We start from the raw sequence: 46,896 nt of genomic DNA, 5'->3' as shown, positions 1-46,896 counted from the left end.
GATCCGTCGCTCCGCAAGCACCCACACATATTGCTTGATCGAATTTTTAAACAACTCAGCGTGGCGCCCGGCCCTCACTGTGGGATGCGCATTTTACACATCCAATCTGCTGAAGCAAGTGCTTTTTTGCAGACTTTTTTGAAGCTCGAATCCGTTGAAAATCAACATCTTCCGAAGCTTCGATCACCCTCTGGGTAACCCCGAGAAGGACGCGCATTATATGGCGCCAATCTCGTTTGGCAAGCTCTTTTTTTGAAATTCTTTTTTCGAGAAAACTCGTTGAAAATCAAAAGGTTAACTTGCCACCTCGCCGCGTTTTGCGTTGCCGCCCAAGCAGCGAGGGCGCGAACTATACGAGCCCATCCCGAGCTTCGCAAGCACTTTCTCAAAAAACTTGGAATCATCTCCCCGGGCAGGTTTTGAAGCGATAGAGGTTGGGAGGGCCACCGTGTGCAGCCCGCCACTTTCGCACGGGGAATTCTTTCAGAATAGTGTCAATGGGGAGAACTGCCAAACGGCCGGAGAGGAATAACCGGCCAATCACCCAACGATCGGCCGGCGGGAAACGAGTTACTCTGGATCAGTCGGCTTGGCGTCAGACTTGGAGTCAGCGCCCTGGGCAGGCTCACGCATCTCGTCAGCACTGCTGTCGCCGCCCTTTTGGCGTCCACGCATCGCGCCCCATGCCCAGATGGCAGGCCCCGAGAAAGTGTAAAGGATGGCAATAACCAGCAAGACCCTCGGTGGATCGATAGTCACCAGGCTAAACACAAGGATGATGGCCAACATCATCACGAAAGGGACTCGCCCCTTGAAGTCGAGCTTCTTGAAGCTCGTATAGTGGAAATTCGACACCATGAGCAGCCCCGCCGCCACAGTGACCAGCGCTGCTACCGTGCCCAGCCCCGCGCCAATCTCAGCGTCGTGGCCAGCCCAGACCATGCTGGCCACAATCGCGGCCGCAGTGGGGCTGGCAAGCCCGATAAAGACCCCCTTGTCCACGGTATCGACCTGGGTATTGAAGCGGGCGAGCCTTAGCGCGGCGCACGCGGCATAGAGAAACGCGGCCGCCCAGCCGAGCTTGCCCAGAGGCCCGAGCCCCCAGCTAAACACGACGAGCGCAGGAGCCAAACCAAACGACACCATATCCGAGAGGGAATCGTACTGTACGCCGAACGCACTCTGGGTATCGGTCAGGCGGGCAACACGGCCATCCAGGCCATCGAGGATCATCGCCGCGAAAATGGCTATGGCAGCCGCTTCAAAATTACCATTCATACCGGCAATGATCGCGTAGAAACCACTGAACAATGCGCCGGTGGTGATCAGGTTTGGCAGCAAGTAAACACCTTTCGCTCTGACCTTCTTACCGTTCGCGGAGACCTCTTCTTCAACGTGCTCATCCACGGGCAGGCGAATTTCTTCATCGGGTCGCGAACCTTCCACACGGGCGTCCTTCTTCTCACTCATACAAGCTTCCTTCAAAGCTGGAATTGGTTACATAGCAAGGAGTGTACAGTGGCGAAGCGCCAAAAAAAAAGCGGCGGGACCATAAAGTCCCGCCGCTTTCTTCCCAAAGGCCTGCGTTTAGCTGTTGCCTTCGGTCTTGTCGATGATCTTGTTCGCCTTGATCCAGGGCATCATCGAACGCAGCTTGGCGCCCACCTCTTCAATCTGGTGCTCACTGCCGATACGGCGCTCCGCTTTCAGGCGAGGCTGTCCGGCGAGCGACTCCAGCATGAAGTCTTTGGCGAACTTGCCGGTCTGAATATCTTTCAGCACACGCTTCATTTCTGCCTTGGTCTCTTCGGTGACAATACGCGGGCCTGTCACGTAATCGCCATACTCCGCGGTATTGGAGATAGAGTAACGCATATCCGCAATGCCACCCTGATACATCAGGTCAACGATCAGTTTCAGCTCGTGCAGACACTCGAAGTATGCCATTTCCGGCGCGTAGCCCGCTTCGGTCAGGGTTTCGAAACCCGCCTGGACCAGGGCAGAAACACCACCACAGAGTACTGCCTGCTCGCCGAACAGGTCGGTCTCCGTCTCTTCACGGAAGTTGGTTTCGATAATGCCGGAACGACCACCGCCATTCGCGGAAGCGTAAGACAGGGCCAGTTCTTTGGCGCTACCGGAAGCATTCTGGTAAACCGCGATCAGGGTCGGCACACCGCCTCCTTCGAGGTAGGTAGAGCGCACGGTGTGGCCCGGCCCCTTGGGCGCGATCATGATCACGTCCACGTCTTTCGGCGGCTCGATCAGCTCAAAATGCACGTTAAAGCCATGTGCAAAGGCCAGGGCAGCACCGGATTGCAGGTTCGGGGCAACCTGATCGCGGTAAACCGCCGCCTGATGCTCGTCCGGGGTCAGGATCATGACAACGTCCGCATCCTTGACCGCATCAGTCACTTCCGCCACACGCAGGCCCGCTTTTTCAGCCTTGGCCCAAGATGCCGAGCCCTTGCGCAGACCAACCACAACATTGCTCACGCCGGAGTCTTTCAGGTTGTTGGCATGTGCATGCCCCTGGGAGCCGTAACCAATGATGGCAACAGTCTTGGACTTGATCAAAGAGAGATCACAATCTTTATCGTAATAAACGTGCATAACTTACTTCCTGTTTTGTGTGCTTTTAACAGTCAATTCACGCTGAATATTCAGCTGCAATTTGTTCAGACAACCTTCAAACGCTGAGGACTTTCTCGCCGCGGGCGATCCCCGAAACACCGGAGCGAACCACTTCCATAATGGTGTGTTCCCCCAGCGCCTGTAAGAAAGCGTCCAGTTTTTCGCTGGTGCCGGATACCTGCACCGTGTACATGTTGCTGGTGACATCCACGATCTGGCCGCGGAATATGTCGACGCTGCGCTTGACCTCGTCGCGCTGGGCACCGGTAGCGCGCACCTTCACCAGCAGCAGTTCGCGCTCAATGTGCGACCCCTCGGTGAGGTCTACCAGTTTCACCACATCGATCAATTTGTTCAGATTCTTGGTGATCTGCTCGATCTTGTGATCGTCGCCAATCGTGGTCAGTGTCAGGCGCGATAACGTCGAGTCCTCGGTCGGTGCCACGGTGAGACTTTCGATGTTATAGCCCCGCTGCGAAAACAGGCCAACCACACGCGAAAGCGCGCCCGGCTCGTTTTCCATCAGAACTGAAATGATTCTGCGCATTCGTGTTTACCTCCCTTTACGTCCGTTCCGTCTTGCTGAGCCACATATCCCGCATGGAGCCACTCGGCATCACCTGCATGGGATAAACGTGCTCGGTTGGATCGACGTAAACATCGATAAACACCGTGCGGTCCTTGATCGCGAACGCCTCCTCCAGCTTGCCGTGCAACTCGTCGCGATGCTCGATCTTCATACCGAGGTGCCCGTAGGCCTCCGCCAGCTTGATAAAGTCGGGCAGGGAATCTTCGTAGACGCTGTTAGACAGGCGCCCTTCGTACTGCATTTCCTGCCACTGCTTTACCATGCCCAGGGCCTGATTGTTCAGGCACAGGATTTTCACGGGCAGATTGTATTGTGTTGCCGTGGACAGCTCCTGGATACACATCTGGATACTGCCCTCGCCGGTCACACAGACCACCTCGGCATCGGGATACGCAGCCTTCACCCCCAGGGCGGCGGGCAAGCCAAAACCCATGGTGCCGAGGCCACCGGAGTTGATCCAGCGGCGCGGCTTGTCGAACAGATAGTACTGGGCGGCAAACATCTGGTGCTGGCCCACATCCGAGGTGACGTAGGCGTCGCCTTTGGTGATCTGGTGCACGGCACTGATCACTTCTTGCGGCATAATCATGTCGCCGTCGGTGCGATAGCGCGGTGCGGTGTACAGGCCATGACGTTCACGCCAGTCATCAATCTGCCGCCACCAATCCACAATCGCAGACTGATCCGGCATCTCCCTGGAAGCCTTCAGCATCTCCAGCATTTCCTTCAGCACCGACTGCACGGTACCCACAATAGGCACATCGGCAGTGATGGTTTTGGAAATAGAAGCCGGGTCCACATCGATGTGGATCACCTTGGCGCCCGGGCAGAACTTGCTCGGGGTATTGGTTACCCGGTCATCGAAACGCGCTCCAACGGCGAGAATGACATCGGCGTGATGCATCGCCGTATTGGCTTCGAAGGTGCCGTGCATACCCAGCATCCCAAGGAAGCGCTTGTCCGTCCCCGGGTAAGCCCCAAGCCCCATCAGGGTATTGGTTACCGGATAGTTCAGACGCTGGGCCAGCTCGCAGAGCAGCGCTGAGCCGTCACCCTGAATCACCCCACCGCCGGCGTAGATGACCGGACGCTTGGCGGAGAGCAGCAACGCCACCGCTTTGCGAATCTGACCCGTATGCCCCTTACCCGCCGGGGTATACGAGCGCATGCGCATTTTTTCCGGATATTGATAGGGATAGCGATCCACCGGGTTGGTGATGTCTTTGGGGACATCGATCACTACCGGGCCAGGACGACCGGTGGACGCGATATAGAACGCCTTCTTGACGATCTCGGGGATATCTTCCGCTTTTTTGACCAGAAAGCTGTGCTTCACGATCGGACGGGAACAGCCCACCATATCGGTTTCCTGGAAGGCATCCTCGCCGATCTTGTCGGAAGGTACCTGACCGGAAATCACCACCATCGGGATGGAGTCCATATAGGCAGTGGCAATGCCGGTGATGGCATTGGTTGCACCCGGGCCAGAGGTCACCAGCACCACGCCGGTCTTGCCCGTCGCGCGGGCGTAACCGTCCGCAGCGTGGGTTGCCCCCTGTTCATGCCGCACCAGCAGGTGCTTGATGCCCTTCTGGCGAAAGATGGCATCGTATATATGAAGTGCCGAACCGCCGGGGTAACCGAATATCAGGTCAACCCCTTCATCCTGCAGCGCGCGAACCAACATATCGCCGCCGGAGAGTAATTCCACTTGAGCCCCCTCAAAATTTCCCAATTCTTAGGATCCGCATCATCCAATAACCACAGAATAGCCGGACTGTGCGAAAGCCAGACGGCGATTCTAAAGGAAAAGCGTGATAAATATCAGCCTTAAACGCAGATTTAGTCCGTTTTTTAGGATGGCTTAACGGCAACGCAAAATCTGCGCGGTCCCCGGCCGGTAGCGGAACCGGATCGCGGGCACCAAGGCCTCCAGATGGGGAGGACCTCCTCGGCAGGAGGTGGCGGGTGCTTAACCCACCGGGGAGAGTGCGGACCGCAGGGTGTTGCGGGGACATCTACTTCGCCGAGTGAGCGACAAATTGTCCAGTTTGTGACCCGTGTGTCAACCAATGAACACCACTAACCGGACCTCCGGCAGTAAACTGCTACACAAACTGTTAACTGGGTTGCGAGATCCCTGCCCCTGACCGTTACAATGGACGCACGGGGGCGATTTCGCGCCAGCCCCCTGCCTACCGGCATAACAAGAACATTCACTGATCAAGGCGACATACCCCATGCGCACCACTGTTACTACGCTGTGTTTCACCCTGAGCTTGCTGGCCACGGCGGCCCAGGCGGACGGTATCTACAAATGGGTCGATGAGAACGGCGTGGTGCACTTTGGCTCTCAGCCGCCCCAGCAAGAGGAGGTGGAAGTGGTAAAAGCGCCGAAGTCCGAGCGCTACAAAAAGTGGCAGGAAGAGCAGCAGGCGCTGTTGGCCCAGCGCAAAATGACCACCGCCGCCAAAGCGGATAACAACCAGACAGCGGAGCAGACAGTGCAGCCTGCAGAAAACACCGATTCTGGTGAGGCCGAGATGGCCGCCCGCGAGCAGCGCTGCCGCAGTGCCCAACAGCGGCTTCAGGAACTGGAGCGCCATGCGCGGGTTCGCGAAGTGGATGCCAGTGGCAATTACCGGGTATTGCCGGAAGAAGAGCGACAGCAGCGTATTAAACAGACCAAAGATTTACTGGCTAGCTGCTAACAACGCTGCCCCGGTCGGGTGCTAGCTAACGTCGAACCGGTTGGCGCACCTGTTTCCTCGCGGCACCAACAAGGCCATGTAGGCGTGAGAGCATGGCTCAACGTATTGGTGAATACCAGATCGGCGACGTGTAGGCGCGCTCCGTGGTCACCATCGGCACGTCCTTCCCCATCTTCACTCCAAACCGTTTAGCCTCATATGCGGTCCAGCGTGGCGTCGGAATTTCAATCACTCGTGCGTAATAAAACGCCATTTCGGCTGGATCAAATTCAGGGTCACGCCACACGGCCCGGAGCTCCTTTTCTCCAATAGTGTTCTGCCAGGTCGCATTGGCCACATCGACCGTATTACCCACCGCCGGAATACGCCCGTCCCGGGAGGGTTTCCGTTTACCGCTCCACACCACATCGTAAACTTTTTCTTTCAATACGCCGTTCTTATCCTGCCACCCCTTGACGATCTGGATCCGATCCAAGTTCCCGCCAATCGGATCTTTCATCGCGGCCACCAGAAAACTTGGGGCGCCCTGCGCACTCGCCTTGGGTAAATCGGCCCCCATCGGCACACCTTTTGTATACCCCCTCTCGGCAATAGACCCTTTATCCGCATCGGCGGAGGTAAAATCCCAGCCACCAAAAAACCGCACGACCATGCGCGAACCCGTCGTCGCATAGGTCTCTTTGCGCACCATAGCGTCAAACAGCGCCTCGCGCGTATTTTCTTCCGCCCATACGGCTGCGTAGCCCGAGGATGCCATTTGCCAGCCATAAATGGTGAGCTCCGGGTCTGGCGCCTCAATAACCATGTGCTCCCAACGACCAGGCTCTGGCTCTACTCCGGAGTGTTTGCCAAAAAAATTATCTTCCTCAACTGCCGCTAGGCTGGTATGTGCGTCCGTACTGCCGATCATGCCAAACTTATAAGGGTTCACTCCCAGCGTCTTATCCAGCATCAAGCCAGTTTTCAATGCCTCCCGAGCATACTCCCAACGCAACATCTCCGGCTTTTTCCTTTCAGTTCCATCCAGGTTTGCCGCATCCCAAATTTCGTAACCAGCAAACTCATCACCCGGTGAAAGCATTGGATGGGCCTCGCCATCGCCTTTAATTTGGGTAACTTCTACAATCGGCTCAAACCGCGCACGCAACTCCGCCATCTGCCGAGACAGCGGAGAGCCATCGAAGTTTTCTACCGTAAACATACGTCCGTTACTGAGATTTCCATTGTGAGGAATGGCGATCACACGCTCACCGTGCTTGCGCTCAAATGCAGCCAAGGCACGCCAGAGGTCCTCGGGGTTTTGACTATCGAATTGTGAGAAGGGCACCGTGTTGTTTGCGGAACTTGCCCCACCGCGAAACAAAACATTCCGATGCAAGTTGTATCCCCCAATCGCCGTCCATTCATAGCCAATAATGGCAGTGAATTTACCTGGCTGATTATACTGATCCGCAAGTGCGGTATAAGCATGCCACGAATCCCGGACAATTTTTTCGCTACTGAATGGCGGCTCCTTTTCCTGGAGTGACGCCACAATTTCCATTGCCGCTTTGAACGTACTCTCGCGATCTCCACCGCGCAACATTTCGTACCACCGCTGCCCCTTTTCGGTCGCTAGGATTTCTTTATCACCAGCGAGCAATCTCGGCATCAATCCGTACATTTCCGCATGATCGGCAATCACGAGAAAGTCCAGTGGTCTCCGCAGTTTCGCCTTCAGCCCGTGCGTGGTCTTCACCTCTTCGCCACGAGCGAAGCGAAAGGCCGCTTCCTGCCCCAGCCGGTTCATTGTGCCAGCATCCACAGAAATATCTGTGTGCAAGTGTGTATCGCCAAAAAATACCTGGCTTGGAAAAGGTTTTTCAATATCAGAAAGCGACTTCTCAGATTCTTGCGCCACGGCCGATGTGGCGAGCCCGACCATCGCACATGCAACGCTCCAAGCGCCAAATCGAAACAATCCGTTTGCCAATTGCGACCAGCCGAGCCTGAATGCCATCAATCTATCCTCACTGATATTTTTGCAACGTGAAGTGTAGACCAGGCATCAAGTCCGGTAGAGACAATGCACTTGCACCGCACATATCCCAGGCAACTCTTCATGTGTCCGAAGCCAGGCCGCCTTCACTGTGTGTGCCTGCCGTGCCAAAGTCGCGCCCCAGATAAAGATACATTGCCGGTACCACAAACAATGTAAACAGGGTGCCGATTGTCATCCCTGCGGCCACCACCAGCCCCATGGCAAACCGCGCTCCGCCACCCGGCCCGGCGGCGATCAACAGTGGCACCATGGCCAATACCAGTGACGCGGTCGTCATCAGGATCGGGCGCAGGCGAATACTCGACGCCTCTTCAATGGCTTCGCGTTTACTCCTGCCGCGCAGTTGCAGCTGATTGGCAAATTCCACAATCAGAATTCCGTGCTTGGAGATCACCCCGATCAGGGTCACCAACCCCACCTGGGTATAGATGTTCAGTGTGGTCAGCCCCAGACTGACGAAGATCATGGCCCCGCACACACTCATGGGCACCGTCACCAGCATGATGAGCGGATCCCGCCAGGATTCGAACTGGGCGGCGAGCACCAGGTAAATCACGATGAGCGCAAACGCAAACGTAAGCAGCAGATCCGAGCCTTCATTCTTGTACTGGCGAGACTGACCGGAGTAATCCGTGGAATATTCTCTCGGCAGTACTTCCGCGGCGGCGGACTCCAGCACCGCCAGCGCCTCCCCCAGTGGAATGCCCGGTCGCGGCACACCGGAAATGGTCACCGCATTGAGCTGCTGGAAGCGTTTCAGCTGCTGGGGTTCGACGGTCTCCCGCAAGCGCACCAGAGTCGACAGCGGCACCAGGGTGCCGTCCCCGGCGCGGATGTAGTACTGCTTGAGTTGATCCCCGCTGAGGCGGTCTGCCCGCACCACCTGGGGGATCACCTTGTAACTGCGGTTCTCCAGCGAGAAGCGGTTGGTGTAGGCGCCGGACATCATCGCCCCCAGTTCCCGCGCGACATCGGCCATGGTCACACCGATCGACGCCGCCTTATCGCGGTCGATCACCACCGACAGGCGAGGCTTGTCCAGCTTCAGGTCCGAGTCGAGAAAGATGAACTTCCGGCTTGCCAGTGCCTTACCCATGATTTCCTCGGCAAATCCGGCCAGGCTGGCAATGGGCTCGGTCGTTCCGATGACGAACTCCACCGGTAAATTACCACCGGCAGTGGGCAGACTGGGGGGCACAAAGGTCGCGGTCTTGAGACCGGCAATTTGTGAGACCTCACTGTTAATCAGCGCCTGCATTTCCTGTGTGTCTTTATCCCGCTTGTTCCAGGATGACAGCACAAAGCCGGCTATGGCGCTGTTGCTACTGTCCCCGGAGCCACCCACTCCGTTTAGCAGGAACAGATTTTCCACTTCAGGATGACGGTCGCGCACACCGTTGATTTCGCTGGTGTACTGCTCGAGGTAGTCGATGGTGGCAAAGGAGTCCGCCCGGGCAATGCCCAACACAAATCCGCGGTCTTCTTTCGGTTCCAGCTCGCTGGGGGACGTTATGAACAGGAAGTAACAGCTGGCAAACACAATCATGCCGAAAATCAGGATCACCAGGCGATCATCCAGCGCGCCGTGCAGGCGCCGTCGATAACCGGACTCCAGCCTGTCCAGCCGCCCTTCCAGCCAGATCTCCAGGCGATTGCGGCGTTTGCCATCCCGGGGGCGCAGCACCCGCGCCGCCATCATCGGCGACAGAGTAAGCGCCACCACGCCAGACAGCAGCACGGCGCCGGCCAGGGAAAAGGCAAACTCCACAAACAGAGTGCCGGTCAGCCCGCCGAGAAAGCCGATAGGCAGGTAAACCGCGATCAGGGTGGAGGTCATTGCCACAATCGGCCACGACAGTTCGCGCGCCCCCTGTAACGCAGCCTCCTGCGGCGTCATCCCCTCCTCGATATGCCGGTGCACGTTTTCCAGCACAATGATCGCGTCATCCACCACGATGCCGATGGCCAGCACCATGGCCAGCAGGGTAAGCAGGTTGATGGAAAACCCCATCAACAGCATCAGGAACAGGGCACCCACCAGCGACAAGGGCACCGCCAGCGCCGGAATGATCACGCTGCGCAGGGAGCCCAGAAACAGGTAAATGACCACGATGACAATCAACACCGCCTCGGCAATGGTCTTGATCACCTCATTGATGGAGTCCTGGATATATTCGGTACTGTCATAGGGAATATCGCCGATCATCCCCTCGGGCAACTGTGGAAAAATCTCGCCGTGCAGTTTTTCCCGCACCGCGGCAATCACATCCAGTGCATTGGCATCGGGCGCAACTTCGACTGCGACAAACGTCGCCGAACGCCCGTTAAAGGTTACCGAGGTGTCGTACGACTCCGAGCCCAGCTCCACCTCGGCAACGTCTTCAAGACGCACCAGCTGATCCCCATCGGCACGTACCACCAGCTTGCGGAATTCGGATTCTGACGCGATATCGGTATCCGCCCGGATGTCGATGGCCACCATTGTGCCCTTGGTCTTGCCAACGGCGGCGAGCACATTATTCTGACGCAGCGCGCTGCTCACATCGCCGGGTGTGACCCCCTGTGCCGCCATGGCGTCCGGCCGCAGCCAGACACGCATGGCAAAGGTGCGGTTTCCCAGTAAGGTCGCACGCTGCACGCCGGCAACCGTAGAAAGCTTGGGCTGCACCACGCGGGTGATGTAGTCGGTGATTTCGTTGTTATCCAGGATCTCCGAGGAAAAAGACAGGTACATCGCGGCGATCGTCTCACCCACCGCGAGATCCACCGTAGGATCTTCCGACTCCAGCGGCAGCTCATTACGCAGTTTATTGACCTTGGCCACAACCTGAGTGAGTACTTCGTTGGGATCGTAGTCGAGACGCACGTATGCCTGGATCACCGACGCGCCCTGTACGCTGGTGGAAACAATGTAATCGAGGCCATCGGCACTGGCGATTTCCTGCTCCAGCGGGGTGGTGATGAATCCCTGCACCAGGTCCGAATCTGCCCCGACGTACACCGTAGTGACCGTGATGACCGCGTTCTCGAGTTCAGGATACTGACGCACATTCAGTTCGGCCGCGGAGCGCAGGCCAAGCAGGAAAATAAACAGGCTGACCACACAGGCCAGTACCGGTTTGCGAATGAAAATATCGGTGAAATTCACATGGCATCCTTGCCAGATTCAGGGATCTAACGGTTATCTGGCTGTGGCGCCAACGCATCCGGTGGCGGATTCTCATTGTTAATGATCACCGCACCTTCGTTGCGCAATTTGAGCAGCCCACTGGTTGCCACCTGCTCACCGGCCGCTACCCCCTCGGTAATCTCAATCAGGTCCCCGCGCACCTCGCCAGTCTTCACAAACCGCTTGATGGCAATCCAGTCTGGAGGGGGGATTTCCTTTCCCTGACGATTGATCGCGCCCGCATTGGCTTCTCTCCAAGCGGCTTTGTCCGCCTTGCGAATAACAAAAATTGAATTGCCATAGGGCGCATAGCTGATCGCCGTGCGCGGCACCACAATCACGCTGCGGAAGTTCTCCACTTTCACGGCAACATCCGCGAACATCCCCGGGCGCAACCGGCGCTCAGTGTTTTCCAGCGTCCCCTGCAAAACGAAGGTGCGGTTGCGCGGATCGATGGCGGGATTGATTGCGGTGATTTGACCAGAAAACGCTTTTTCCGGGACGGCGGTGACAGACAGGGCGATCTCCTGCCCTTGTTGTACCCGGGAGAAGTCCTGCTCGGCGAGGGAAAAGTCGACAAATATCGGCTGCAGTTGCTGCAGGGAAACCACCGCGTCGCCGGGGGCGACGTTCTGCCCCAGATCAATCTGGCGAATACCGAGCTGGCCGGAAAAAGGCGCAACGATGGTGCGCTCACGAATGGTGGCACGCTGCACTGCGAGACTGGCCGTCACCTGATCCAGGCTGGCCTGGGCCTGATCCAGTTCGCGCAGGGTCGCCACCCCTTTTTCGTACAACTCGGAAATGCGCTTGAAATCCCGCTGCGCCAGACGTCGCTCGGCTTCCAGCACTTCGATCTGCGCCGTCTCGGGCGCCGCGGCCAGCTCCGCAAGCACAGTACCCTTTTTTACTTCCTGACCGGATTCAAAATAGATGGCTTTGACTTCCCCCTGGGCCTGGGTCGTCACATCCACGCCATTGACCGCGCGCAGGCTGCCAACGGCGCTCAGGGTGTTCTGCCAGCGCTGCTGCTGCGCGGCCGTGGTGGTCACAGTCGCGGGCGGCAAAGCCATGTTGTCCAGTGCCTGGTTCATCATGGTCTTGCCAAAGAATTTGACACCGAAGATGCCGCCAAACACCAGCAGGCAGCCCAGCAGCATCCACAGCATACGCCGGTTAAAAAACTGCCGTGCCAGTGCCATACATCAGATCCATTGGGGCGTAAGTACTTCGTTTCCTTGCAGGTGGCGGAGGCGCTACCGGGTAGCAACTTGTGAGACACGCCGTAAACCCATCCCTGGGGGCTCTGCAAAAACATCCTGTTTTTGAAGGTCTCACAAGTTGCTACCCGATACCGCCACCTTCACAACTTCCTTCGAGCTACTTTTCAAAAACCGGTTTATCCCCTTCCAAAGTCGCGTGAATGGTATCGCCGGGTACGAATTTTCCGGAGAGCACATCCTGGGCCAGAGGGTTTTCCAACCACATCTGGATAGCGCGCTTCAGCGGCCGCGCACCGTATACCGGGTCGAACCCCACATCGGCCAGCTTGTTCAGCAGCTCTTCGGATATCTCGAACTTGAGATCCCGGTCTGCCAGGCGATTGCGCAGGTTCTGTAACTGTATCTCTGCAATCGAGCGCACTTCGGCGCGGTCCAGCGGATGGAATACCACCACTTCGTCGATGCGGTTGATAAACTCGGGGCGGAAGTGGGTGCCCACGACATCCATCACCGCGGCCTTCATCTGGCGGTAATGGATTTCGCTGTCCACTTCGTCATCGTCCTTGGCGCTGGCGTATTTCTGGATCAGATCCGAGCCCAGGTTCGACGTCATCACCACAACGGTGTTGCGGAAGTCCACGGTGCGCCCCTGGCCATCGGTCAGGCGGCCATCTTCCAGCACCTGCAGCAGAATGTTGAATACATCCGGGTGGGCTTTTTCGACTTCGTCCAGCAGCAGCACCGAGTAGGGCTTACGGCGCACCGCCTCGGTGAGATAGCCACCTTCCTCATACCCCACATAGCCGGGAGGTGCTCCGATCAGCCGCGCAACCGAGTGTTTCTCCATAAACTCGGACATGTCGATGCGCACCATGGCGTCTTCGGTATCGAACAGGAATTCTGCCAGCGCCTTGCACAACTCCGTCTTACCGACACCGGTGGGGCCGAGGAACAGGAAGGAGCCATTGGGCCGGTTGGGATCCGCAAGACCGGCTCGGGAGCGGCGCACCGCGTTGGACACCGCCACCACGGCTTCATCCTGACCGATCACTCGGTCATGCAGAGCCCCTTCCATTTTCAACAGTTTCTCGCGCTCGCCTTCGAGCATTTTTGATACCGGGATACCGGTCCAGCGGGAAACCACCTCGGCGACTTCCTCGTCGGTGACACGATTGCGCAGCAGTTGGTTGTCACTGGTATCACTGGTGTCTGAGGCCAGCTTCAGCTGCTGTTCCAGCTGCGGAATCACGCCGTACTGGATCTCGGACATCCGCGTCAGGTCGCCGGCGCGGCGCGCCGCATCCATGTCCAGCTTGGCCTGTTCCAGTTTGTTCTTGATATCCGCACTGCCAGCGAGCTTGGCCTTTTCCGCCTTCCAGATTTCCTCCAGGTCGGCGTACTCCTTTTCGATATCGTCGATGTCTTGCTCGAGTTTCTCCAGGCGTTTTTTAGCGGCCTCGTCGTCCTTGTCCTTTTTCACCGCTTCGCGCTCGATCTTGAGCTGAATCAGGCGTCGCTCCAGTTTGTCCATTTCCTCTGGCTTGGAGTCGATTTCCATGCGAATGCGGCTGGCGGCCTCGTCGATCAGGTCGATGGCCTTGTCCGGCAACTGGCGGTCGGTAATGTAACGCTGCGACAACTTGGTGGCGGCAATGATGGCGGAGTCGGTGATGTCCACGCCGTGGTGCACCTCATAGCGCTCTTTGAGGCCGCGCAGGATCGCGATGGTATCTTCTTCACTGGGCTCATCGACCAGTACCTTCTGGAAGCGCCGCTCCAGTGCCGCATCTTTCTCGATATATTGGCGGTATTCATTCAGGGTGGTCGCGCCCACGCAATGCAGTTCACCGCGCGCCAGTGCGGGCTTGAGCATATTGCCCGCATCCATGGCTCCTTCCGCCTTGCCGGCGCCGACCATGGTGTGCAATTCGTCAATGAACAGGATGACGCGCCCCTCCTGCTTGGAGAGCTCGTTCAACACCGCTTTCAGGCGCTCTTCGAATTCACCGCGGAACTTGGCACCGGCCAGCAGTGATCCGAGATCGAGGGACAGCAGGCGCTTGTCTTTCAACCCCTCGGGGACTTCGCCATTGACGATGCGCTGGGCGAGGCCTTCCACGATGGCGGTTTTACCCACACCGGGCTCACCGATCAGTACCGGATTATTTTTGGTCCGACGCTGCAACACCTGAATAGTGCGGCGAATTTCGTCGTCGCGGCCAATCACCGGGTCCAGTTTGCCCGCTTCCGCGCGGGCGGTCAGGTCCATGGTGTATTTATCCAAGGCCTGGCGCGCCTCTTCCGCCTGCGGGTCGTTGACCTTTTCATCACCGCGAATTTTGGTAATGGCGTCCTGCAGATGTTTCAGGTCGCCATGTGCGTTCAGGATTTTCGAGACCTCGCCGGCGGCAGGGTCGAAGGCCGCGAGTAAAACCGTTTCGCTGGCGATAAAACTATCGCCGTGTTTCTGTGCTTTTTTGTCCGCCAGATTAAATAACCGCATCAGCTCCTGGGACATGCCTACATCGCCGGTGGGCGTTCCCACGGTCGGCAGACTGTCGAGGCGCTTGGCCAAATCGTTGCGCAGGCCGTTGATATTGAAGCCGGCCTGATTCAGAAAGGCGGTAACACTGCCATTGGACTGGTCGAGCAGTGCCTGCAGCAAATGTTCGGGATAAATCTGGTTGTGGTCGCGTCCGACAGCAATCGATTGTGCGTCAGCAATGGCGGCCTGTAGGGGGTTGGTCATCCGGTCGATGCGCATGGTGCAGTTGCCCTCTCCTGATCATTGACGCGTCGCAAAAAGGATGAAACGACGCGCGGAAACACAATGACGAATACATTCTAGTGCTGATCTTTAATTTGCGGGCTGGCGGCGGGTTTTCAAGCTTTGTTGGTTTTCTGCCCCGAAGCAGGTGAAGTGGCGAAGCTACGGGCTAGAGGGTGAAGGCCAAGCGCTGGGGATGGGGCTTCAGGATCGTCGGCAACAGGGATGTTGCCGACGAAGCGTACAGGGATGTATTCACAGCGGTCCTGAAACCCCATCCCCAGTGATTGGCCGCTACTGGACCAACTTCTGAGCTGGGCCCCCAGAACCCAAATGATTACTCGAACCAAATCAAAGACGCCATACGCCCGGTATCCCCATCCCGACGGTAGGAGAAAAAGTCCGCCTCTTCGGTAACGGTGCAACGGTCGCCACCCGATACCTGTGTCACCCCCAGCTCAGCCAGTTCGGCGCGACCGAGGGCGTAGATATCCGCCAGGAAGTGCAGTGGCTTTTGCGTGTGCGGAACGAAGCACCTGGCGATGGCCACCGCATGGGACGCACTGATGGACGATTCGAACGCCGCTTCCAGCACGTCCACACCACACTCGAACGCCTGCGGCCCGATGGCCGGGCCAAGCCATACCAGCAGGTCCTCGGGCGCACTGGACATGGCGGTAATGGTTTCGCGAATCACACCGCCGGTCAGACCCCGCCAGCCCGCGTGGATTGCGGCCACTTCAGAGCCCTCGCGATTGCACAGCAACAGCGGCAGGCAGTCGGCGGTGAGCACGGCACAGACGATGCCCGCCTCTGCGGTGAAACTCGCGTCTGCGGTGCGTATCTTGCCGTCGCTGTGCGCCTGCACCACTTTGTCACTGTGGATCTGTTCCAGCCACTGCGGGGCATTGGGCAGATTCAGCTCCTGCTGTAGCTGGCTGCGGTTGGCGGCCACCGCCGCGGCATCATCCCCGACATGGTCGGCGAGATTGAACCCACGGTAGGCGCCCTGGCTGTGGCCGTCCGCGCGCAAGGTGGTAAACGCGCGCACGTTGGCCGGCGCGGGCCAGTCCGGTTTGAGGTAGTGGTCAGCAGCCATGGGCATTCCTGTGTCATCCTGGGCTTAGATTCAGAGGTTGTCGGCTCGCAGCAGTGCGAGCAGCCGCAGCATATCCTCCGGCATGGCCGCCGACCAGTGCATGGTCTCGGCAGTCACCGGGTGAATGAGCGCCAGCTCGGCCGCATGCAATGCCTGCCGGGGGAATTGCTGCAGCGCTTCAATCAGCTCGGGCGCTGCACCGGCGGGCAATTTGTTGCGCCCGCCATACAGCGGGTCCCCCACCAGTGGATGGCGGATATGCGCCATGTGCACCCGGATCTGGTGGGTGCGACCGGTTTCCAGCTGGCAGCGCACCAGCGTATGGCCGCGGAAGCGCTCCTGCAGACGATAGTGAGTAATCGCTTCCTTCGCACCGCCCATGCCCGCGTTGGGTAACACGGCCATTTTCAGTCGATGGGTGCGGTGGCGGCCCATCGGCGCCTTGATGGTGCCGCCGCCACTCAGGGTGCCGTGCACGATGGCGTCGTACTGACGGCTCACAGACCGGGCCTTGAGTTGATCCACCAGGTCCGCCTGCGCCTGCAGGGTTTTCGCCACCACCATCAGGCCACTGGTGTCCTTGTCCAGCCGATGCACAATGCCTGCCCGGGGGATGTTCTGCTGTCCCGCGCAGTGGGCAAGAAGCCCATTCAACAGGGTGCCGTCGGGATTACCCGCTGCCGGGTGGACCACCAGCCCCGCGGGCTTGTTGACCACCAGCAGGCTGTCGTCTTCATAGACGATATCCAGGTCCATCGCCTGAGCCTGCCACTCCCCCTGGGGCTCCAGTTCAGCGCGCAGCTGCAGCTGCTCACCACCGTATAGCTTGTCCTTGGGCTTGCCAGAACGCCCGTCAACCGTGAGTTGGCCGCCTTTTATCCAGCTCTGCAGGCGGGCGCGGGAATAATCAGGGATCAAATCCGCTGCGATCTGGTCAAACCGTTGCCCGGCATACTCTGCGGGTACTTGAATATCGAGATGTATTTGATTGCTCATCCGAGAGGGTCTAGTGTCCTGTAACGCAATAATTATGGTTGCCAACAGGGCGCTGGCGCTTTGGGCTGGCGGGACGCTGTGGTTAAATAGCTGCCCTTCGGCCCCCGGTGAATTTAGGGCGGCTAGTTTAATAAGGTTGAGACAAATAATGATAGAGCGAGGGGCGATGTGGTCCTGGGATAATCAGGCCTGGAAAACGCTGTTGCTGGCAATGCTGGCTGTTTTGGTGGCCTCCTGTGCCAGTACGGACGAAGAAGAAGCGGGACTGCCTTCCGGCAACCGCACCGAACAGGCCTTCTATGAAGCCGCCCAGCGGCAGCTGAAATCCAGCCAGTGGGAGCTGGCGATCAAGAACCTGCGGGCCCTGGAAGACAACTTCCCGTTCGGCAACTACGCAGAGCAGGCCCAGCTGGAGCTGATCTACGCCTACTACCGCGACTACCAGAACGATGCAGCCATCTCTGCAGCGGATCGTTTTATCCGCCTGCATCCGCAGCATCGCAACGTGGATTACGCCTATTACATGAAGGGGCTGGCCTCGTTCACCGAAGGCAGCGGGCTGTTCGAACGCTTTTTGCCCACCGACATGACCCGCCGCGACCCGGGCTCGGCGCGGGAATCCTTTGCCTACTTTGCCCAGCTGATGGCGCGCTACCCGGAAAGCCGCTACGCGCCTGACGCCCAGAAGCGCATGATCCACCTGCGCAACCTGCTGGCGCGCTATGAAATTCACGTGGCCAACTACTACTTCAAGCGCAACGCCTACCTGGCCGCCGCCAACCGTGGCCGCTATGTGGTGGAAAACTTCCAGCAGACCCCGGCGGTGCCCGATGCGCTGGCGGTGATGGTGCAGTCTTACCATCTGCTGGAAATGCCACAGCTGGAGTCGAGTTCCCTCGCAGTGCTGCGCACCAACTACCCGCATCACCCGGCATTCCGCGACGACGGCAGTTTCAACTACAAGTACTTCGCCGGCGCCAGCGGTCGCAGCTTTATTCACCGCATCACCCTGGGCCTGTTTGAGAAATCGGACCCCCGTGGTTTCGACAGTCGCGAGCTGTACAACGCCGAGTACCGCCCACAGGAAGCGCCGCTGCCACCAGAACTTTGACGTTGGGGCACTGCAGCCCGATAAAAAAAGGCCCCGCTGAGCAATCAGCGGGGCCTTTTTTGTTGCCGGTGAGTACGCGGCTTACTCGCCGGCCTTCCATCCATTGGTGATCGGATAACGCCGGTCGCGCCCGAACCCGCGCTCGGAGATCCGTACCCCCACCGCGGCCTGACGGCGCTTGTATTCGTTGCGATCCACCAGGCGTACCACGCGCATCACCGTGGCCTCATCGAACCCCCGGCCGATAATATACGCCGCGCTGTGGTCCTCATCGATGTACAGGCGCAGGATTTCGTCCAGCACCTCGTAGGGGGGCAGGCTGTCGGAATCCACCTGGTCCGGTGCCAGCTCGGCACTGGGCTCGCGGGTGATCACCGTCTCCGGAATCACCTCGGATACCGAGTTGCGGTAACGGGACAGCGCGTACACCAGCACCTTGGGCACATCTTTCAATGCGTTATAACCACCCACCATGTCGCCGTACAGGGTGGCATAACCCACCGCCATCTCACTCTTGTTACCGGTGGTGAGGACCATAAAGCCTTTCTTGTTGGAAATGGCCATCAGTAGCATGCCGCGGGCACGTGCCTGCAGGTTTTCCTCGGTGGTATCCCGCTCGCTGCCCTCAAATTCCCTGGCCAGCGCGGCCATGGCCGCATCGAAGATGCCCTCGATACCAATGACACGGTAATGGATACCCAGGCGTCGGGCCTGATCCGCTGCATCGTTTTTGGACAGGTCCGAGGTGTAGCGGAACGGCATCATCACCGCTTCCACGCGATCCGGGCCCAGCGCATCCACCGCTATCGCCAGCGTCAGGGCCGAATCGATGCCCCCAGACAGGCCGAGGACGACGCCCTTGAAGCCATTCTTATTCACATAGTCCCGCACACCCAGTACCAGCGCCTGGTAGACCGACGCCAGTGCTGGCAGGGGCTCGGCATCATTGCCTGCGGCAAGGCGCACCTCGCCCTCTTCCGCCTGCACGGTGATCGGTAGCAGGCTCTCGACAAACTCCGGCGCCCGCCCGCGCAGGCTGCCATCCTTGTCCACCGCAAAGGAGCCGCCGTCGAACACCAGCTCGTCTTGCCCGCCCACGGAGTTGACGTACACGATAGGCATATCGCCTGCCTGCGCCTGACGCCCCAGCAGCGCCAGCCGCTCCTGCGCCTTACCCTGGTGGAACGGCGATGCATTGATATTCAACATCAGTTTTGCCCCTGCATGCCGTGCCTGGGCAACGGGCTCCGGGTGCCAGATATCCTCGCAGATGGTGATGGCGGTCGGTATGCCCTTGATATCCACCACGCAGGGCTGATCACCGGGGATGAAGTAACGCAGTTCGTCGAACACCTGGTAATTGGGGAGTTTCTGCTTGGCGTATTCGGCCACCAGCGCGCCCCCCTGTATCAGTCCCGCCATATTCAGCACGGTACCCGCCACAACCCGGGGATAACCCACCAGTACCGCGCACGGCAGGTCTGCCTCTTGCAACGCTTTCAGCGCGGCGTCGATACGCTTCTGCATGCTGGGGCGCAGCAGCAGGTCCTCCGGGGGGTAACCGCACAGGGTCAATTCCGGAAACAACACCAGGTCTGCGTCGTGCTCGCGGTGCGCGCGGCGGGCGACTTCGACCACCTGGTCGGTATTGCCGGGAATATCCCCCACCATTAGATTGATTTGCGCCAGCACTAGCTGCAAAGTAGACATCCTATTACCCCGTTGATCTGAGGCGGCTATTGTAGCCACGCCGCTCGGGGGCACAACATCTGCCCGGAGACGGACCGGTGTTTTGCGCCGGCACTGCCGTAAAAAATAACAGCGTATACAACCGCGCACATAAAAAGAGAGCGAAAAGTGAGCAGCCAGACGGTATTCGATGCTGCAATCCCCCCAGACACAGACGCTGTTAGCGCCCCCGATGAGTCGGCAGCGCTGGCCGGGCGTGACCTTCCCCGTCCCCGATTAAGACAGCGGGAGCTGCTCAAGCTCTACGCCTGGTATCGGGTCGTCATCGCACTGGTGTTGCTCGGGCTGTTCGCCTCGGGCATCAGTCGCGGCACCGTCGGCACCCTGTCTCCGGCACTGTACCTGAATACCGCCATCACCTATGCAGTGGTCAATATCGCGTGGCTTCTGCTCCTTTATCCAAGCCGCTTCCGGACCACCCCGTTGCGGATCGGCAGTATCCTCACCTGTGACATCCTCGCCTTTCTGCTATTGATCCAGGCCAGTGGCGGACTCAATTCGGGTATTGGCTACATGCTGTTGACCACCTGCGCGGTGGGCTCACTGCTGCTGGATCGGCGCATGGGTGCCTTCCTCGCGGCCATCGCCAGTATCGCCGTCATCGCCCAGCAGCTATATGGCATTCTCAACGGCCAGGCTGATACCCAGGACATTGTCTCTGCCGGCAGCCTCGGCATTCTCCTGTTCACCTCGGTAGCCGCACTCCAGTACCTTTCCGCACACATTCGGCTCGCGAATGAAAAAGCCGCACAGGAGCGGCGGCAGGCGGCACGCCTGCAGCGCCTTACCCAGCAAATCGTGGCACAGATGCGCACCGGCGTAATGGTGCTCAACGGCAGCGGCGAGGCCGAACTGGTTAACCGCGCCGCACAGCAGCTTCTGGGCAAGCAGCGCCTGGACGACGGGAAGCTGGACGGAGACCTGCTGCTCAACCTGATCGAACTGCGGCTGCAGTCCGGATCTACCAGCGGGGTGATTAAGGGCGCAGGACAAAGCGAGCTGCGCGCCAGTGTCACCCCGCTCACCGACGATACCAGCGAGAGCACACTGGTGTTTCTGGAAGACAACCGCAAGCTCACCCAGCAGGCACAGCAACTGAAACTGGCGTCACTGGGGCGATTGACCGGCTCCATTGCCCACGAGGTACGCAACCCGCTGAGTGCCATCAACCACGCGGCCGAACTGCTTGCGGAATCCCCCTCCATTTCCGGCGAGGATCAGCTGCTCACCGAGATCATCAGCCGCCACAGCAAGCGGGTGAACCAGATCATTGAGAACGTCATGCAGTTGTCCCGGCGCCAGACTCCAAGGACACAATTGCTGGACCTGCGCCTATGGGCAAACAATTTCCTCAGCGAGTTTCAAAAAGAAACCGGCGAGCGCTACACCATTAGCCTGCAGAGCCCGGAGCAGCCGGTGCTTGCCCGCTTCGACCCCGACCAGATGACCCAGGTGGCCACCAACCTTTGCAACAATGCCGTGCGCCACTCGCACAGCGCGACCGGTCACTATTCCGCACAAATCGTCGTTCGCTTCAATCGCAGCCGGCAGTGCGCGGAAATGGACTTCGTGGACAACGGGACGGGGGTAGCAGAAGAGCTTTCCGACAAAATCTTTGAGCCCTTCTTCACAACCGAGCCTACCGGCGCCGGCCTGGGCCTGTATATCGCACGGGAATTGTGCGAATCTACTAGAGCCAACCTTTACTATTGCCGAACCCGTGAAAAGCGCAGCTGCTTCCGCATCGAGTTCGCCAATCCGGAACAGATTTTTTAATTAGCCTGCAGCTTGCCGATCAAAGATAACGCCTAACAATATGACCGATCGTCAACCCATCGCCCTGGTCGTCGATGACGAACCAGACATTTGTGACCTGATTTCGATGACCCTGCGCCGTATGCACGTGCGCGCCGATATCGCCATGTCGGTGGCCGAGGCGCGACGGAGAATCGCAGAAAAGTCCTACGACTTCTGTCTCACGGACATGCGTCTCCCCGACGGGGACGGCCTCGAACTGGTCGAAGCCATTCAGGACCTGCCCAAGGACCGATCTTATCCCGTCGCCGTGATTACCGCGCATGGCAACATGGACACGGCCATTACCGCACTCAAGCTGGGTGCCTTCGATTTTGTCAGCAAGCCGGTCAATCTGGAGCGCTTGCGCGCGCTCGTGCTTCTGGCACTTCGGCTGGGAGAAGACCGCTTCTTCCAAACCCAGGAATTCCCGCCGCTGCTTCAGGGCCAATCCTCTGCGGTGCGCACACTGCGCGATACCATTGAAAAGGTGGCGCGCAGCGACGCACCGGTACACCTGCAGGGGCCGCCGGGCTCGGGCAAGGAGCTTACCGCCCGCTGCATTCACGACCTGGGGCCGCGTGCAGAACAGTCCTTTGTTGTCGTGCACTGCTCGACGATTCCGAGGGACGCGTTCGAACAGACATTATTCGGCAGCAACACCGCCGGCAATGAAAACCCGGGCCTGTTGCAGGCTGCCAACGGCGGCACATTGTTTCTCGACGAAATCACCGCACTACCAAAGGAAGTTCAGGTCAAACTGCTGCAGGTCATTGAAGAAAAGCGCTTCCACGCCATCGGGGATCATCAGCCGCAAGCGCTGAACATCCGGCTGATCAGTAGCGCGGAGACAAGCCTTGCCGCAGCAACCCGTAATGGCGATTTCCGCAGTGACCTCTTTTTCCGCATTAATGTAATCGAGCTGGCAGTTCCGGCCCTGCGGGAGAGACAAGAAGACATTCCATTACTTGCCCGCTACCTGCTGCGTCGAATCACCGAGGGCTCTCCCGGCGCTGCGCCGCGCGCCAGTCAGGACGCGGTGACAGCCCTCCAGGCATACCCCTTTCCAGGAAACCTGCGCGAGCTTGAAAACATTCTGGAGCGCGCGCTCACTCTCTGCGAATCGAACACCATCAGTGCGGATGACCTGATACTCACCGGCGAACCGCCGCTTTCCCAAGCGGAAGACAATGCCCCACAACCGGGTATATCACTCACGCCCCAGCCCGATGCCAACTATCCGGGCCAGTTTGACGCGGCCGATTACAACACGCTGGATGACTTTCTCCAGACCATCGAGCGCGACGCCATCGAGTCGGCACTGAACGAAACCCGCGGCAACAAGACCGCCGCGGCGGAAAAACTGGGGATCAGCTTTCGGTCGCTGCGCTACCGTCTCAAAAAGCTTGGTTTAGAAAGCGAATAACCCGGCATAAGCCGGGTTATTCGCTACATCAAAACCGTCGCCAGGACACCCGGCCATTGGCCGGCGGTGGTGACTGCCCTTCCTCGACCTTGAAATCACCCTTGATATCGTTTGCTGGCAGGAATGTCTTTTTGCCTGACTCAATCATCTGCGAATAGCTAATGATGGCATAGTCAACTTCCTTACCGTCCTCGCCAAAAATCGAGTGCCCGATAAAACGGTCGCCCACTGCAACCAGCTCCATCTGCCAGCCACTGCCACCAAAGGCGCAGGGGTCGCTGGAAGTAATTAGCGTGGGGAACAGGAGCCGGTCGTAAACCAGCAGAGGTTTACTGATCACCCGTTCACCGGTGGTTGAGCCTCCGAAGGTGAGATCCAGATACCAGCCACTCTTGTCCGCCCACCAGGTCTGGGACGCGTTGTTGGATACTTCGCGGACACCGTTTTCCTGGCTGGTGATCACCTTTTGCATCAAAGAACCCCGCCCTGCCACAGGGGCGCCCTGATCGGCAATGGCATAAAAGCTGTTGATCGTACTACCCGCGACATTGTCGGTACTGGAGAGGTAACTGCCGGTGCCGAAATAAACCATCACCGCGTTGTCCATCTGCTCGTTGAGACCCAGTGTCGGTGTGGAGGTAATTGGCTGGACCGCACCATTTGGATCACGTGCAACAAACAGTGGCACCTTGGCGGTTACGTCATTACCATCCGCACCCTGCGAAGTCGCCTCATAGCCAACCCCCCAGTCCGCCGGATCGTCACTGCTGAGATCAAAGTACCAGAGGTTACCCTGCAGGTCGCCGGCGTAGGCTCCAACGACCTCTCCCCGGCCATTGGGCAGCAGGGATGCACCGGCGAGTCCGTTATCGCCGCTGTCATTGGTGGTTAAAACCCGGGTTTCGGTGGTTGGGTTTTCCAAGTCGATGACCAGCAAGCTTGCCTGTTCTCCAGCAGAGTTGTACCCGTTACCGACGATAATTTTCCAGCCGTCGGCCGTAGGTACGACCAGCGGTGGACCGGTAATATTCCCCAACTGCGGAATGTCCGCATCCGTAAGCTCGAACAGAACATTGTCTTCGTCGAAGCCTTCGGGGTTGGTAACATCGAGTACAAACAACCCCTTACCTCCAGCGCCCAGGGTACCCACCAGGATATTTTTCCAGCTGCCGGTGGATGCATCGCCAAAGTAGGCATCTCCGACGAACAGCGGCCCATCCACACTGTAGCGATGTGGCAGAGTAGCGGTGCCGTAATCCGGTGAACTCAAGTCCTTGAGCGCGCCGTAAACACCCGAAGGCACGTAAGCGAAGAGTTCATCACCGTCGCGCGCGTCGAACCCATGTAACATGCCGTCGTTCGCGCCAACGTAGACCACTTCGGTCCGCGACTGTTTCGACGTTGTGTAATAGTCGAGGTAGCGAGCGCCACCCAGTTCCGCGGAAAGCAGGTGGTAATGGTTTTTCTTCCGCCCGGCGTACACCGGGCTGGAGTTCACGATATCGCCCAGCAGCTTGCCACGCTCGCGCAGGCCTTCCGTTTGCAGTCCCCGCACCCAGTTCAGGCGCAAGGCACCCATCGCATCGCCATCTTCACCGGCCAGAACACTCTTTTGCGCATCGGATATGCCCGGCACAGTGCCGGTGGGTTCCCAGGCAAACAATGCCCCGTCACCATTGCTGTAAGTGAAGATATCCCTGCTCGCCGGCGATGGAAAATCACTGTCCGTGACCTCCCAGGCAAGATCGCCAATGGAGCCATCAGCTTCTACCTCGATAGCCTTGAGTTCTCCACTCCAATCGAAACTGTTGAACGCAGCCTGGAAAATCAATGTATCCGTTCCAAGACGGGTAGAGGTAGTAGCAACGGAGGAAGCGGCACCACTGGAGCGCCCGAGAATATTATCCAGTACGCCCGACAGCTCGTCGGCAAACGACTGCGGGTCCGCCGCGCTGAAAAAACCACCGCGGCCGTTAACCGACGCATGCAGCAGGTCATCCACTTTTGCCGGGTTATTATTTGGATTTGGCCAAGTAATCGAAGCGCCGGATTTAATTGCTGAAAAAGCATCATCCTTATCCACGGAGCCCTCGACACCGAACCCCACACCAAAGGTCACCATATGCTGCCAGAACGCCGGATTGATACTGCCTTCTTTAGAAGGCACCTTGTTGGCGAGTTCCGGGCGCAAATCCCTATTCCAGTAGTACATGGCCACATCGGCCAGCGTATTGTTATGGCTATCGGTAAACGGCGATTCGGCGCTGTAGGTATAAGAAGCACCATCGGGACCGGTAATTTCTGATCCCGCTGTCCCATCGACATTATTCCGCGCCGCCGACGTGCTCGCCTGGTTACCACCACCTCCACTCCAGTAGCCGTCGGTCATCAGAATGGTGTAACTCGCACGGCACGCAAGGTGCGCCGCTTCATCGTCCACACCAGGGTTTGCTCCCCATGGACCTTTATCGTCCATGCGTGAAAAATACTTCCCTGCATCATCCAGTGCACGGCGTAGCGGTGTCCCCGAGGTGGGCACGCCTCGCTCATAAAGCTGCGTGAAGAAAGCTTCCCGGTCCTCACCGGAGAATGCGCGCACGCCGTTTACGATCGTACCTGTATCGACGCCATCGACACTGCTGGAACCCTTATTGATCGCACCAAACCCTACCCGTAGATCTTCACCTTGCTCGGCAAATGCGCGGCCGATACCGGCACGCGCGGCCAGGGTGCGCGAGCGATAATAGGTATACCAGTTGGCAAAATTCTGGATTTCCTGCTCGTAGCTGCAGACACCAAGACTACAATCGTCGCGATCCAAACGGTCATGGCCTGTATAGGTTGCCACCGAGGGTCGGATCTCAACCTTCTGGTAACTATTGCGATCCCACTCACTGCCTATTCCGTTATGCCAGAAATAGGTGGCCGGCCAGTAGGTTTTCGCGTCACTGCTCGAAGTACAGGTGATGGTTTCGTCGACGTTCCGCACACAACTGCGCCATGCATTTCCGTTGTAGTTAGCGTTCTCTACCGTCAGATTCCTTGCATTCTGATTAACCGAGACGCCGTCCCCCGGACAGTCGCCGGTGTTCTCCGGATTGTGCCTGGCGCAACGCGGATTGGCATTTGGATACAGAGTTTCGTCGTGTTTTGCCCAGGGCAAATAGGTTACCGACGGGTCATAGTAACTTTTGTTGTATTGTGGCGAGCGCGTAAGGGCGTTGTAACCGTTAGTATCATCCACGGTTGGGACCTGATAATTGCCATCTGCGGTCTGGTCATAGCCGGTATTGCCGTAGACGCCATCTGCGCGAGGAAAAATATAGGCAGTGTCCTGGCGATAGTCCTCCGGTGTGATTTCAAAGTGCATCGAGCCCGAATCATCGATCACAAACATCACATTCGGCGTGGCACCATTACTCAGGAACAGTGGGCTTTGCGCCAAGTCCACTGAATGGACACTGTGCGCGGCGGCGACCGAAAACAATGCCAAAACGCATTGCAGGAGGGTTTTCATTTTCCAGTTTTTTATACACATGGCTCTGTTCCGACGGATCATTTGGGCTGCCTAAAAGTTGACTGCAGGAGTACCTGCGTAGATTCACTGCCACCAAAACCCCGGCTGCTGATTCGGTAAATCACTTTGTCGTTTTGGATAAGTCGACTGCCGACATCGATGCCACCCCCATCTGCACCATTTAAAGAGGTCAACGAGGTGACCTCTTCCACCACATATTCCGGCTGCCGGGCGACACCGCTGAGCCCCAGCTCCGCGGTCCGCGCCTCGGCCCAATCATAAGATTTCCAGTACTCACTACTACCGCCCTGGTCCAGCGCCATCATGAGCTCCGGATACTGTGTTGTTCCAAAAGCTGGCAGGTCCACCGCCTGCACCCGCGCCTCTCCGGCACGCAGCGCCGCTTCGGCCGCTTGCAGTGCGAGGTTATGGTCACGCATGTTGCCCGCCATCAATTCCTGCATATTGCTGCCACGAATGGCCGCCATCCCCACCAGGGTCATCAGCAACACCATGATCAAACCGACCACCAGCGTCATACCCCGTTGCTGATGCAAGCGCTTTGGGAAAGCTGTATTTTTCATATCGATCCCTTGATACCTGTTTCTCAGTAAACCCGACTGCGAACTGCGACGGTGCTCTCGAAGGTCTGACGCAGGCGACGATCGCCCGGATCATTCACGGTAACGCCGTTAAATGTGTACGGCTGCGGCTCTGCGAGCACATTGTCTTCACTGCTCTGCACCAGTAACGCCACGCGTACGCTTACTACATCGGCCCACGCATCGGCACTGGAAAGATCCCCTGCATCCACATAGTTTTCAGGAACCCCGTCACTATTGCTGTCTACCCCATAGGTGAGTTGCATATCCTGCACCCCTTCCAGCAACTCCTGTGCGGCCAGACCGTTGGATGAGCGCCAGAGACTGGGAATGCCTCCAGCTCCCTGCGCAATAAAATATACGGTGGTCAACATCTGAAAAATTTGCGCATCGTCCGCAAAGCTGGCCGATGACACGGCATCACTCACGTCCCAGGCGACAACTCGGTTGCCCGGGTTATCACCCGCTCCGTGTGCGATACGAACCTCACCCGTGCTTGCATTGCCCTCCACCTCCGTCGCCTGAAACGCAATAGCATTGGTACAGTTGGCGATAATCAAAATATCCCCGGAGCAAATACCGCTGGAGCCGGTCTGCTCCTCTCCACAGGGAGCCACATCCGACACATAGCGCGCATAAACATTATTGGCGTCATTCGGCTTGGGTACGCCCAGGGAAATCCCCCCCGCGCTGCGCACCACCAGAATGTCGGTCCCCTCAATGGCGTCGTCCGGATATCCGGCGGGAGGGTTAGCGGAGACATCGTCCTCCCCCTCGATCCCCACGTCGAATTTAAAACTCAACAGGTTTTCATCATTCAGGTAATTCTTGAATTTTTTATCAACCGGATTAAGACTCGAGTCCTGACTAAGGCCCCGACTATTGCACCCGGCGAACCCCGCCATGCGAATATCTTCACCCAGAAAGTCCATTGCCAGGCGGCCACTTTCCTGCACCCGCGCCAGGGCCTGCTGGGTCGAAAATGTGGTACGGCTGGTTAAAAACAACTGCACCACGCCCGTCATCAGGATCAGGCCGATCGTGATTGAGATCATCAACTCAACCAGTGAGATACCTTTTTGTGTTTGAACATTCATCATTGCGAGGCGTCTCTCAAATACGGGTGCTGTATACAAACGTGGTGGTATCTTCGCTGGTATCGCCAGAGTTATTCTGCTCGGACCATTCGATGGTCACAGTGCATACTTTATTGGCGCCGTTGCAGCGCACCTCACCGCTGGCCCCGGGCAGGGCAGCGGCCAGAGCGGCTTGCCACTGGGCAAGGTCCTGGCTGGCGATGGTGGTTTCGCTGGGCAAGGGTTCTTCAGGTGCACCCTCTGCTGGCACGGGGGCCTCTTCCAGCAGGTACTCGTCGAGTTTTTCCTGATTCAGGCGAATACGATCGAGCATGTCGTAGGCGAGAATATTGGCCTGGGACCGCAAATAAGCACTGTGGTTGTATTGCAGAGACTTGCTTTGCAGGGCGGCCAACGCCAGCAGAGATGTTCCGAGAATCAGCACGGTAACCAGCACTTCAATCAGTCCCGCACCCTGTTGTTGTTTCATTGCCAATTTCCTTTTGTATCAACTGCAGCTCGAGCGGGCGACACTCAGGACCCCCGCCACGCCCACCGTTAATTTCCGACCGGAGTTTGCCTTGCACCCACTCAAACTGGAGGTCAATTCGATCGCCCCACCGGCCGACATGCCAAGCAGTCCCTTATCGGTAAAACGGATAAAGTCCACATCGGATGCACCCTGCACGGCAGCAATCGTGGCGTTGGTGCCCGGCGACTCCCAGACGCGCAAGATTTCCCCCACCACCGGTACCGGGGCACTGTCACTGGTGGCGCTGTCGACAATCACTATCCACTGATCCGTCCAGTCGCCATCGCACGCACTGCCATCGGCACTCGCACAAAGGGTCACACGGGAGGACCGTTTCACGGCTTCGCTGCGGGCAAAATTCAAGGCACCAGCGAGTTCCTCACCCAGTGCTACCGAACGGTTGTTTTGGATCATCGTGTTGAAATTAGGTACGGCAATGCCAACCACCACGGCAAGTACCGCCAGGGTGATCATCAACTCGATCAGGGTGAGCCCCCGCTGTTTGAACCCCATCGTTCATGCCTCCAATGCGCCAGTGGGCGGCGCGAAAATCATCCATGCAGCACATTCCGTGATGCTGTTTTCGTGCATAAAGTACGAGCAAGACTAATATTTCGGCCACCCTAGCACGCGCGAAATGGCACATGGAGCCAGCTCCGACGGACGGCAGGGTTGGGGGAATGAACGGTGAATTCAGGTAGTGCCTTCGGATCCGCAGCGCTTCGAACACTTGCCGCGTGCTGGGCTGGAGTGGAGAAAGAGGGGAAGGAAGAGGAGCAGAAACAAACAACCCGGCGCAGGCCGGGTTGTATTTACTTCACGATCAGCAGATTGATCATGCGTAAGCCTAGGCCGGGGTTACCAGCAGGCGGCCCCATAGCTGCCGCTGGCATTGCGCACACCGGTGTTACTCAAGGTCAGGCTACCACACTTGGTATCGGCCGCCTGGCTGGTGCCGGCAACGGGTTGTGCGGTGAGGGCGTAAGTCGTAGCCCCCAAAACAGCAGTCACACTGTACATCCCCTCGGCGGATTGAATACTACCGCCACCACTCAGTGAGTTCGCCACGCCACAGCTCGCGTGGTTGTAGGCGTTGTAGGTGGTAAAGCAGCGCTGCAGGCGCTGGGCGACATCGTTCAGAGTCGCCTTCGCGTCCGCCCGGTTACTTTTGCGTACGGACTCCATATAGGAGGGATAAGCAATTCCGGCAATGATGCCGATGATGGCGACCACAATCATCAGTTCAATCAGGGTAAAACCTTTTTGCGTTTTCATCGTTTTATCTCACTCGCAAATTCCATTTAACGTAACTGGCGCCAGGACATACGGCCAACCGCTTCGGACGGAAAGCCACCTTCGGGCACATCGACAACACCTTTGATATCACTGGTCGGCAAGTATGCTTTCTCACCACTGCGAATGATCTCTGAGTAACTAATCACCGCGTAGTCGACTTCCACACCGTCCTCACCAAAAATGCTATGTCCCTGGTAACGGTCTCCCACGGCTACAAGCTCCATCAACCAGCCACTACCGCCAAAAGAGCAAGGATCTGTAGAGGTGATCGTGGTGGGAAACAACAAACGATCATACACCAGCAGCGGCTTACTGATCACACGCTCCCCGGTTACACTACCATTTTGCGACAGGTCCAGATACCAACCTTTCTTGCTAGCCCACCAACTGGTATCCGTATTGCCCGCAACCTCTCTCACTCCGTTCGCTTCTGTGGCGATGGTTTTTTGGAATAACTGCTCACGTCCGGTCACTAGTGTATTTTGATCGGCAATAGCGTAGAAGCTATTGATAACATTACCCACTGTATTGTCGGTACTTGCCAAATACTGGCCAGTACCGAAGTACACCATCACAGCGCCATCCATTTCTGCATTGATCCCGAGGGTAGGCGTGGCGGTAATCGGCTGCACATTGCCACTGGCATCCATCGCGGTAAACAAAGGCAGTTTTGATTGTCCTCGGGAAAAGGCAACATCCCAGTTGCTCGCATTATTTGCGCTAAGGTCAAACTTCCACATATTGCCCAGCAAGTCGCCAGCGTATGCTGCCTCCACTTCCCCGCTGGCATTGGCAATCAACGCTGGGCCGGCGAGACCATTGGCCCCAGCATCGCTGGTTTCGATCACCCGAGTTTCGGTTAGTGGGTTTTCCAGGTCAACAACAAACAAGCGTGCACGCTCATTTTCGGAGTTGTAACCATTGCCGAAAAATAGCTTCCATCCATCACTCGTCGGCGCGATGACCGGGTCACCGGTGATATTGCCGATTCCGGGGAAGTCCGCTTCGGTCAGCTCGAACAATACGTCCGAAGCATCGAAACCATCCGGATTCGTGACATCCAGGGCAAAAATTCCACGCCCCCCGGCACCCAGTGAGCCCACCAGGATATTCTTCCAGGCGCCATTGACAAAAGCGTCTCCGACGAACAATTTGCCATCCATGCTATAAACATGGGGGTTCGTGGTGCTCCCGTAATCGGTGGCGCTCATGTCAGCGAGCTGCCCGTATACACCGCCGGGAACATAAGCAAACAGCTCTGATCCGGTAGCCGCATCAAAGGCATGCAGCATTCCGTCGTTCGCCCCGACGTAAATAACCTCTCTCCGGCCAGTTTTCTGGTTTGCATGGTAGGTCTCATAGAGCAGGCCACCCAGTGCCTCGGAGAGAACCTTGAAATTGTATTTTTTATCGCCAGCAAAGACGGGACTGGAATTCACAATGTCCCCTAACAACGAATTGCGCTCTCGCAATCCCGTTACGTCCATACCGCGAACCCAGTTCAAACGCGCCAAGCCGTCCGCATCGGTACCGCCATCTTTTAGAGCGTCCTGTTGCGCCGCGGAGAGATTCGCCCATACGAATTCGGCACCGGAAGTGCCGTTGTGGGTATAGATATCGCGCACGGCGGCGCTGGCGAAATCAGCGTTTTCGGTTTTCCACTTGGTCGTGCCAACGCTGCCATCGCTTTGTAAGTTCAGCGCCCGGATTTCACCACTCCAGTCGGTGCTGTTAAATCGCGCCTGATAAATAACGGTGTCGGTACCAAGGCGTGTGGAGTTTGTAGCCACCGATGAGGCAGAACCATCGGAACGACCAACAATATTTTCCAGCACTTCAGACAGATCGTTGGCAAATGTCTGTGGATCCGCAGCACTAAAGAAGCCACCCCGACCATTCACCGATGCATGTAGCAGATCATCCACTTTTGCGGAGTTGTTATTCGGTTCCGGCCAAGTGATGCTCGCACCCGAGTCAATCGCAGCAAAGGCATCGTCCTTGTTTACCGAGCCCTCAACGCCGAAGGCGACGCCGAATGTAACCATATGCTGCCAAAATGCCGGATCAATTGTGTCGTCTTTCACTGGCACCTGATTGGCAAGATCCGTGCGTAGATCATTCTTCCAATAGTGCATTGCGACATCGGCAAGAGTGTTACTGTGTGCGTCCGAGAAAGGTGATACCGCGCTATAGGTGTAGGACGCCCCATCAGGCCCGGTAATTTCCGAGCCTGCGGTACCATCAACGTTGCCCTCAGCAGCATCAGTATAATTAGAAGTCCCATTCCAGTAGCCATCAGTCATCAAGATGGTGTAACTGGCGCGGCACGCTAGGTGCGGAGTGTCATCGTCCGTTCCCGGATCCTCGCCCCAAGGCCCCTCATTATCCGGTCTCGAAAAATATTGCCCCGCATCATCTAATGCGCGGCGCAAGGGTGTTCCCGAAGTAGGCACATCGCTCTGGTAAAGTTTGTCAAAGAAAGTTGAACGATTCGCTCCGAGAAAGGCGCGCACGCCCGTATCGATGGTGCGCGTCGCAACACCATCAACGCTACTTGACGCTTTGTTAATAGAGCCATAACCGACCCGGAGGTCTTCACCCTGAGCTTGGAACGCGCGCCCGATCCCAGCGCGCGCAGCTAGTGTGCGTGAGCGATAATAGGTGTACCAGTTAGCAAAATTTTGCATCTCCTGGTCGTAGGTACACACCCCGGCAACACAGTCCGTGCGCTGATCGCGATCATGACCTGTGTATGTCGCACTCTCAGTGCGAATCTCGACCTTGGTGTAGTTGGCTGTGTTCCACTGGTCACCACCGTTATACCAATAATAGGTGGCAGGCCAATAGCTCTGCTCTGCATCGGAAGACGTACAGCTGATTGCCCCGGCGTCGTTTTTGCTACAACTGCGCCAGGCATTACTGTTGTAGTTACCATTTATTGCGGTGAGGTTACGGCCCTTCGCATTAACCTTGGTGTCACCAGCCGGGCAATCACCTGAGGTATGCTCGGGGTTGTGCAGCGCACAGTCTGGAGCAGCATTTGGATAATAAGTACCGTCATGCTTTATCCAGGGTAGATAAGTAATGGTGGGATCATAGTAACTTTTATTGATCTGAGGAGAGCGCATCATCACGCCGTAAGCGTTTGTGCTATCCGGGGTTACGACCTGATACCGCCCTTCTGTAGTTTGATCAAAATTTTCTGTCCCGTATACGCCGTCCGCACGCGGAAACATAAAGGCCGTTCTACGACGGTAGTCTTCCGGGGTGATTTCAAACTGCATCGAACCCGAATCATCGAGAATAAACATCACGTTCGGTGGTGCACCCGCGCTGAGAAACAGAGGGCTCTGCGCCAAGTCCAGCGATACTGCACTGTGAGTCACACCCAAACTCACTAGGGCTGCCGCCAGTCCAGCATAATATTTTTTGGCATTCAGTTTCTTGTACATGAAATCTTCCTTCTGCCGGACTTAACGTTTATAGGTGGACTGGAGAATAACAACCGCATCGGCGCTACCCCCTTCTGCGCGGCTGGTCACTCGGTAATACACGGTGTCCTCCGTTTTCAATGTGCTCGCGAAGTCCACTGCGCCACCATCTGCGGCGTTAACGGTAATAGTCGAAGTGACCTCTTCGATAACATACTGTGGCTGACTGGCCACCAGCTGCAGCCCCAGCGCTGTGCGCACTGAACCGCTCTCCCAGCCATAGGTCTCCCAGAAACCTGTCCCCGAGGACCCGTCAATTGACGGCACCAGCCCCACTATGGAACCATCAAATAGCGGTATCGTGGCTCCCGTCAGAAGCTCTTCACCTTCACGCAGCCCGGCTTCCGCAGACTGGAAAGCCAAATTCCGATCGCGCATGTTGCCCGACATCAGTTCCTGCATTCCGCTGCCGCGAATCGCGGCCATGCCCACCACCGTCATCAGTAGAACCATGATCAGACCAACGATCAGGGTCATGCCCCGCTGGCGCGACAATGTGCTCTGGCTATGTATTTTTTTCATAGTTCACTCGGTCGGTCATTACTCAATCACGGGAGACGGCTGCGAATACCCACGGTGCTGATAAACACCTGGCGTAAGCGGCGATCTCCGGGCGCATTATTAGTGACACCGTTGAAGGTATAGGGCTGTGCTTCCGCCAGCACATTGTCGTCCGTGCTCTGTATCAAAAGCTGCACACGCACGCTGGATACGGTTTCCCAGGCTGCAGGTGTGGTCAGTGCGGAAGCATCCACATAGGAGTCAGGAATGCCATCGCCGGACGTATCGCGCCCATAGGTCAGCTGCATGTCCTGCACCCCGGTCAACAGCTCCTGCGCTGTGCCACCGTTGATCTGGCGCCACAGGCTCGGCGTGCCGGTAGTGCCATCGGCGACGTAGTAAATCGAGGTGTTCATTTTGATGATTTCAGAATCTGCACCGAAGGTTTCTTCCGGATTGCTACTGCCGCCCCAGGAAGTTTCGGCATTACCCGGTACTGCACTCGCTCCCGAGTGCACCACGTTCACCTCAACCCCGCCGCTGTTTTCCTGCAGGTTGGTCGCCTGAAAAACTCGCGCCTTGGAGCAGTCGGACACCACCAGAATGTCGTTTTCGCATAACCCGCTGTAGCTGTCCTCACCGGTATCGCAAGTGGCGGTAACTCCAGTGTTTTCCACAAACAACTGCGCACTGTCATTGTTTCTGGTGACCCCTACGCTATTGCCCCCGGCGCTGCGCACAACCAGTGCATCGGTGCCTTGCAGAATATCCACGGGGTACTCCGCCACCGGAGTCGCGCCAACGTTGTCCAGCCCCTCGATTGCGACACCGAAGTCGTATTGCAGGCTATTCGCGTTGTTCAGCGTATTGTGGAAATTCAGGTTCCGGCTCATGCATCCCATGTACCCCGCCATACGGATATCTTCCGACAGGAATTCCATGGCCATGCGGCCACTTTCCTGCACCCGCGCCAACGCCTGCTGGGTGGAAAAGGTGGCGCGGCTGGACAGGAAAAGCTGCACCACGCCGGTCATCAGGATCAACCCGATGGTAATGGAGATCATCAACTCGACCAGCGAGATACCTTTTTGACTACGCATAGTTGTTCTGTTCACGGATATTCCCTCACAGCCGGGTGGTGTAGACGAATTCGCTTTCGTCTTCGCTGGCATCGCCAGAGCTGTTTTGTTCTGCCCACTGAATGGTGACCGTACAGAAGCGGGTGGCAGAGACACACGCAACCCCGCCGTCGGCGCCCGGCAACAGAGTTTCCAGATTGGTGAGCCACTGGTTCAAATCCTGCTGCGCCAGGGTGCTTCCGGTGGGCTTGGCGTCACCCACCGCCAGGTTATAGCCCGCGATATTGGCGCGATTGATACGCACCCGATCGAGAATGTCATAGGCCAGGATATTGGCCTGGGAACGCAGGTAAGCACTGTGGTTGTAGTGCAGGGATTTACTCTGCAGCGCGGCAAGGGCAAGTAGTGAAGTGCCGAGAATCAGTACGGTCACCAAAACTTCGATCAGGCCGGCGCCCTGTTGCTTATTCATTGTTCTACCTCCTCGCTCAGGAACAGCCGTCGGTACTGCGCGACATATTCAGCATTCCCGCAGCGCCGACGGTCAGCAAGCGCGCGTTATTACTGCTGCATCCGCTAAAACTGGTGTTCAGGGTGACCGTACCGACGGTAGAGCGCCCGAGGGTGCCCTTGCGGGTGAAGCGGACGAAGGTGGGCGTGGCGCTGCCCTGGGTCGCGGCGATGGTGGCGTTGTTGTCCGGCGCCTCCCAGAAACGCAGCACGGCGGCCGCGTTGGCTACTACCGGTGCGGCGGCATCGTCGGTGGCTGCGGTATCCACCACTACGATCCAGTTATCGGCCCAGGAGCCATCACAGGTAGCGCCATCGGTACTGCCGCACAGGGTGACTCTTGCCCCACGTTTTACTGCCTCGCTGCGCGCATAGTTGAGCGCACCGGCCAGCTCTTCGCCCAGCGCCAGGGAACGGTTGTTCTGAATCATTGTGTTAAAGCTGGGAACGGCAATACCAACCACCACCGCCAGGACGGCCAGCGTGATCATTAGCTCTATCAGGGTGAGCCCCTGCTGTCTGAACCCCATAGTGTGAACTCCCGGATACCGCTGCGGTTTTTGCAACTCGCCAACCACCATTGATTATTTTTTGCGCACAGGGTGCTCGACTAACGCACCTGGTACGGATGTATCCCTATTATTGGCGCGCATTCTAACCGATCGTCAATATCATCGGGGCTGTTACTGGATACGAAATTTGGCCGGTGTTAATTTTTGTGCACTATTTCCTTGGGCCAAAGGCCAAGCAGGACGACCGATCAAGATTATCGGGGCCGGGAAAGGGCCGAAAAATACGCGCAGCTGCCAGGAAGGAGGCTGCTCACGAAACAGGCAGCTCAAGGAGGAGTTGTGAACGCTCGCGGTCTCACATTGGTCGAACTGTTAATCACCCTGAGTATTCTCGGTATCCTGCTGGCGATCGGATTGCCCAGCTTTCAGCAACAACTGGAATCGAATCGAACCCGCACAGCAGCCGACTCACTACTGCAGGCCATCAAGCTGACCCGCAACAAGGCGGTGGTCACCAATCAGCGTGCCACGTTGCGCAAACGGGGTGACTGGCAGTCCGGCTGGGAAATATTCCATGATCGGGATTTCGACGGGGAGAGGGATCCCGGGGAGGATCCGATCGCTACGGGAGAGCCACTGACCGGAGTAACGATTCGCGCGAATGGCCCGCTGGCCAACTACGTTTCGTTTATCGGGACCGGAGAGAGCCGCTTTGCCGGCACAGCCAGCAGCGGTGGTTTTCAGGCAGGATCGTTCACCATCTGCCCCGCGAATGGGGGCAGCGGATACCGGCTGGTACTGGCACGCAGCGGCCGGGTCAGGGTTGACACCATCACCGCCGCGGACTGTTGAGCATTACGGCGTGCGCAGCTCTTTCGGCAGGCTGAAACTGATGTTTTCCGGAGTGCCCGCCACTTCATTGGGCGCCTCTGCCCCCATGTCACGGAGCTTCTGAATGACTTGCTCCACCAGCACCTCTGGGGCCGAGGCACCAGCAGTGATGCCAATGGTGTTTTTGCCCTGCAACCACGTGGCGTCGATACAGCCAGAGCCGTCAATCAGATAGGCTTCCGCCCCACAGCGCTCCGCCAGCTCGCGCAGGCGATTGGAGTTTGAGCTGTTGGGACTACCCACCACCAGCACAAGGTCGCACTCCAGCGCCAGCTGCTTGACCGCGTCCTGCCGGTTCTGGGTGGCGTAGCAGATGTCGTCTTTGCGCGGGCCGCGGATATTCGGGAACTTCGCGCGCAGGGCATCAATGACCCGGGAGGTATCATCCACAGACAGTGTGGTCTGGGTGACAAACGTCAGGTTGTCCGGGTCCTTCACCGCCAGCGCCGCCACGTCCTGCTCATTTTCCACCAGATAGATGGCACCACCGTTGGCAGCGTCGTATTGCCCCATGGTGCCTTCGACTTCCGGGTGGCCCTGGTGGCCAATGAGCACGCACTCGCTTCCATCGCTGCTGAACTTGCTGACCTCGATATGCACCTTGGTAACCAGTGGGCAGGTTGCATCGAAGACTTTCAGGCCGCGCTCGGCCGCTTCCTGCTGCACCGCCTTGGACACGCCGTGCGCGCTGAAAATAACGATCACATCGTCCGGCACTTCCGCCAGCTCGTCCACAAACACCGCCCCGCGCTCGCGCAGGGTGTCCACCACAAACTTGTTGTGGACCACTTCGTGCCGCACATAAATGGGCGCACCAAAGACATCCAGTGCACGATTGACGATATCAATGGCGCGATCGACACCCGCGCAGAAACCGCGGGGATTGGCGAGGCGAATTTGCATGTTGCGCTGTCCTTGACCTGTCGAGCCAAACAATTAATTGACCGAGGCCACTTCGAGAATTTTCACGTGAAAGAATACCGTCTGCCCGGCGAGGGGGTGATTAAAATCCACCTCGACATCATCCTCGCCCACTTCGCGGATGACACCGGGCAACTCGCCATCACCATTGTCAAAAGAGACCACCAGCCCCTCTTCCAATTCCATATCGGGAGAGAAATGCCCTTTCTTCACTTTCTGGATATTGGACGGATTACGCTGACCAAAGCCCGCTTCCGGCGGAATTTCGATTTCCGCTTCGTCACCGGCTTTCAGGCCGAGCAGGGATTGCTCGAAGCCCGGTAGCAGGTTGCCGTCTCCCACGATGAAGGTTGCGGGCTCTCCTTCAAAATTGGAGTCGATCTCGGAGCCATCATCCAGTTTCAGCGCAAAGTGCAGGGTGACCCGGCTGTGCTCACCGATTACGTTATTACTCATGGTACATCTCTGATTATTTACACTTCCGCGCCGTTTTTGCCCGGCTCTTCACTATTGTCTTTAAAAAACAGCAACTCAATCAGCAGCATGGCCGCGCCGACGGAAATCGCCATATCCGCGACATTGAATACCGGGAAATGCCAGCTGCCGTGGTACACGGAAATAAAGTCGCGCACATAACCCAGCAACATACGATCCCACAGGTTACCCAGTGCACCGCCGAGAATCAGCGCCAGTGCCGTCGGCTCCCAGCGTTTCGCCAGCGGCAGCCGCTTGATCCAGACAATCACTACCGCGCTGAATATCACCGCCACGGCGCCAAAGAACCAGCGCTGCCAACCACCGGCGTCAGCCAGAAAGCTAAACGCCGCACCGTAATTCTCGGCATAGGTAAACTGCAGAAACCCGGGAATGATCTGCAGCGCCGGACCGTACATAAAGCGGTCGACCGCCCACACCTTGGTGACGATATCGATCACGATCACCACCAGTGCCAACAGGTACCAGCACCAGGGGGTAGCCAGAAGTTTACGCATAGTGGCGTACCTCGCCTGCTCCGCTGACATTTTCCACACAGCGACCACAGAGTTCCGGGTGCTCGCTATTGCTGCCGACGTCTTCGCGGTAGTGCCAGCAGCGGCCGCACTTGGGTGCATCGACCTTGTGCACGGCCACCCGCAGACCTGCCAGCTCGGTTACCTCGGCACCTGCCGCGTCAGACAGCGGCTGGACCGACGTCGAAGAGCAGATCAGCACAAAGCGCAATTCGTCTTGCAGTGCGGCCAGCTTCTGCTGCAATGCCGGATCCGCATACAGGGTTACCGAGGCCTGCAGGGAACCGCCGATATTGCCGGCACCGCGCTGCTCCTCGAGTACTTTGTTCACGGCGGTTTTCACATCGGCAATCGCGTCCCAGAACTCGCTGTCCATGTCCGCGTTCTGCGGCAGCGCCGGGAACTGGTGCCACTCGGCCAGCATCACGCTGTCTTCTTTATTACCCGGAACAAACTGCCACAGCTCTTCCGCAGTAAAGCTGAGGATGGGCGCAACCCAGCGTACAAACGCCTGCATGATGTGGTACAGGGCGGTCTGCGCCGAGCGGCGCGCCACGCTGTCTGCCTGCGTGGTGTACTGGCGGTCTTTGATGATATCCAGGTAGAAACCACCCATTTCCACAACGCAGAAATTGTGCAGCTTCTGATAAATCTGGTGGAACTGGTAGCGATCATAGGCCGCTACGATTTCTTCCTGCAGCTTGGCGGCCTGTTCCAGCGCCCAACGATCCAGCGCCAGTAATTCATCGACTGGCAGCAGGTCTTTGGCAGGATCAAAGCCGGCCAGATTGGACAGGAAGAAGCGTGCGGTATTACGCAGGCGACGATAGGAATCCGCGGTGCGTTTCAGAATCTCGTCGGAAACACCCATTTCTCCGCTGAAGTCGGTGGCCGCTACCCACAGGCGCAACACATCGGCACCCATTTTGTTGATCACATCCTGCGGCGCGACCACGTTGCCGATGGACTTGGACATCTTGCGGCCCTGAGCGTCCACGGTAAAACCATGGGTCAGCACCTGCTTGTACGGTGCGCAGTCATTGATAGCGATCGAGGTCTTCAGCGAAGACTGGAACCAGCCGCGGTGCTGGTCGGAGCCTTCCAGGTACAGGTCCGCCGGGAAGCGCAGCCCCTTGCGACGCTCCAGCACCGCATAGTGGGTCACACCGGAATCAAACCACACGTCCAGCGTATCCGTTACTTTCTGGTACTGGTCTGCGTCGTCGCCCAGCAATTCTTTGGCGTCCAGCTCGAACCAGACATCCATACCACCCTGCTCGACCTTTTGCGCCACTTTTTCCATGAGCGCGGGGGTGTCCGGGTGAATCTCCTGGGTCTCTTTGTGTACAAACAGCGCGATGGGCACACCCCAGGTGCGCTGTCGGGAAATACACCAGTCCGGGCTGCCTTCGAGCATGCCGTCGATACGGGCCTTGCCCCAACCGGGAATCCACTCCACCGCATCCGCCGCTTTTTGCGCATGCTCCAGCAGGTCGTTCTGCTGCATGCTGATAAACCACTGCGGTGTGGCGCGGTAAATGAGCGGGGTTTTGGTCCGCCAGCAGTGCGGGTAGCTGTGTACCAGTTTGTCCTGGTGCAGCAGCACGCCTTTTTCTTGCAGCAATTCGACAATCTTGCCGTCCACCTTGTACACATGCTCGCCGGCAAACAGGGGCACTGCGTCGCGGTAAACGCCGTTGTCATCCACATAGTTCAGCGTTTCGATACCGTAGCGCCTGCCCACGTTGAAGTCATCGGGGCCATGGTCCGGGGCGGTGTGCACACAGCCGGTACCGGCGTCCGTAGTAACGTGATCACCGAGGATGATGGGCAGCTGCTTGTCATAGAACGGGTGATGGATTTTCAAGTGCTCCAGCGCAGCGCCCTGGATATGCCCCACCACATCGCCGCTCAGGCCCGCCGCTGCCAGCACCGCGTCTTTCAGCTCTGCGGCCACCAGCAGGCGCTCATCGCCCACCTGCACCACAACATATTCGAGGCCCGCATTCACGGAAACCGCCTGGGAGGACGGCAGCGTCCAGGGTGTGGTGGTCCAGATCACGACTGACAGGTTGCCGTCACCGGCGTGACCACCGGCAGCATCGGCGATGGCCAGGGCAGTTTCGTCGGTGACCGGGTATTTGACGTAGATGGAGAAGGAGGTTTTATCCTGGTACTCCACTTCCGCTTCCGCCAATGCGGAACCGCCCACCACGCTCCAGTAGACGGGCTTGAAGCCGCGGGACAGGTGGCCATTTTTCACCACGCCGCCGAGGGCGCGAATGATGTCGGCTTCAAACTCAAAGTCCATGGTGCGGTAGGGGTTATCCCACTCACCGAATACGCCGAGGCGGATAAAGTCTTTCTTCTGGCCTTCTACCTGTTTGGCGGCGTACTCGCGGCACTTCTGGCGGAAGGTTTTGTGATCCACCTTGACGCCGGCCTTGCCGACTTTCTGCTCCACTTTATGCTCGATAGGCAGGCCGTGGCAGTCCCAACCGGGCACGTAGGGGGCATCGAAACCACTGAGGGTTTTCGATTTGACGATGATGTCTTTCAGGATCTTGTTGACCGAATGACCGATGTGGATATCGCCGTTGGCGTAGGGAGGGCCGTCGTGCAGGATAAACTGCTCGCGACCGGCACGGGCTTCACGAATTTTTTCGTAGAGCTTGCCTTCCTGCCATTTTTTCAGAATCTCCGGCTCCCGATTGGGCAGGTTGCCACGCATGGGGAAGTCGGTTTGTGGAAGATTCAGGGTCGCTTTGTAATCGGTCATTGGCTATCTACTTCGGTTGTAGCTCGGGATTAATTCACTTCTAACGCCCTCACCTACTTCGCTCGCGAATCACACTTACGAAGTACAGGGCTAAAAATTTAAGCTGGAGTGCTGGGGATCAGGTTTCAAAACCGTCGGTGACATGAATGTCACCGCCGGAGCGTACATGGATGTACTCGCAGCGATTTTGAAACCTGATACCCAGTGCTCCAGTGCCACTAGAGGGAAACAGAGCTCCGATCGTACCTCCGGGGCTCCCATTGACTCGCTCGGTGGCGGCAAGGCACCGGGGACGAGTTTTCAGGACCGGGCTAGGCGCCCCCCTTCAACCCATCCCTGGGCGCTGCGGCGCAAACTTCCTGTTTGCGACGCTCCTGAAAACTCGTCCCCGGCACCTCGCCTTCGCGTTACACGTCAATACTACGTACAACGCGAAGGGGTATTGAATTGTGTTCAGCGTGTTTCGCGATTGGCAAACCAGGCCTTTGCGTTTTCGATATCGTCGGCAATTTTCTGCTTGAGAATATCCAACGACTCAAACTTCTCTTCGTCACGCAGCTTGTGGCAGAAGGTCACCGCAATTTCACGGCCGTATAGATCGCCACTGAAATCAAGCAGGTGCACTTCGAGCAACGGCTTAGCACCTTCGCCCTCAACCGTTGGGCGGAAGCCCACATTGGCAACGCCGGCGACTTCCATACAACTGCCCGTCATAGGGCTGCCATCGGTGCGTTTTGCAGTGACCGTGTACACGCCCACCAGCGGTGAACGGTAGCGGTGCAAACGCACATTGGCGGTGGGAGCACCCAACTGGCGGCCAAGGGCGCGGCCGCGCGCCACCAGACCGGTGATCCGGTAAGGCTTGCCCAGCAACCGATCAGCCAACGCAAAATCCGCGTTTTGCAGGGCCTCGCGAATGCGCGTGCTGCTTACCCGCTCGCCGGCAATCTCCAGGGTCGCCGTGTCTTCCACGGTAAAATCCGATTTGGCGCCCGCTTTTTGCAGTAACGCATAATCCCCGCTGCGATCACAGCCAAAACGGAAATCATCGCCCACCACAAGATGCCGCACGCCGAGGCCATCCACCAGCACCTGCTGAATAAACGCCTCCGCACTCAGGCTGCGCAGCCGTTCGTTGAACTGCAAACACAGCACCCGGTCTACGCCGGCATCGAACAGCGCCAGCACCTTCTCCTTGAAGCGCATCAAGCGCGCCGGCGCTTTCTCGCCGGAGAAGTATTCGTGGGGCTGGGGTTCAAAGATGATGACGACCGACGGCAACTGGTGTTCCGCCGCCCGCGCCCGCAGCTGGCTAATGATGGCCTGGTGCCCCAGGTGCACACCATCGAATGACCCAATGGTGGCCACGCAGCCCCGATGGCCCGGCCGCAGGTTGTGCAACCCGCGTATCAGCTCACGTTGCCCGGTCACAGTGCTTCAACCACCTTTCGTCGCCCTTGCAAAATCAAGCGGCGCAGTATACCGGATTTCCATGGCATCTGGGCACCGTCAGCGGTCACGAAGACGCCCGAAAATGTCGCGGACGCAGGCCGCTGGCCAGCAAGGTCAGGCCATAGGCACCGGCGCCGGCGGCCACCAGCACGCCCATGCGCCAGGAGCGCTCCCACCAGGCCCAGGCGTTCCAGGCGGGCCAGTAGTGGAGAATACTCAGCAAAACCACCGCCATGGCCAGATTGGCCAGCAGCAGGCGCAGCAGATACCCCCGCCAACCGGGCTCTGGTGCATAGACACCACCCTGCCGCAGCCCGCGGTAGAGCAACCACGCGTTGATCGCCGCCTGCCCCGCGGTGGCGGCCGCCAGTCCCATGTGGCCCAGCTGGAAGTACATATGCAGCGGAATCACGAACAGCAGGCTCAGTATCATCTTCGAGGCAATGGCTATCAGCCCGAACTTCACCGGGGTGGCCGTGTCCTGACGGGCGAAGTAGCCCGGCGCCAGCACCTTGATGAGCATGAATGCCAGCAGCCCGAAGGTGTAGGCCCGCAGTGACCAGGCCGCCATGCTCATGTCTCTCGGGGTCATATTGCCGTACTGGAACAGCACGGTGAGCAGCGGCTCGGCCAGCAGGAACAGGGCCACCGCGGCAGGCAGGGCGATCAGGGTGACGCTGCGCAGTGCCCAGTCGATGGTATGGCGAAACTTTACCGGATCGCCGCCGGCGTGCTGGCGGGACAGGTTCGGCAGGATTACCGTGGCCACTGCCACGCCAAACACCCCCAGGGGCAGTTCGGTCAGGCGGTCGGAAAAGTACAGCCAGGTCACCGAGCCGGTAGGCAGGAAAGACGCCAGTACCGTATCCAGCACCAGGCTAATCTGGGTGACCGAGACACCAAAAATCGCCGGCGCCATCAGGCGCAGAATCTTGCGCACCCCCGGGTACTGCCAGTCCCACCGGGGTTTCGGGAACAGCCCCTCTCGCATCAGAAATGGAATCTGAAAAAGCAGCTGCACCACACCGGCCGCCAGCACCCCCCAGGCCAGCGCCATCACCTGCGGCTCGAACCAGCCGGCGGCCACCGTGGCGGCGGCAATCAGCACCAGGTTCAACAGCACCGGGGTCAGCGCGGGAATGGCGAAACGGTCGAAGCTGTTGAGGATGGCACCGGCAAAACCGGTGAGGGAAATCAGCATCAGGTAGGGAAAGGTGATGCGTAACATTTCGGTGGCCATGGCAAACTTTTGCGGCTCGTTGCCACCCCACCACCAACCGAACGCAAAGAGACCGGCCACCAGCGGTGCACACAGCACGCCAAACAGGGTCACCAGCAGCAGGGTACCGCCGAGCGCACCGGCAACCCGGTCGTTCAGCTCGCGCACCGCGGCAACGCCGCCTTTCTGGCGGTATTCCGCCAGTACCGGCACAAACGCCTGGGCAAAGGCGCCCTCGGCGAACAGGCGGCGAAAGAAGTTGGGAATTTTGAATGCCACGAAGAAGGCGTCCGCGGCGTCGCTGGCACCGGTCAGTCGCGCGAACACCACGTCCCGCGCCAACCCCATCACACGGGAAAGCAAAGTGGCACCACCCACCACGGAACTTCCGCGCAATAACCCCCGTTGCGGGCTATCGTTTTGAGCCTGCGGTGCCTGATTCTGTGGTTCCTGCTCGGGCGGAGATGCTGCCACGTCCCTGATTCCTGCCGTGCTTTCGCTGAGTAATGGCCGGCAAGTCTACCGCAATCCACTCCCCCGGCCACCCAGGGTGCACCGTCATTCGCGAAATAGCCGCAGATGAGGCTACGGTTGGCGCGAGGGGGAACTATACTCAAATTAAGCAGTTGGCGAGCCACAGGGAGCGGTGGCGACAAAGGAGAAACGGAATGACCATCAACGCATTGATTTTTGCACTGATCCTGGCAGTGCTGCTGTACGCGGCCGTTGCCCTGGGCCCGCGCCCTCAGCGGGTGCGGGTTCGTATCGATCAACCCCGGGATCAGCGCTACCGGCGTCGCGGAGACTGAGACAGACCGCAAAGCCGGAGAACGAACTGAGTCACGGGGCCGTTTGCCATATTTCGCCATAATCGTTGCGGAATTCGCCCCAAGGGCGCCATGTCAGTGCCTCCTTGCCGGAGTTAAATGACTCTCAACCGAAACGGGAACCCCCCGGATCGGAACCAAAGAGCAGTCACTTCACTCCAATCGCAAGGAACACGATCATGAAAAAGATGTTGATGGCAGTAACACTGAGCAGCCTCACCCTGAACGCTATTGCTTCCGCTGAAGCCGCCACTGACTCCGAGAACGAATTGCAGGGTAGCCCCCTGACCCCGGCCAAGCAGGCCACTGTATTTACCGGCGCTGCAGTCGCAGGCGCCGCCGTAGGTGGCCCGGTTGGTTTTATCGCCGGCGCCCTCGGTGGAGCCTGGCTGGGCGAACAGATCAAGCAAGCAGAAGAGGCAGACATGCTCGCAACGCAACTCACCGAAAGCCGCACCGAACTGGGCAACCTGGCACAACAACTGGATGCGGCGCGATTGTCCGCCAACGATGCCCGCGAGCTGGCACTGGAGAGCCTGGAATTCCAGATGCTGTTCACCACCGGTGACGACGAGCTACAGGAAGCCCAGGAGCGCCAGGTGGCCGCCATGGCCGACTTCCTCAACCGCCACCCGCAACTGCAGGTACACCTCGAAGGGCACTCCGACCCCCGCGGCAGCGACGGCTACAACAATGTGCTGTCCGACCAGCGCGCCCTGAGTGTGCAGCGCGCCCTCGAAGCCTACGGCGTGGCACCGGAGCGCATCGAGCGCCGCGCCCTCGGCGCCAGCCAGTCCAAGGCGGCCAAGGGCGACATCGACGCCTACGCCCTGGAGCGTCGGGTCGATATCCACTTCGGCATGCCGGAATCCGTTGCCGGCTCCTTCTGACCGCAGGCTCAAATCCGGCCGGTTGCCGCTCCACAAAAGCCGCAACCGGCCCGCTTCCCAGCAACGTCAAGTGCAACCCTGTAAGCAGTAACCTTGCGCGCGGCACACATGCCTGCGCGCTTTTTTCTCCCCACGCACCAGTTAACTTTGCCTAATACCCCGCTGATCGGGCATGATTTTCCGCGCACCCTAAATCAATAAACGGTTAACAACCCGTCGGAACCCCATGAGCAGCCCCACCATCGCCATCGTCGAAGACGAACTCGCCATCGCCGAAAATTACCGCGATGCCCTGCGCCGCACCGGGTACCAGGTCAATCTCTACCACACCCGCCCGGAGGCGCTGGCCGCCTTCCAGCAGCGGCTGCCGGACCTGGCCGTAATCGATGTGGGGCTGGGCGCAGAGATCGAGGGCGGCTTCGACCTGTGCCGGGAACTGCGCGCCATGGCGCCCACCCTGCCGATCCTGTTCCTCACCGCGC

General features: G+C 58.1%; 37 protein-coding genes (1 of these 37 only partly in view). 9 read left to right on the top strand and 28 right to left on the bottom strand.

The window, feature by feature from the left end; translation table 11 throughout:
- The coding region (locus JF535_RS05780; RefSeq protein WP_207000056.1) for a hypothetical protein at positions 1–198 on the top strand (198 nt) is incomplete at its 5' end.
- Between the two features lie 372 nt (positions 199–570).
- Here JF535_RS05780 and pssA read toward each other — a convergent pair.
- The 4 genes from pssA to JF535_RS05760 form a co-directional block, all read right to left on the bottom strand.
- Positions 571–1,470: a CDP-diacylglycerol--serine O-phosphatidyltransferase gene (gene pssA, locus JF535_RS05775; RefSeq protein WP_242523600.1), complete on the bottom strand. Its 900-nt coding sequence runs from the start codon at positions 1,468–1,470 to the stop codon at positions 571–573.
- 117 nt (positions 1,471–1,587) lie between these two features.
- Complete coding sequence (gene ilvC, locus JF535_RS05770) at positions 1,588–2,613, bottom strand: ketol-acid reductoisomerase (RefSeq protein ID WP_207000054.1); 1,026 nt, start codon at positions 2,611–2,613, stop codon at positions 1,588–1,590.
- A gap of 76 nt (positions 2,614–2,689) precedes the next feature.
- Positions 2,690–3,181, bottom strand: coding sequence for an acetolactate synthase small subunit (gene ilvN, locus JF535_RS05765; protein ID WP_066961837.1), 492 nt, complete (start codon positions 3,179–3,181; stop codon positions 2,690–2,692).
- Between the two features lie 16 nt (positions 3,182–3,197).
- Entirely contained in the window at positions 3,198–4,934 is a 1,737-nt protein-coding gene (locus tag JF535_RS05760) for an acetolactate synthase 3 large subunit (protein ID WP_066961834.1), read from the bottom strand.
- Positions 4,935–5,463: 529 nt separating this feature from the next.
- Between JF535_RS05760 and JF535_RS05755 the strand changes: the two genes are divergently transcribed.
- The gene (locus JF535_RS05755) at positions 5,464–5,934 is read left to right on the top strand and encodes a DUF4124 domain-containing protein (RefSeq protein WP_066961826.1); all 471 of its coding nucleotides are present in this window, start codon (positions 5,464–5,466) and stop codon (positions 5,932–5,934) included.
- A 97-nt stretch (positions 5,935–6,031) separates the two neighbouring features.
- Here JF535_RS05755 and JF535_RS05750 read toward each other — a convergent pair whose 3' ends face one another.
- The 6 genes from JF535_RS05750 to rluD form a co-directional block, all read right to left on the bottom strand.
- On the bottom strand, positions 6,032–7,933 hold the full coding sequence (locus JF535_RS05750) for a DUF3604 domain-containing protein (RefSeq protein WP_207000052.1): 1,902 nt from the start codon (positions 7,931–7,933) through the stop codon (positions 6,032–6,034).
- A gap of 100 nt (positions 7,934–8,033) precedes the next feature.
- On the bottom strand, positions 8,034–11,123 hold the full coding sequence (locus JF535_RS05745; RefSeq protein ID WP_207000050.1) for an efflux RND transporter permease subunit: 3,090 nt from the start codon (positions 11,121–11,123) through the stop codon (positions 8,034–8,036).
- A gap of 26 nt (positions 11,124–11,149) precedes the next feature.
- On the bottom strand, positions 11,150–12,346 hold the full coding sequence (locus JF535_RS05740) for an efflux RND transporter periplasmic adaptor subunit (protein ID WP_207000048.1): 1,197 nt from the start codon (positions 12,344–12,346) through the stop codon (positions 11,150–11,152).
- A 178-nt stretch (positions 12,347–12,524) separates the two neighbouring features.
- Positions 12,525–15,131 (bottom strand): ATP-dependent chaperone ClpB, encoded by a 2,607-nt coding sequence (gene clpB / locus JF535_RS05735; RefSeq protein WP_207000046.1) that lies wholly within the window; start codon positions 15,129–15,131, stop codon positions 12,525–12,527.
- A 340-nt stretch (positions 15,132–15,471) separates the two neighbouring features.
- The gene (gene pgeF / locus JF535_RS05730) at positions 15,472–16,233 is read right to left on the bottom strand and encodes a peptidoglycan editing factor PgeF (protein WP_207000044.1); all 762 of its coding nucleotides are present in this window, start codon (positions 16,231–16,233) and stop codon (positions 15,472–15,474) included.
- Between the two features lie 30 nt (positions 16,234–16,263).
- Positions 16,264–17,229, bottom strand: a complete 966-nt coding sequence (gene rluD / locus JF535_RS05725) for a 23S rRNA pseudouridine(1911/1915/1917) synthase RluD (RefSeq protein ID WP_207000042.1) — start codon at positions 17,227–17,229, stop codon at positions 16,264–16,266.
- A 166-nt stretch (positions 17,230–17,395) separates the two neighbouring features.
- Between rluD and JF535_RS05720 the strand changes: the two genes are divergently transcribed.
- A complete protein-coding gene (locus JF535_RS05720) occupies positions 17,396–18,340 on the top strand; it encodes an outer membrane protein assembly factor BamD (protein WP_207000041.1) in 945 nt (314 codons plus the stop codon).
- Between the two features lie 81 nt (positions 18,341–18,421).
- Here JF535_RS05720 and JF535_RS05715 read toward each other — a convergent pair whose 3' ends face one another.
- Positions 18,422–20,050 (bottom strand): NAD+ synthase, encoded by a 1,629-nt coding sequence (locus JF535_RS05715; protein ID WP_207000039.1) that lies wholly within the window; start codon positions 20,048–20,050, stop codon positions 18,422–18,424.
- Between the two features lie 147 nt (positions 20,051–20,197).
- Here JF535_RS05715 and JF535_RS05710 point away from each other — a divergent pair, with 147 nt between their 5' ends.
- Together JF535_RS05710 and JF535_RS05705 are read left to right on the top strand one after the other, a co-directional pair.
- The gene (locus tag JF535_RS05710) at positions 20,198–21,865 is read left to right on the top strand and encodes a sensor histidine kinase (RefSeq protein WP_340674131.1); all 1,668 of its coding nucleotides are present in this window, start codon (positions 20,198–20,200) and stop codon (positions 21,863–21,865) included.
- 40 nt (positions 21,866–21,905) lie between these two features.
- Positions 21,906–23,309: a sigma-54-dependent transcriptional regulator gene (locus JF535_RS05705; RefSeq protein WP_207000036.1), complete on the top strand. Its 1,404-nt coding sequence runs from the start codon at positions 21,906–21,908 to the stop codon at positions 23,307–23,309.
- Positions 23,310–23,337: 28 nt separating this feature from the next.
- On the opposite strand, the gene JF535_RS05700 is transcribed toward JF535_RS05705, so the two are convergent.
- The 11 genes from JF535_RS05700 to JF535_RS05650 form a co-directional block, all read right to left on the bottom strand.
- Positions 23,338–26,802 (bottom strand): pilus assembly protein, encoded by a 3,465-nt coding sequence (locus JF535_RS05700; RefSeq protein WP_207000035.1) that lies wholly within the window; start codon positions 26,800–26,802, stop codon positions 23,338–23,340.
- 62 nt (positions 26,803–26,864) lie between these two features.
- Complete coding sequence (locus JF535_RS05695; RefSeq protein WP_207000033.1) at positions 26,865–27,410, bottom strand: pilus assembly PilX family protein; 546 nt, start codon at positions 27,408–27,410, stop codon at positions 26,865–26,867.
- A 23-nt stretch (positions 27,411–27,433) separates the two neighbouring features.
- The gene (locus JF535_RS05690) at positions 27,434–28,528 is read right to left on the bottom strand and encodes a PilW family protein (RefSeq protein WP_207000031.1); all 1,095 of its coding nucleotides are present in this window, start codon (positions 28,526–28,528) and stop codon (positions 27,434–27,436) included.
- 13 nt (positions 28,529–28,541) lie between these two features.
- On the bottom strand, positions 28,542–28,994 hold the full coding sequence (gene pilV, locus JF535_RS05685) for a type IV pilus modification protein PilV (RefSeq protein ID WP_207000029.1): 453 nt from the start codon (positions 28,992–28,994) through the stop codon (positions 28,542–28,544).
- A gap of 18 nt (positions 28,995–29,012) precedes the next feature.
- The gene (locus JF535_RS05680; RefSeq protein ID WP_207000027.1) at positions 29,013–29,549 is read right to left on the bottom strand and encodes a GspH/FimT family pseudopilin; all 537 of its coding nucleotides are present in this window, start codon (positions 29,547–29,549) and stop codon (positions 29,013–29,015) included.
- Between the two features lie 345 nt (positions 29,550–29,894).
- Positions 29,895–30,311: a type IV pilin protein gene (locus tag JF535_RS05675; RefSeq protein ID WP_207000025.1), complete on the bottom strand. Its 417-nt coding sequence runs from the start codon at positions 30,309–30,311 to the stop codon at positions 29,895–29,897.
- A gap of 26 nt (positions 30,312–30,337) precedes the next feature.
- A complete protein-coding gene (locus JF535_RS05670) occupies positions 30,338–33,784 on the bottom strand; it encodes a pilus assembly protein (protein ID WP_207000023.1) in 3,447 nt (1,148 codons plus the stop codon).
- 21 nt (positions 33,785–33,805) lie between these two features.
- Entirely contained in the window at positions 33,806–34,345 is a 540-nt protein-coding gene (locus JF535_RS05665; protein WP_207000022.1) for a pilus assembly PilX family protein, read from the bottom strand.
- Positions 34,346–34,371: 26 nt separating this feature from the next.
- Positions 34,372–35,424: a PilW family protein gene (locus tag JF535_RS05660; protein WP_207000020.1), complete on the bottom strand. Its 1,053-nt coding sequence runs from the start codon at positions 35,422–35,424 to the stop codon at positions 34,372–34,374.
- Positions 35,425–35,449: 25 nt separating this feature from the next.
- A complete protein-coding gene (pilV, locus tag JF535_RS05655) occupies positions 35,450–35,875 on the bottom strand; it encodes a type IV pilus modification protein PilV (RefSeq protein ID WP_207000018.1) in 426 nt (141 codons plus the stop codon).
- Positions 35,876–35,891: 16 nt separating this feature from the next.
- Complete coding sequence (locus JF535_RS05650; RefSeq protein ID WP_207000016.1) at positions 35,892–36,443, bottom strand: GspH/FimT family pseudopilin; 552 nt, start codon at positions 36,441–36,443, stop codon at positions 35,892–35,894.
- 321 nt (positions 36,444–36,764) lie between these two features.
- Here JF535_RS05650 and JF535_RS05645 point away from each other — a divergent pair, with 321 nt between their 5' ends.
- Positions 36,765–37,277: a GspH/FimT family pseudopilin gene (locus JF535_RS05645; RefSeq protein WP_207000014.1), complete on the top strand. Its 513-nt coding sequence runs from the start codon at positions 36,765–36,767 to the stop codon at positions 37,275–37,277.
- Positions 37,278–37,280: 3 nt separating this feature from the next.
- On the opposite strand, the gene ispH is transcribed toward JF535_RS05645, so the two are convergent.
- The 6 genes from ispH to murJ all read right to left on the bottom strand — a co-directional run bounded on the left by ispH (position 37,281) and on the right by murJ (position 45,171).
- Positions 37,281–38,219, bottom strand: a complete 939-nt coding sequence (ispH, locus tag JF535_RS05640) for a 4-hydroxy-3-methylbut-2-enyl diphosphate reductase (protein WP_207000012.1) — start codon at positions 38,217–38,219, stop codon at positions 37,281–37,283.
- Between the two features lie 33 nt (positions 38,220–38,252).
- On the bottom strand, positions 38,253–38,693 hold the full coding sequence (fkpB, locus tag JF535_RS05635) for an FKBP-type peptidyl-prolyl cis-trans isomerase (protein ID WP_207000011.1): 441 nt from the start codon (positions 38,691–38,693) through the stop codon (positions 38,253–38,255).
- A 17-nt stretch (positions 38,694–38,710) separates the two neighbouring features.
- Positions 38,711–39,229, bottom strand: coding sequence for a signal peptidase II (gene lspA / locus JF535_RS05630; protein WP_207000009.1), 519 nt, complete (start codon positions 39,227–39,229; stop codon positions 38,711–38,713).
- Entirely contained in the window at positions 39,222–42,026 is a 2,805-nt protein-coding gene (gene ileS / locus JF535_RS05625) for an isoleucine--tRNA ligase (RefSeq protein WP_207000007.1), read from the bottom strand. Before ileS ends, lspA begins: the two co-directional genes overlap by 8 nt.
- 453 nt (positions 42,027–42,479) lie before the next feature.
- Entirely contained in the window at positions 42,480–43,457 is a 978-nt protein-coding gene (ribF, locus tag JF535_RS05620) for a bifunctional riboflavin kinase/FAD synthetase (protein WP_207000004.1), read from the bottom strand.
- An 85-nt stretch (positions 43,458–43,542) separates the two neighbouring features.
- Positions 43,543–45,171, bottom strand: coding sequence for a murein biosynthesis integral membrane protein MurJ (gene murJ, locus JF535_RS05615; RefSeq protein WP_422879999.1), 1,629 nt, complete (start codon positions 45,169–45,171; stop codon positions 43,543–43,545).
- 194 nt (positions 45,172–45,365) lie between these two features.
- Between murJ and JF535_RS05610 the strand changes: the two genes are divergently transcribed.
- The 3 genes from JF535_RS05610 to pdsR form a co-directional block, all read left to right on the top strand.
- A complete protein-coding gene (locus JF535_RS05610; RefSeq protein WP_207000002.1) occupies positions 45,366–45,506 on the top strand; it encodes a hypothetical protein in 141 nt (46 codons plus the stop codon).
- 197 nt (positions 45,507–45,703) lie between these two features.
- Positions 45,704–46,414, top strand: coding sequence for an OmpA family protein (locus tag JF535_RS05605; protein ID WP_066961762.1), 711 nt, complete (start codon positions 45,704–45,706; stop codon positions 46,412–46,414).
- A 226-nt stretch (positions 46,415–46,640) separates the two neighbouring features.
- Positions 46,641–46,896 carry the start of a proteobacterial dedicated sortase system response regulator gene (gene pdsR, locus JF535_RS05600; protein ID WP_207000001.1) on the top strand. 437 nt of this gene lie beyond the right edge of the window, so only the first 256 of its 693 coding nucleotides appear in the window; its start codon is at positions 46,641–46,643; the stop codon falls past the right edge of the window.

The organism is Microbulbifer salipaludis (assembly GCF_017303155.1).
In the GTDB taxonomy this organism is placed as follows: domain Bacteria; phylum Pseudomonadota; class Gammaproteobacteria; order Pseudomonadales; family Cellvibrionaceae; genus Microbulbifer; species Microbulbifer salipaludis.
This window is presented reverse-complemented; position numbering and strand designations above follow the sequence as displayed.

Excerpts from the sequence above, each read along its gene's own strand:
- pssA (WP_242523600.1), bottom strand. The coding sequence starts at position 1,470 with ATGAGTGAGAAGAAGGACGCCCGTGTGGAAGGTTCGCGACCCGATGAA.
- ilvC (WP_207000054.1), bottom strand. The coding sequence starts at position 2,613 with ATGCACGTTTATTACGATAAAGATTGTGATCTCTCTTTGATCAAGTCC.
- ilvN (WP_066961837.1), bottom strand. The coding sequence starts at position 3,181 with ATGCGCAGAATCATTTCAGTTCTGATGGAAAACGAGCCGGGCGCGCTT.
- JF535_RS05755 (WP_066961826.1), top strand. The coding sequence starts at position 5,464 with ATGCGCACCACTGTTACTACGCTGTGTTTCACCCTGAGCTTGCTGGCC.
- JF535_RS05750 (WP_207000052.1), bottom strand. The coding sequence starts at position 7,933 with ATGGCATTCAGGCTCGGCTGGTCGCAATTGGCAAACGGATTGTTTCGA.
- JF535_RS05740 (WP_207000048.1), bottom strand. The coding sequence starts at position 12,346 with ATGGCACTGGCACGGCAGTTTTTTAACCGGCGTATGCTGTGGATGCTG.
- clpB (WP_207000046.1), bottom strand. The coding sequence starts at position 15,131 with ATGCGCATCGACCGGATGACCAACCCCCTACAGGCCGCCATTGCTGAC.
- pgeF (WP_207000044.1), bottom strand. The coding sequence starts at position 16,233 with ATGGCTGCTGACCACTACCTCAAACCGGACTGGCCCGCGCCGGCCAAC.
- rluD (WP_207000042.1), bottom strand. The coding sequence starts at position 17,229 with ATGAGCAATCAAATACATCTCGATATTCAAGTACCCGCAGAGTATGCC.
- JF535_RS05720 (WP_207000041.1), top strand. The coding sequence starts at position 17,396 with ATGTGGTCCTGGGATAATCAGGCCTGGAAAACGCTGTTGCTGGCAATG.
- JF535_RS05715 (WP_207000039.1), bottom strand. The coding sequence starts at position 20,050 with ATGTCTACTTTGCAGCTAGTGCTGGCGCAAATCAATCTAATGGTGGGG.
- JF535_RS05705 (WP_207000036.1), top strand. The coding sequence starts at position 21,906 with ATGACCGATCGTCAACCCATCGCCCTGGTCGTCGATGACGAACCAGAC.
- JF535_RS05695 (WP_207000033.1), bottom strand. The coding sequence starts at position 27,410 with ATGAAAAATACAGCTTTCCCAAAGCGCTTGCATCAGCAACGGGGTATG.
- JF535_RS05690 (WP_207000031.1), bottom strand. The coding sequence starts at position 28,528 with ATGATGAATGTTCAAACACAAAAAGGTATCTCACTGGTTGAGTTGATG.
- pilV (WP_207000029.1), bottom strand. The coding sequence starts at position 28,994 with ATGAAACAACAACAGGGTGCGGGACTGATTGAAGTGCTGGTTACCGTG.
- JF535_RS05680 (WP_207000027.1), bottom strand. The coding sequence starts at position 29,549 with ATGGGGTTCAAACAGCGGGGGCTCACCCTGATCGAGTTGATGATCACC.
- JF535_RS05675 (WP_207000025.1), bottom strand. The coding sequence starts at position 30,311 with ATGAAAACGCAAAAAGGTTTTACCCTGATTGAACTGATGATTGTGGTC.
- JF535_RS05670 (WP_207000023.1), bottom strand. The coding sequence starts at position 33,784 with ATGTACAAGAAACTGAATGCCAAAAAATATTATGCTGGACTGGCGGCA.
- JF535_RS05665 (WP_207000022.1), bottom strand. The coding sequence starts at position 34,345 with ATGAAAAAAATACATAGCCAGAGCACATTGTCGCGCCAGCGGGGCATG.
- JF535_RS05660 (WP_207000020.1), bottom strand. The coding sequence starts at position 35,424 with ATGCGTAGTCAAAAAGGTATCTCGCTGGTCGAGTTGATGATCTCCATT.
- pilV (WP_207000018.1), bottom strand. The coding sequence starts at position 35,875 with ATGAATAAGCAACAGGGCGCCGGCCTGATCGAAGTTTTGGTGACCGTA.
- JF535_RS05650 (WP_207000016.1), bottom strand. The coding sequence starts at position 36,443 with ATGGGGTTCAGACAGCAGGGGCTCACCCTGATAGAGCTAATGATCACG.
- ispH (WP_207000012.1), bottom strand. The coding sequence starts at position 38,219 with ATGCAAATTCGCCTCGCCAATCCCCGCGGTTTCTGCGCGGGTGTCGAT.
- fkpB (WP_207000011.1), bottom strand. The coding sequence starts at position 38,693 with ATGAGTAATAACGTAATCGGTGAGCACAGCCGGGTCACCCTGCACTTT.
- lspA (WP_207000009.1), bottom strand. The coding sequence starts at position 39,229 with ATGCGTAAACTTCTGGCTACCCCCTGGTGCTGGTACCTGTTGGCACTG.
- ileS (WP_207000007.1), bottom strand. The coding sequence starts at position 42,026 with ATGACCGATTACAAAGCGACCCTGAATCTTCCACAAACCGACTTCCCC.
- JF535_RS05610 (WP_207000002.1), top strand. The coding sequence starts at position 45,366 with ATGACCATCAACGCATTGATTTTTGCACTGATCCTGGCAGTGCTGCTG.
- JF535_RS05605 (WP_066961762.1), top strand. The coding sequence starts at position 45,704 with ATGAAAAAGATGTTGATGGCAGTAACACTGAGCAGCCTCACCCTGAAC.